This is a genomic window from Lysinibacillus sp. AR18-8, assembly GCF_001705465.1.
In the GTDB taxonomy this organism is placed as follows: Bacteria; Bacillota; Bacilli; order Bacillales_A; family Planococcaceae; genus Lysinibacillus; species Lysinibacillus capsici.
This window is the reverse complement of the sequence record NZ_MDGU01000006.1, coordinates 57672-115342: the sequence shown is the minus strand read 5'-3', so window position 1 is coordinate 115342 and position 57671 is coordinate 57672. Positions and strand designations below refer to the sequence as shown.

The window sequence follows — 57671 nt, the reverse complement described above, 5'->3', positions numbered from 1 at the left end:
AGTGTTAACGATGATTCAAGAGGGCAAAATTGATGCGGATAAAGGATCAGAGCTGATTCAAGTGCTACAACAGAAAGAAGAATCAGAGAATAAATTTGTGGAAAAAACAAAGTATTTAGATAAAACGTTAAAGGTCCGTGTTGTATCCACCGAAAATGATAATGTCACGGTAAATTTACCAATTAAACTTGTCAAAGCCGTATTGATGGCAGGACACAGCATCGCTGCAAGTATTCCGCAATCTGAAAAATACGTAAAAGATATCGACATCAATCTTCTTCTTGAAGCAATTGAAAATGAACTAGATGGACAAATTGTAGATATAAAATCAGCAAACGGAGATTCCGTTGCAGTCTTCATTGAGTAGAGGCGACGAATGATGCATGTAAAAGTGAAAGCAAAAGACGTTCGCTTTACCGTCCCTGTTCCCTATACTGTGCTAACCATTGTCCTCTCCATTTTAACTTCTAAATGGATTCAGCAACAAGCCAATAAGTGGACAAAGGCATACTTCGATAAAAAGAAAATAGACTTTACCTTTCCCCTCATCGACAAAGAAATGTTAAAGCCGATTATCAAGGAACTACAAAATTATAAAGGACTTGTGCTAGTCGATGTCAAAGCTCAGGACGGGACTGAGGTTAAGGTTAGACTATAATCCCAATGATAGAATGGTAAGAGCATGTTATGATAAAAGCATGCTCTTTATTAATGTAATGAGCATCATTTGAAATGGGTAAGAGATGATCATTATTTCAGGACTTACGATAGAGACAACTATTTTTCAATGGTACATAAAATAGAAGATTTCTTTAAACTCAAATTAGAATTCTAGATCCATTTTAATAGAAAATCACGTACATCGTTAAAAATAGATTTTTGATTTGGGTATAAGTGATTAGTGGTAATCTATTTGGAACTACATAATTAAAAATACTGAATAATCCAAAAATAAAGAAGTTTAGAATCTTGATTTACTTTTCATTTGAAGGATGGTACACTTAAAACTATTGAACAACAACTATATATTGTGTTCGTTTTACAAAGGTACTACTACATGTAGTTTAAAAGGGAAGTTCGGTACAATTCCAACGCTGTCCCCGCAACTGTGAAGCTGACGATGATTGCAACCACTGTGCATTTGCATGGGAAGGGAATCAGAGAATGAAGCAAAGCCAGGAGACCTGCCTTTATAAAACAAATTTATCATTTCTTCGGGGATTAAGAGATGGGAACGTCAGTATTTTTGGTATGTTAACGTTTCCATTTAGCCTATCTCTTTAGAGGAGATAGGCTTTTTTATTTTATGAAAAGAGGGATTTCTATGAAACTTTATACGAAAACAATTTGTCCAAAATGCCTATGGGTAAAATCTGAACTACAACGTGCAGGACTTGAAGCTGAAATTGTTAACATCGATCACGATGAACAAGCAAAGCAAACGATTATTGACGCAGGTTTTTTAAGTGTGCCTGTTTTAGAGATGAATGAAACTTTCATAGGAGATGTTCAGGAAATTGTTTCTCAAATTGAGTTGATTGCCCTATGATTGTTTACGCGAGTCGTACAGGTAATGTCCGAAATGTTGTATCCAAATTAAAGGCAGAATGTATCGAGCTCTCGGAAGAATTGCGATTGAACAAGCCATATCTCTTAATTACCTACACAGATGGTTTAGGTGACATTCCAGCAAAGGTACAACGTTTCTTAGAAAAAAACAGGGATTTTTGTAAAGGAGTAGTTGCCAGTGGTAATAGTAACTTCGGTCATCATGTATTTGGCGCTGCTGGTGAGAAAATCGCTGCTACCTATCATGTACCCTTAGTAAGGAAATTAGATTTACGAGGTAATCAAACGGATTACGAAGCAATACAAACGTTTTATGAAACGAGGGTAATGAGATGAAAACCTATTTAAAGCTTAATAATGACGTACTGAATCGTTATAGTACAACTGGATTACTTGAGTTAGAAAAGGACCGCGAAGCTACGCGCCGCTACTTTTTAGAGTATGTTAACGTACGTTTGCGTTATTTTATAGATATTGAAGAAAAAATCCGCTATTTAGTTGATGAGGGCTACTATGAGAAAGCATTTATCGACATGTACGAAATGGAATTTATTAAGAAGCTGTACAAGAAAGCCTATGATTATAATTTCCGCTTTCCATCCTTTATGAGCGCAAGCAAATTTTACGATAGCTATGCTATGAAAAGTCGTGATGGGGAAGAGATCTTAGAAAAGTATGAGGATCGTATTGTCATTATTGCTTTGTATTTAGCTCAAGGAAACACGGCTTTAGCAGAACGCTCTGTCGAAGCAATGATGGAAGCCTATCAGCCTGCAACACCAACTGCTTTAAATAGTGGTAAGAAAGCACGTGGTGAATTAGTCAGCTGCTTTAAATTATCAATGGATGACTCCATGAATAGTATTGCTGAAAATATTGGCTATTGTTTAGAGCTATCACGCCTTGGTGGTGGAGTTGGGGTCAACTTAACAGATTTACGTCCATTAGGTGATCCAATTAAAGAGATATTAAATCGTGCAAGTGGTGTCATCCCAGTAGCGAAACTGTTAGAAAATTCTTTCAGTTATTCGAATCAGCTAGGGCAACGAAATGGCTCAGGTGTTGTCTATCTAAATATTTTCCATGCAGACATAGAAAATTTCATTTCATCAAAAAAACCAAATGCGGATGATAAAATTCGCCTCGCTACCCTTTCAACAGGGATTATTATACCTAGTATTTTCTTCGAACTGATGAAACGTGATAAGGATATTGTTTTGTTTAGCCCATATGATATTTTTAAAGAATATGGCAAACGTATGTCTGAAATTTCTATTTCAGACATGTACTACGAGCTACTTGATAACCCTAAAATTCGTAAAATTAAACGTTTAAACGCACGTAAGCTTTACACAGAGGTGAAAAAAGCACAATTTGAATCAGGCTATCCGTTTGAAATCTTTGATGATAATGTCAATAAGGTACATCCTTTAAAAAATATTGGGCGTGTCAAAATGTCCAATTTATGTACAGAAATCTTACAAGTACAAGAGACAAGTATCATTACGGACCAGGATCAACCAAATGACTATGGATTAGATGTATCGTGTAACTTAGGTTCCATCGATATCCATGTAGCAAGTAAAGTCAATGATTTCGGCGCATTAGTCGATACAGCCATGCACCTATTAACGAATGTATCGCAAATGACGCACATTAAGAATGTACCGTCTGTTGCAAAAGCCAATCAATTAATGCATTCTGTAGGGCTTGGCTGTATGAACCTCCATGGGCATCTCGTGACAGAAGGCATCCTGTACGGCTCAAAAGATTCCATTGATTTCATGGATCACTTTATGGAAGCGATGAACTATTATTCTCTGAAATCTTCGATGGAAATGGCGAAAGAAAAAGCTGCAACCTTCTACCGATTTGAGGACAGTGATTATGCATCAGGTAGCTATTTTGACCAATATATCAATAAAACTGAGGAAGAACTATCGCCTGCTGTGTTGAAGGCGCTTGGCAATATTCCAATCATCACAAACAAGATGTGGGAAACGTTAAAGCAGGATGTAATGCAGTACGGTCTATTCCATTCCTATCGTTTGGCTATTGCCCCAACTGGTAGTATTTCATATATTCGTAGCTGTACGGCTTCAATCGCACCATGTACAGAGCGCGTAGAGGTTCGTGATTACGCCGATAGTAGAACCATTTATCCAATGCCTCATTTAACAAATGACAATAGTCATTTATATGTGGAGGCGTATGATGTGAATCCGTATGATTTAATTGATTTATATGCAGCTTCTCAAAAGCACGTTGACCAAGGTATTTCCATGACGCTTTATGTAACGGACAATTGGACAACCGAACAATTGGCTAAAGTATACATTTATGCGTGGGTCAAGGGCATTAAGTCTGTTTACTATGTTCGTCAACGTTTACAAAGCTTAGAGGAGTGTGTAGCATGTCAAATATAATTTATGAGGCAGTCAATTGGAATAAGGCAACAAGTGAGCTTGCCCAAATATTTTGGGACCAGCAATGGAAGCAAATTTGGTTTCCAGAAGAAATTGCGGTCAGTAAAGATATTAAACAATGGAAAAGCTTTGAGCATCAGGACACATATAAAAAAGTATTTGCAGGATTAACCTTACTGGATACTGTACAAACAAATATCGGGATGAATCGTGTTGCTGCTTATACAGACGATTTACAGGAAAAGGCTGTCCTAACCGTTTTTGATGCATTCGAGGCGATACATGCCAAGTCCTATTCTTATATTTTCACAACGCTTTGTACAAACGAAGAAATCGACGAGCTATTTGAGTGGGTCAAGAAAAATGAATTTCTACAGTATAAGGCCAATAAAATAGCAGACATTTATAATAGTATTGAAGAAGGCAATCCAGAGAGCTTATGGAAAGCGATGTTTTCATCCGTTATGCTTGAATCTTTCCTGTTTTATTCTGGCTTTTTCTATCCATTATACTTAGGAGGACAAGGCTTCCTACGAAACAGTGCCGAGATTATTTCACTCATCTTGCGCGATGAATCTATCCATGGGGTAGCAGTTGGATTTTTTGCTCAAAATCTATTCAAGCAATTTTCAAAGGAAAAGCAAGAAGAGTTACATTTATGGGGCTATGAGCTATTATTAGATTTATATCAAAATGAAATGAAGTATACAGATGATATTTATGCGGAAACAGGATTATCACCTGAAGTGCGAGCATATGTACGTTATAATGCAAATAAAGCTTTAATGAATGTCGGCTTTGAAGCCATGTTCCCAGAAGAGGAAGTCAATCCAATTGTGATGAATGGGATTCGTAATGAAGGCTCCACATATGATTTCTTTTCACAAAAAGGTGCTACCTATGCCAAGGCAAAAGTTGCGCCAATCACAGATGACACATTCAATTTTAATCGTTAAGGATGAAGAACAATGAATCTAGAAGTAAAAATTAAAAAAGTTCACGCTGATGCCATGCTACCGATACAAGCCAACCCTGGTGATGCAGGCATGGATCTCTATTCCATAGAAGCAGTAGAAATCCCAGCAGGCGTAGCCAAACTCATTAAGACTGGTATTCAGATTGAATTACCTAAGGGAACGGAAGCCCAAATTCGACCAAGAAGTGGACTAGCATTAAAGCATAGTGTAACCGTACTGAATAGCCCAGGCACTATAGATGAAGGCTATAGAGGCGAAATCGGTGTTATTTTAATCAACCATGGTCAAGAACCATTTATCGTAGAAAAATCAATGCGCATTGCTCAAATGGTTATTCAATTTGTTCCTTCTATTCAATTAGTGGAAGTAGATGAATTATCTCAAACGGTCCGTGGAGAATCTGGATTTGGCGCAAGTGGTACGAAATAGCGTACCTATATATAAACCTCATAAAGTTTACTTAAAAATCCTGCGAAAATGCAGGATTTTTTTGTTACCGTTGCTAATAGCAGAAGGAAATAATAGGGTACATATGGAATGAAGTAATGATAGCGAATTAAAGGAGCTAATAATCATGAAAAAAATATGTTCAGGTATTTTCCTTATGTTGATTGTCATTCTTACATCTATCACAACTGCTGCAGCTGCTAGTAGTCAACTAAAAGTGGACGGTATGACAGTACAAACGGATGTGAAGCCCGAAATAAAAAACAATCGAACAATGGTACCCTTACGCGTGATTAGTGAAAATTTAGGGGCTAAGGTGCATTGGTCGGAAGGGCAAGTGATACTGACCCAAGGTGAGATGAAAGTCAGTTTAAAGTTAAACAGTAGTAAAGCCACCGTAAATGGAAAAACGGTATTATTGGATGCAAAGCCATACCTAAAGAATGGACGCACCATTGTACCATTACGTTTTCTAGCAGAAACCTTTGGCTGTAAAGTTCATTACGATCATTTAACGATCTCAATTGATACAGAGCCATTGATGATTAAGGGTGTGGAAGTGAAAGCATTACTTCATGAATACCACATGACAATGGGGGGAGTAGTCGAGCAAATCAATGGCAATGCCTATATGGAAGAAATGCACCGTATATTTACTAAAAATATGGGCAAGAAGATAAAACAGCCTAACGACTACACATGGTCTGTGCATAGCACCGTAATTGGGGGCTATTATAAAATGGGCCAATATGATTTCTTGAACAAGGAAGGTAGTAGCATAGCACGTTATGATCTCTATTCGTTGGTGCAATCTTCAGATAAACCTTTGACTGGACAGCCAGACGTGTTGATTTATGACGCCACTGTTGACCAATGGTATGAGTTTAACAAAACTGCCAGTGACTCTATTTATTCGTTAATGGAAACTGCCACGAGAAATGGCTTTGTGACAGTTATTAGTAATACAGTTCCTTGATTATGAATCCATTAAAAATGCAATAGAAGAGCACATCTATGAATAAGATGTGCTCTTCTTATTAAATTAAAAATGCTAATCATTTTTATTTAGAAAAGTACTAGGCATGACTACAAGGACTACTGTTCCACGAGCACAAAGCGTATCCTGCGCGTAAACTTCAGTTTCTACTTTCCATTTCTTCGGATGAATTTCTTCAACAGTGCCAATTGCCTTTAAGGGAACATCTTGGGGTGTTGGCTTGAGGAAATCTACATTAAGGTTAGCCGTTACAAATCGAGGTGGCTCCGCTCCATCACCAATTTCATGTCCATTTTTACGATGCAAGGCAAGCGCTGCCGACCCTGTTCCATGGCAATCAATTAATGAAGCAATTAAACCACCATAGATAAATCCTGGAATACCCATATATTTTGATTCAGGTGTATAGATTGTAATCGTCTTATCACCATGCCACCCCGTGCGAAGATGATGACCATCATCATTCAAACGGCCACATCCATAACACCAAGCGATATCATCTGGATAAATATCTTGAATTGCTTTTTCTACTTTTAATTCTTCCATTCTTCTCTCCCCAATACTCTAGTATTATTTGTTTCTAATCGAACGTTAATCATTTAAGTATAATTAATCATTTCCATTCCATCAATAAAAATCTAAATATTCCATCTATTTAAACTATGTAAAAAAGCACTACCATAAAGTTGGACAAATTTTATTAGTGACAGATGGGGAGGGCTGGTATCAGGAAGAAGGAAAAGCTGCATAGCTTGTAAAACGCTGGCATGGTGCAACAATAGAAAGATGGTATACTATGATCGTTGCATTGCTGTGCTGAAGAAGGAATTAAAGGAGTCAAAAGGTATGTCATTAGAAAATATAATCGATTGTATTTGCAAGGAAGCAACTAATAAAGACAGTAAAAAATTAGAAGAATTACTAGAGCAATTGTATGATTATGAAAGTGCTAAAATACTTGATATTTACCCTTATCAGATAAAAAGTAATGAAAAATATAGTCAAGTAGAAGTATTCTTCGATAAATTAGAGATGGTCGATTTCCAACAAAAAACGCAGGATTATCATTCGTACCAGAAAAGCCTAGAAAAATTTGAGAGATTTTTTGAATTGATGTGGTTAAAATCATCTGAATTTTATGCATTTTATTATTTACCAGATCCTTTATATAAGGATCAATTGTATTATAAAGTCTACGAGAATGAGTGGGGTAAAATTACACCTAAAGATCTTACAGAAGGAACTTTTGTAAACATTGATGAATACACAATGTTAATTTCAGCTGTTTCGGACCATCTCCATTTACATTTTATTTTACCTGAGGAGAATATTGTATTTAGTGGGAATGGCTTAGCCTTTTTAATTTACAGCCAACATAATCTTGAGTTATTAGAAAAGGTTGCTAATACGGAGGGGCTCTATATCCGTTGAAAAAGGGAGAGAACATTCCCAGCAACATGAAGCTAGATAATATGAAACATACCCTAAAAAAATAGCAACAATCTATGTTGCGTACAGATCGTTGCTACAATTATTTAAAAATCATTTATTTTGCTCCCGATAATTAATGGTCTCTTTAAATTCATCGGTAGCTAGGATATTGTAGAACATATTTCTACTGTTTACGTTTGCTATTGTCCCAGTGATTGTATTATCAATCCATAGATAGTATTCATCATCGTTTAGTTTGATCTTATACTGCGGAGCAATTTCGTTATCGACCTCACCGAATTCTCTAGCTTTTTTAAATGTTTTTTCTATAATTTTAATATCTTTCGCATCGGAGATTTGTTGTAAAGTATCGGGTTGCACTTCATCAAAATTAATTAATTCTTGAATTTCTATCACCTTCGATGCTTCTTTCTGATCGTTACAAGCAACTAACGCTAAAGAACAAATCATTAACAACGAAATTGTTTTTATTTTCACCTTGTCTTCACCCCTTTTTGTTCAATCTAGTATATTCCCTTATGAACATTTCTTCAAACTGCAAAACCCTCAAATTATTTCCATAATCTAACAGTCTAAAAAAAGGTTTAACCACAGCATAAAAAGTTATCTGAGAGCTTTCCCCTTGAATGGAATTTATAGTATGCTGATTAAAAGGGAGGAGAGGGATTTTATGGTTAAACAATTGATTGTTGGGGATACAACACAGGAATTGGCTTCTACTCGTCGTATGCTGGAACGCTTGCCTGACGAGCATATGACATGGAGGCCACATGAGAAATCAATGACACTAGGAGGTCTGGCCACGCACCTAATCAATCTGCTAAACTGGCAAATGGCTATTTTACAGTACTTAGACTTTGATCTTTCCGCCGTTCCGTTGCGACGAGAGGCATTAGAAAAGCGAGCTGACATTCTGGATGAGTTCGATACAAACGTAAGAAAAGTGGAAATGATGCTTATTGGATGTGATGAGAAAACGCTCGGAGAGGTATGGACACTACGTCACGGTGACCATATTATTCGCCAAGAGCCTCGAGCAATTGCGTTCCGCACCTTCGGATTAAGCCACATGGTCCATCATCGGGCGCAGCTTGGGGTATACTTGCGACTTCTCGATATTCCAGTACCAGGCATCTACGGCCCCTCTGCAGACGAAGAAGCCTAGTAAACTACTTCCATGAATCGCTATTTAGAAAGGTACGAGGTGTTCGATTGACTAAGATAATGACGAAAACAGAACGATTAATTATTCGATTAATGGAAGAGGGAGATTACTCTTCTTGGCTTACGCAATATGAAAATCGTTTACCTTCCCAGCATAAATACGATGAAGGTAAATTAGATATGAGCATCTGTACGAAAGAATGGTTTCGTGATTTAGTTACTAAGCATCATCAGATGGCTGAGGATGATAAGGTGTATGTATTTGGAGTATTTAGAAAAACAGATAATACGCATATTGGTTTTGTAGACTTTTCCACAATTATGAGGGAAGAATTTCAATGGGCTAGGTTCGGGTATACCATTCATAACCATTTTTGGAGAAAAGGTTATGGTAAAGAGGCTGTAAAGGCAGCGATTGATCTAGCATTTGAAAAATTAAATTATCATCGAATAGAAGCTCATATAAACCTCGACAATACGGCATCTATAAAATTAGCAGAAAATGTTGGGATGCTTTATGAATGCACGAGGAAAGGATTCATCTACGAGGACAACAAGTGGACTGATCAGCTGGTTTATTTTATAAATGCAGAAGACATTTAAAAGGGAGGAGCTGTATGTACGACATGGAGAACTCTTTAGAAGTGCAAAAGAAAGAGGATATAAAAATTTCAATTGTCATACCAGCCCATAATGAAGAAAAATACATTGGAAAATGCTTAGAATCTATTTTAAAGGCTTCCAAATCCTTTGAAAATCAAGTAGAGATTATTGTTGTTTTAAATCGCTGTACAGATAGAACAGAGGAAATTGCAAAATCGTATAATTGTATCCTACTAAAAAATAGCGATAAGAACCTTTCGAAGATTAGGAACGCTGGCGTTGATATGGCAAGAGGTGAAATCATCGTCACAATTGATGCCGATACACAGATGAACGAACATGTGTTATCGAAGGCAGTGGAGAACTTAAGCACAGGTAAGTACATTGGCGGGGGCGTTACAGGAAAGTTTGAAAGAATGTCCTTAGGAATTTTTGTTTCAGCTTTGTTGTTAATCGGACCAATATTTTTAAAATATGGTGCAATTTCTGTAGGCATCTTTTGGTGCTACAAAAAAGATTTTCAAGCAATTAATGGATTTAATGAAAATATGCTCATGGCAGAAGATGCCGATTTTGCTAAACGATTAAAAGATTGGGGAAAAAAGAACGAAAAAAAATACGGAACAATTCAAAATGGAATGATCACTTCAAGCAGAAAATTTGATAAGCATGGAGACTGGGTTTTACTTAAACGTCCTAAAATGATCCTAGCATACCTTAAAGGTACAGATCAGAAACATGCGAATGAAGCATATTATGAAAATGAAGATAGATAAAAAGAAACCGTAACGTTAATCGAACAAGGATTAACGTTTTTTTGTTATCACACTAGCTGGAAAAAAGAAAAGAATTGAATAATTTTTTATAATAAATTATTCTTTATTACATCAATATTGATGATTCATTTTAGCGAAAGGATGGGGATTGATATAGCTGACGTCAATGTGTCAAACCCTAACAATCAGAATGATGAATAACTTTGAAGATTTAATAGAAAAAGAGTATTCCAATATAGCAGGCATCGCTATTAGAAAAGATAATCATTTAATTTACGAAAAATATTTTGATGAGTACACCCAAGATGATGCTTTGCATATAGCATCTGTCACTAAAAGTATCATCTCCATTCTTATTGGAATGGCAATTGATAAAGGATATATGAAAAATATAGAACAGCATGTGTTAGATTTTTTTCCAAATTATACAGTGAAACGTGGCGAAAAAACCATTCAAAACATCACCATAGCAAATTTGTTGTCAATGACTGCACCCTATAAATACAAGTCAGAGCCTTATACGAAAGTATATTCAAGTGATGACTGGGTAAAAGCTGCATTGGATTTGCTAGGAGGCAAAGGTAGTATTGGGGTGTTTAACTATTCTACCGTTGGCACACATATTTTATCAGGTGTTCTTACAACTGCCACTGGTCAATCTGTTCTTGATTTCGCTACAGAAAACTTGTTTAAACCTCTTGCAATCAAAGCTCCCACAAATACAACTATACAAAATAAAGAAGACTATTTCGCTTTTCTGAAGGATAAATATGTCACTGGCTGGATAGTAGATCCTAAGGAAGTAAATACCGCTGGTTGGGGACTTACGTTAACAACCCGAGATATGGCCAAAATAGGTCAGCTCTATTTAAATGGGGGTGTATGGAACGGTCGCCAAATTCTTTCTTCTCAATGGATAGAGGACAGCACTAAAGTACAAAGTCGATCAGGAAAGCGGTCCTATGGTTATTTGTGGTGGATACTTGATGATTGCTATGCAGCTTTGGGGGATGGTGGAAATGTAATATTCATAAATCCTCAAAAGAAGATGGTCATTTCGATTGCTTCGCGCTTTATGCCACGTGCCAAGGATCGTGTTGAATTGATTAGAAAACATATGATGCCATTGTTTGAATAACAGCTAGGGATAATAAGAAATTATGGTAAATACACTCCATTTTGATCATCATCAATCAAAATGGAGTTTTTATATTGAATAAAGGATATTAATGAATCAATTTTGTCAATCATCCTTAATGGGCATAAAAGCAAAATAACACAAGTGAATAATTACAAGCCATCCAAAACAGTTTTGGGGATCCGTTCAACTTTGTTCAAAATGACATTTTTAAAATCAATTAAAGTTTCGCATTTTTAATCAAAAATTTTTTAAACTAACAAAAATACTTGCAACACCCATTGTAGTACTGTATAGTACTAATTATGACAAAGGTAAAATTAATGAATCAAAAACGTGTAATTGAAGTAGCTGCAACATTATTTTTAGAAAAAGGGTTTGCTTATACAAGCATGGATGAATTAGTTCGTGTAAGCAAAGTTTCAAAGTCTAATGTGTATTATCACTTCTCTAATAAGGAAGAATTGTTGGAAGGGGTCGTTGATTATTGGATTGAAATGTATCAATCTGCAATAGATGACTTACTATCTCAAAACCATTTATTAGTTGAAGATCGTATCAAACTATTTTTAAAGCAAATAACACAAGGAGTTCATACGAGAGAATATAAGGGGAGCTGTCCATTTATTACCCTTTATATTCAAAGCCCTACAAATGCCACAAAAGTAAAAGAAAAAATAGGTCTTTTTTTTAAAGGCTTACAAACGAAAGTTTCCCTATTCCTTAAACAAGGGGTAGAGAATGGTGAATTTAGAAAGACAATAAATATTGACGAGGTCGCATCTCTTTTTATTACAAATCTTGAAGGAGCGCTATTTATTTCAGAAACACTGGAGGATGCAACTGTAATCATGAAAACAGCAGATCATTTGTTTAACTTGCTTCGGTAAAAGAAGCATTTTTTTTACATCGAATTAGTACTAAACAGTACTACTAGGAGGATTTTTATGAGAACAGTATTTTTAACGGGTGGAACAGGTTTTATTGGAAAGCAATTAGTGAAGGAATTAGTCAAAGAGGATGTGAACATTCTTCTTTTAGTGAGGTCGAAAAGTAAAGCAACACAGATTTTTCAGGAAAGAGGCATCTTAAAAGAGGAAAATATGCACTTTATTGAAGGTGATTTAACGAAAATAGACTTAGGTCTAAGTGCTGAAGATAAGGAGTTGGTATTGAACACGGATGTGATTATTCACGCAGGAGGCTCCATGGATATTCAAGCGACAAACAAGGAGGCAACTTCTGTATTTTTGAATGGCGCCAAACATATTAGTGAATTCGCTAAAAGTATTCATCAATTGAAGGGCTTGCAGCAATTTATTCATGTTGTTGGTTATATGAGTCCCTTTGATGATAATAATAGCAAGGTTGCGATAGATGTATTTAAAGAAGGAAACAAATTTTTAAAAATAAAAAACCCATATGAGAAAACAAAATTTTTAGCAGATCTTTATATCCGTCAACAGGCATCAGCTGTAGGTTATCCGCTGTCTGTCATTAATCCGCCAACTGTGGTTGGTAGTAGTAAAACAGGGAGTACAGAGCAGATAGCAGGATTAGGTTTGCTTGTGACAAGTATGCGAAGAGGGCTCATGTCAGTGATTCCTGGAGATAAGGGATATAGGTTGCCACTGATTTCAAACGATGAGTTTGCGAAGTTTATTGTGCAGGTTTTCAAATTGGAGCAGCCGGCTATTCAAACATATACACTTGTTGATGACAAAGAGAACGATCCGAACATTGCTGAATTATTAAGTGTTATGTCGGAAAGTATGAATATGAGAGCACCAAAAATCTCTGTTCCAATGCCGCTTATGAAAACAATAATGAAAAGTGGAGTAAGTAAAATAACAAACATTCCTTCTGATGGACTGAATTTTATCACAAAACGAACATTTTCAAATGGTTCGGTGAAAACCATGAGGGGTGGAGATTGGTTTAAGAAGATGAGTGTCATGAACTTTTTCCCTGCCGTAGTAGCTGATCTGGATTATCGATTGATGTATCAAAATGGTGAGCATCATCATTTATTTGAGCGAACATTATGCGATAACAATACCCTTTACCAATTACACGGAGAGGGAAAACCGTTTATTTTATTACATGGTTTATTGAGTGATGGGGAGGATTTATTTCCTTTAGCGCATGAGCTTCATGAAAAAACGGGTCAACCTGTATGGATCTTGGATCTTCCAGGTTTGGGACGTTCTCCTTTTAAACGCGAGAAAAATCTTTTAAATATCTATTTGAATGTAGTAAAAAAGTTATTGGAGAAAGCTACTAACGGCGCCCATCTAATTGGCCATTCATTTGGTGCGTATATTCTTTTGGAAGCATTAGTACAAAAGTACATAGATAAGAAGTATACAATTACTTTACTTCAGCCACCTATTACTAAAAAAAATGCTAAATCGATATATGTTCCTCAATTTATGAACAAATGGACATTGAAATTGGCAACTACTAATTTGATAGAGCGATATTTATTAAGTAATGGTTTATTTGAAAGTATAGAGAGCATCCCTGAACATTATATTGAAAAACTAAGTAAAAGTTTTACTTCTCCAAGAATTTTAAATACTACGGTTCAGCTTAATAGTTTACTATCGAAAAACGTTCAAGGTGATTTCAATGAAGTAACAAAGTATAATCTTCACATTATTTGGGGGGATTCTGACAGAGGCTATTCTGCTCCTTCACATCTGGGTAAGGTTGATTTTGTTTCATATGGTCATCATTTTCCTCTTAGCCATCCGAGTGAAACGGCTAATTTGGTCATAAAAAACAGTAATGAATTTGCAAAAGAAGCTGAGATCTTGCTTCGGTAAAACTACTATTTAGTGTCCTTTCTACAGGTAGCAGTGAAAATTACTGATATATTACAGCCGAAAAAGTATACACCTAACCAGTTGTCAATATTTATTTGACGACTGGTTATTTAGTATTATTCTTCAGAATTGAGGAATCAAGAAGAACGAACAGTATATTGTTTTATTTAAAGAAAATTCTTTTTTAGAGTATGGGGAAGACGAAAGGGACTACGAAATTATTCATATTCCAACAGAGACATTAAAAGAATTATTTGAAGATAATTCAAGATCTAATTGCATTTTTATAAAACGATTTAATAGATATCGAGGTGATTGAGGATTAATATCTTTTTCAATGAGCATTCGTAAATAATCGCCTATGTTCATTTGTCCTCTTATTGGATATGGCAGCTGAAAACAACTTTTTTATTATATGAAATGGGGAAACTATTTTTTAAAGTAATACTATCTTAGGCACCAATGTATTAAGTTTTTTAACATATATTAAACTTTCATTCAACAATTGGGCCAGATTGTAGAGTAACTTCAGGGCATAACTTCTAACTAATAAATATACTATGTACGTTATTCGTTAGAAGTTATAATACTCAATTTAATAGTAGGTTGTTCCATAAGCTCATCGAATCGGTACGAGTCATGCAATAAGATTAATTGGACTGGTTTGATATTGCCTCAAAATAGTCTAGAACTACCTTGCGGAATTCCAATGAAGCTTGCGTCATGTATCGACTTTTATGCCATAATAAAGCGATATCACGTACAAGTTCATGATCCTCAACTTGCAAATATTTAATCTTTTCCCATGATATTTTTGCTGTGCTTGGTATGAAGGCAAGTCCAATTTCAGCTTCTACAAGAGTGATCAAACGTGTAGGTTCATCGCCCTCATACACATATTTAAGGTCAATTCCAGCCGATTTGCATACAGCGTCTACTAAATCACGAGTGCCGTATCCTCTTTTCACGCCGACAAAGCTTTCATCCTTAAGTTCTGTTAAACATACGCTACTTCGGTCTGCCAGCCGATGCCCATTAGGAACTGCAACAAGAATGGGATCAACAAAGACAACTTGACATTCGATGTCTTGCCCCTGAAAAGGAGAGGACGACAAGCAAAAATCGACTTCGCCTCGATGTAAAAGCGTGACCATTTCCAGTGTGGTCAGCATTTGCACATGAAATTGGATATTAGGACGTTTTTTACGAAACTCTCGCATAATCTGGGGTAAAGTGCTTGCTGTGGTTACCGCAAGCTTAAGTGTACCAGATTCTGCTCTGGACAAATCGCTAATCTCCTGCTTCCCCTGTTCCAACTCAAACAAAGCCCTTTCCGCGCGACGAATGAATTTGTTGCCAAATTCATTTAATCGCAGTTTCCTGCCTGTGCGATCAAATAAAGGTACCCCTAAATCTTCTTCCAGACGCTGAATCGTTTTGCTTAGCGACGATTGCGTAACGTGGAGACTTCGGGCAGCTTCGGTTACATGCTCTAATCGAGCTACCTCAAGAAAATATTGTAGTTGAAGAAGTTCCATTTCTTTTTCTCTCCAATCATTCCTTTTGGTCAATGATATCATAACTTTAAATGCGTTGGAATGAATGTAAAATTTCAAGTAAGATACCAATGTAACAAATATAAAGGGGGGGTAAAATATGAATTCTCGTAGCAGGTGGTTAATGATATCCGTTGGACTAGGAATATTATTAAACCCTTTAAATTCATCAATGATTTCTGTTGCTATTGCTAGGTTGCAACATGTGTATAGCATTGATTTTACTACTGTTTCCTGGATTGTGTTTTCATTTTATATCGCTAGTGCTATCGCCCAACCTGTAATGGGGAAGGCTAGTGATTTATTCGGTCGGAGAAAGATATTTCTGGCTGGTCTTGTTGTATCCTTAATTTCTTCTATTCTGGCACCATTTTCTCCAAATTTCGGATGGCTTATAGTGTCCAGAATTGTACAATCAATCGGAACTAGTATGCTGATTGCAGTTGGAACAGCTATAGTACGCATTCATATTACAGAAAAGCAAGCAGATGCTTTAGCAGGTTTATCGATTTTCCTATCCGGTGCGGCAGCAATAGGACCTTTTGCTGGAGGAGTACTTATTCAATGGTGGGACTGGCCAGCGATCTTCATCGTCAATATCCCGTTTGTTGTGGCGAGCTTTATATTAGCTTGGAAAATGATTCCTAATGATGGATCGGCAGCAATGGTTTCACGTGACATGTCGTTTCAAAAATTACTGGGTGTGATTGATGTGCCAGGAATTCTGCTCTTTGCGGTGGGTCTGATTGCACTTCTAGTTGGCTTGCTGTCAGCGAAATCATCTGGGCATTTCTCTATGTGGAATGTCGTTGTTGTGCTAATCGGGCTCGTTGCGTTGGGAATATTCGTACAACATGAGCTAAAAACAATGTCGCCATTTATTCCTTTACGCACCTTCGCCAAATATCCAGGGATGGCTTGGGTCAATATACAATACTTGCTAGTTAACTTACTTTATTATTCACTCTTTTTTGGGATTCCATCATACCTGCAAATGGTGCGTCATGTCAGTGAATTTCAGACAGGGATTCTTATGTTAACCTTGGGCTTGAGCTCGATTGTAGCTTCGCCAATAGCAGGGAAATGGGTCGGTAAATCGGGACCAAGACCTGCATTGATTGTATCCTCATTACTGATGGTAGTGGGGGCAGTGTGGATTGTGACATGGACGCAAAGTTCACCAGTCATCAGTGTGTGCCTGGCGTTAGCCGCATTCGGTTTTAGCAACGGGCTAAACGCTGTTAGTATGCAGGCAGCTTTGTTTAAAAGCTCTCCAAAAGAAATTGCTGGTGTAGCATCTGGCCTATTTAATACATCGAGATACTTGGGAACAATTTTATCTTCACTGTTGACAGGTATCATTATGGGAGGTGCGTTCAACTTGACAGGATTCCGATTGCTGGGAGTTTTCCTAACGGTTATTGCATTGGTCTTAGTATTTATAAGTCTGCGCCTCAGATATTCTGAGTAATTGGATGAACCGAGTACAAGCAATTAAAACAAAAAATAAAAATAGGAGTTGAATGTGACAACTGTTAGTATTAAGGAATGGTCCTCATGAGATCAAGCTTGGAAGGAAATGCAAAAGGATAAACAACCCCAAGATGAGAAAGTCATCCAGAAGTTGAAGCAAAGAGCGCAAACTTTCGCCGCGAATACCCTTGGAAATGCAGGTCAAAAACGGACGGAGCAAGTTGTTCAATGGAATGAGGATTACAACAAAAGAATTGGTTCATATTACATTTTAAATTCATTTTGTCTCACTATTATTAGTATACTTTTTAATGAAACATAACTTCCTATAATTTATATTATGTAAACTAAAATTATTTTGCGTGGAGGAGGTCCTTGATTCATCAACTACCCATAATATCTGTACTTGTATATGGACAAGAACTTTTAGACACTGCCACAAACCTACCTTCTTTGCACGAGGATTTTAAAGCATTTTGATTCTTAGGACAAGAACTTCTAGACATTTTATTTTTATGGACAGATGAAAACTCATAAAGTTTAAATTACTCTGTGTAAATGGTCACTTAAAGCAAATTAATAAGACACAAAAGTGTTGGTTTGGAATAAAGTTTGATTAAAAGTTTGTTGCAATCGTTGATTTTATAATAGAAGAAACCCACGCATTTTGAAAAAAGTTTGATCAATATGCGTGGGTTTTATTTAAATACGAAGTTATTTTTATCAAACTATATTACAAATAATCGAACTTTATTATAAATGCTCAATCTTTTTTACCAACTACAATTCTTTTTTCTTCCAACATTCATTAGGATATTAATTTATTTAGGAAACATTTTTTATCTCTTTACAAACAAATTCACATGTCCAATAACCTAAAAATGAAATTAAACTTCTGTATATTGTCCAATCTTTCTGAATTTCTCATAGCGATCTTCAATTAATTGTTCGCCATTTAGAGAATTCAATGCTTTTAGTGTGACGCTTATACATTCTTTTATATAAGATGCTTGCTTCACAACATTGCGGTGTGCTCCACCCGTTATTTCAGGGATTATTCCATCAATAACGTCAAGCTCTTTTAAGTCAGGTGCTGTTATCCGCATTGCTTCTGCAGCTTGCTTCCCTAGGCTACCATCTCGCCATAAGATCGATGCAGCCCCTTCAGGCGAGATAACCGAATACGTTGAGTTCTCTAACATAAAGACGCGATTAGCTACCCCTAATGCAATGGCACCACCACTTCCGCCTTCCCCTATAACAATACTAATAACTGGTACTGTTAGAATCGCCATTTCAGAGAGAGTTCTAGCAATGGCTTCACTTTGGGCCGCGTTCCTCGGCTGCCTTACCCGGATAGGCTCCTTTTGTATCAATAAAACAAATGATTGGGCGCTTAAATTTCTCAGCTTGCTTCATTAAGCGTAATGCCTTACGATATCCTTCAGGGTGTGGCATACCAAAATTTCGTCGAATATTTTCTTTAGTTGATTTTCCGCGCTGATGTCCAACAATTGTTACGGGCTGTTCTTCAAAGAGAGCAATTCCTCCTAGAATAGCTGCATCATCACCAAATGTACGATCTCCATGTAACTCAATAAAGTTTTCACACATCGCTTCTATATATTGTAAAGTTGTTGGTCGTTCTGGATGTCTAGCAACCTGTACACGATCCCATGGCTTCATATTGGCATAAATAGATTGTTCTAGCTGTGTTAGACGTGTTTCAAGCTTTTCGATTTCGCCTGTCATGTCTACATTTGCCTCTGTAGCAATCGTTTTTAATTCATCAATTTTTTCTCGTAATTGTACGACTGGTTCTTCAAAAGCTAAATTTTTAGACATATTGCACACCGCCTTTTGTATGCATTTTTACAAGTATTGCTACTTGGTTTCGTAAATCCTTCCGATGGAAAATTGCATCAAGCTGACCATGCGCTAGTAAAAACTCTGACTTTTGGAAATCATTTGGTAATTTCTCTCTTAATGTTTCTTCGATTACACGGCGACCAGCAAAGCCAATTAATGCTTGCGGTTCTGCAATATTAATATCTCCAACAGAGGCAAAGCTTGCTGAAACGCCACCGTATGTAGGGTGCGTCATGATCGAAATAAATAATAGTCCTTCTTCACTATGACGTTTTAATGCCACACTCGTTTTTACCATTTGCATTAATGATAGAATACCTTCTTGCATGCGCGCTCCACCACTAGCAGTAAAAATAATAACCGGTACACGTAATTCAATAGCTTTTTCAACGGCACGTGTGATTTTTTCTCCTACAACGGAGCCCATTGAGCCCATACGGAAATGAGAATCCATAATGGCTACAACAATTTCTTCTCCATCAAGAGTACCTAACCCAGTCAGTACAGCTTCGCTTAATTCCGTTTGTTGTTTAGCCACTGAAATTTTTTCTACATAATCAGGGAAATTAAGTGGATTACTTGTTTGTAAATGATCATCCATTGAAACAAATGAACCTTCATCTAAGAGATATGCTACGCGCTCCTGTGCAGTCATTTTGAAATGATGGTCGCATTTTGTACACACTTTATGATTTTTTTCTAATTCCTTTGTTAACTGAATGTGACGGCATTCTGGACATTTTGTCATAAGTCCTTCTGGAAATCCCATTTCCTGTCTGTCCTCTTTCTTTTTACTAAATAAGCTACGTACTACCATGTTCTACTCCCCCTTTGTTGTCTAAATGCCTTGTTCAGCATTCATCCACTGTTGGTAAGCTTTTAATGCTTCTTTTTCATAGCCAAGCTATATCGATTTCAACATAGTTTGAATGATTAATTTTTCTTCTTCTGTTGAGTTTCGATTTAAACGGTCACCGGCATAAACTGCTAACTGAAACCAAACTTTTAGTGAAAGACGATTTCCTGACGTGATGATTATTTCTCGTTAAACATCCCGACAATAAATCGTACTTTCTATCTCTAGCTTTACAAAAAAACTGCCCCACACTGGTAGTGTTCGCAGAGTCTCTGTACAACTTATAACGCGAATGGCTTCCTTATCATGAATTTGTCGCGTTAATTCGCATCCTTTTTGATTTTTCATCTTCTAATATAAACATCGACAATATTTCTACGAGCTGATGCTTTTGTAGAAGCTAGAAACGTCCTTCCCCATGTCTCGTTTCAATAAGACCTAATAACTCTAAACTTCGCAATGCCTCTCTCACAGAGGATCGCCCGACACCTAGACGTTCTGAAAGGACTCTTTCGGAAGGTGACTTTTCACCAGCCTGTATTTTTTCTATTTTAATAAGTTGTCGTAATTGTTGGACGATATCTAAAAACACTTTCTTTTGTTCGGTTTTTTTATCCATACGATCAACTCCTCGGTCAATCTATTCGCCTTGGAATAATTATTGCTGTCGCTTTCCTTTCGCGCAGATAAACAATGCATCCAAAGGCTTTATCTTCATTCAGTAGGTGTTTGGATACCTACTAAAAAGAAACAAAATCCACCACCTTCAGATGATGGCGTCTCTTACTGAATGAATTCAAAAGTGGTCTGGCCACTTTTGAAGTTGGCTTTATCTTACAAAATAATTATTTGAAAGTAAAGAAAAAACTGCATAAAAATTTATGCAGTTTCTTTAATTCCCTTCAATTTCATATTCTTTTCGTCGTTTGTGCATATTTTATTTTCACTTGAGGTCTACCAAAGCGCTTTTCAAGCGTTCTCTCAATGTAAAGCAATTCATCTTCTAGTAAAAGCTCCTGAACAAGAGGAAAAACTTGCAGGAATAAGGTTACAGAAACCGTTCCTTGCTGCTTTGTTGTTTATTAAAAATGAGTAATGATTAAATTCTAAAAAAGAGTTTTTGAAACAAGAAACTGCCCTTAGAAAATTTGGAACTTTAAAGGACAGTTCTGATTTTTAAGTATTCTATTTAGATTTTTAATATCAATCAACAATTTTTAATTTTTAACTCCTCTATCCATCCATTTAAACAGCTATTATTTTCTTCTATTTGCACTCTTACCCAATTATTTTTTTCTTTCTATTACCTCAACTATTGTATTTTTAGGAATTTTTGTTTCTTGAATAGTCTAGATTGTCGGCTTTTCCCAAATCTTATATAACTTCCATTACGTAATATCCCTAATTCATAAGGTAAATAATCTGATTTAGATTTACGATAATTTTTGTATTTCTTGAACTGTTGAATGTTCAGTTATACTAGATTGAATCTTATTAATTGTCTCAATACTATAAGTGGTTAAAAACATCGAAAAAACCATTAACAAAACTTCATCTCCAATTACTGAAATAGTCTCCTTAGTAAAATCAGTTATTTCTTCAATATAAACAATACCTAATATTCCCTGAATACCAAGGCAGTTGAGTTTAGAAATTACTTTTTAATTCATTAAAGTCGATGGTGCTTCATAACTTTTTTATTTAGGTAGAAAGAACATCTGATAAAAATAAGTGCGAGTATTACGAATATTCCACCAATCCAGCTTAAATTTTCTATATTAGTATATTGAATAATGATTCCTCCTAATGCAGAGCCCAGCATCATTCCCACATTCATTAAGGCGGTATTAAAACTGAGTACTGTTTCAGAGGATTGTGGTTTTAATGAAATCAGATAAAACTGCTTTGCTGGTGTCATTGTCCAAGTTGCTACTCCCCAAAAAGCTAGTGTGACAAATACACCCACTGCCCTATACTGTGTAAATGCTAGTACAAATAAAGAGATGATATGAACACATAAACTTAATGTTATTGTTCGATTAGGTCCCCATCTATCTACCGCATATCCTCCAAAGCGTGAGCCAATAAAAGCAAATGTGCCTAAAACAAATAATGCGATACTTGTCATTTCTATAGAAAAACCAGCAGTATGACTTAATAATGGAGCAATGTAGGCAAACACCATCGTATAACCTAAAATCCAAAAAATCGTTGTCATTAAACCAGTTAGGACTCGTTTATCATTCATTATTTGTAGCTGTTGTGTAAATGGCAACGGTTGGTTTCCTTTTATAGCTGGTAATAATTTATAAAGACCTATCATTAAAAAAACTGTACCAAGCACAATGATCAAGAAAATATAGTGCCAATCAAAATGTCCAGCTAAAAATGTTCCAATAGGCACTCCAAGTACTAATGAAACAGTGAAACCTGTAATGACTGTTGCCATTGCACTACCTCTTTTTTCTGGAACTGCGATTTGAGCGGCATAATTGGTGGCAACAACAATATACAGCCCTCCACTCATTGCCATAATGACTCGGGATAACATAAGAATGACGAAATTATAACTGAAAAATGCAACTAGATTTCCTAGAATAAATATAGAGATGGCACTTAAAAGCACTTTTTTACGGTCAAATTTAGACGTTAGCATGACCAATACCAATGCTCCAATAGCATAAGATAAAGAATAAATCGTAATCAACTGGCCAGCTATTGAAATTGAAACATTTAATTCAAAAGAAATCAGTTCTAAAATTCCAGAAACAACAAACTCTGCTGTTCCTGTTACAAAAGCTCCTAAAGCTAAAAGTATGATGATTAGTTGATTTATATTATTTTTCAATTTGTACATCTCCTTATATTTGAACTGCTGTTTTTATTTTAAGTTCCATGTTAACATAAGTAAAATTGATGTTTTTGATAAGGGAGATGAGTAATTACTCATGACTATCGTGCGCTACGAAATCATTGCAAAAGTAGTCGAGCTAGGAAGCTTTACAGAAACTGCTGAAACATTAAATATGACTCAATCTGCCGTGAGCCATGCAGTTGCGAGTTTAGAATCTGAATGGGGAGTTTCTTTATTAATTCGTGATCGAAAAAAAGGAATAACACTTACAGAAATGGGACAAAAAATTCTGCCGCATATCAGAGAAATATTGAAAAGAGTGGAAGTCATTAATCAAGAAATTGCACTTATGACAAGCTTGGAAACAGGTATTATTCGTATCGGCACTTTTGCAAGTGCTTCTTCCTGCCTATTGCCTAAATTACTTGCAAAATTCCGGAAAAAGCATCCTAAAATAGAATTTAAATTTTATGAAGGAACCTATGAGGAAATTACGGAATGGTTGGATTCAGGCATTATTGACATTGGATTTGTAGTAAAAGGAAAATCAAGCCCAAATTTCGATTTGGTTCCTTTGATTAAAGACAAGATGGTAGTCGCTTATCACTCTGCTCATCATTTCCGCTCTAAAGAAATTGTAGAAATGAATGATTTAATGGATGAATCCTTTATTATGCCAACAGGGATGTACCAATCACATGTTGAGGAATTATTTGCAGAAGCGCAAATTAAACCATCTATTCTTTTTGAAGTACACGACTGTACAACCATCGCTAATATGGTACAGGAAGGACTTGGCGTTACGATAGGTCCAGAATTATACTTAAAGACACAGCAAAACATAAAAATCAGCAAACTAAATATTGAAAACAGCCGTGAAGTAGCACTTGCCTGTCATTCTATTGCAAATGCTTCTCCTGCAGTTAAGGAATTTCTCCATGTGGCAAAACATGTTTTTAAGTGAACATTTGGAGCGATTACGTTTCAAAATAGAACTTCCTTTATTCATGTAACTCATGATAAAAGGAAAGAAAAAGGAATTTTTATGTATAGGCCTTTTAGATTTATTAAAAACACCTAACAAGTGTAGTGGAACGTCCCCAAGTGCCGTTTTGGAGCCTTTCGTTAAAAAATGTTTTTCAATAATTGGGCCCTTTTCATGAAGAAAGACGCTTTCCTTTTTTCAGAAAAGCGCCCGATTGTTCAATAAGACATACTTTATTCAGTATAGGAAAAAATACAATAAATTTTGATAAAGGTATAAGAGGAGGATTAAAGAAAAATAAAAAATGTTAATCACTTTTGTACTCACACTTGTTTTTATTACTTCTTTTCAATCAGCAGCTGATTCATCTTCCGAACTAACTCAAGACTCTGAAGAACTTAGATGACAGGGTAAAGGTTGTTTCATCTGTTGCGACGATTGAGTTGTTTGCTGTTGTAATTGGTTCATCTGTTGTAAAGGCTGAGTCATTTGCTGCATTGGTTGTGCCATTTGTTGTAGAGGTTGCATCATTTGTTGTGTGTTCTGTAAATTTAATTTGTTCGATATATTTTTTGTGAATTGCTGAAGATTTCCACTTTGCAACCTCTTGTTATTACCCAAGATAGCAGCTCCAATTACACCCCATGTAAGAAATTTCATTATTAAAAACCCTTTTTCCGTCCCCCTAGTTCATAGCGATTACCATTCAAGCCAGTTTTCTATGTTTGTTCATTACATATCTTCGAAGAATACTCTTTAATTTAACCCGTTATAAAAAGCACATGTTGTTCCCTCTTTGCTGTGGTTTAAATAGGTTTAATTTGGTTGTTTCTCTCGATATGAATTCTTTACCCGTTCAATTTGATCAAGGTGGTCGCGAACATGTTGTACGCGAAATTCAAGTAATTGCTTAAATGTGAATCGTTCCTGATCTATGTACATCCCCACTCGCCTGCTTTGTTCACTCGTTAGATTGTCCAAAATAGGCTGCATACTAGTACGTAACAATTTGAAAAGATGCAAATACTGTTCACGGTCCAATAAGTCATAACTCAAGGTATTCGCCCATGCATCTTGGTCAAATGAGACCAGTATTGGCTCATCCTCTGCCAATACTTTTTTTAGCCTAGGTGTGGCTGAAATCTCGGAATCCGTTACATGTATGAGAATTTGATGAATGCTCCATTTGTTTGGTGCGGGTTTGTATCGAAGCTCCTCCTCTGTTAATCCTTCGATGGCATCCCAAATCATTGTGTATCCTAAGCTGTACTCCTTTATTAAATCCTCCAATTCAGTATCTCCTTTCTCAAGTAACGCTTTTTAAAATTTTAATAAATATATATTCTTTTTTATTGGGTAAGAATCCTTGAATTTTACGAAAATTTATTAAACTAACCTGCTCCGTTAGTATAAAGCGACTGTTCTATTGAACAATCGTACACTTTAACGGAATACCTAAAATATGTCTAAGATCGCTTATAAATGGCTACCCATGAATTTACTTTATTCTAATTTGTGAATCTTGCACACGTAACTTTATTTCGAAGTTACATTCTTCTTTCCATTAAAACTGTATCATGCCATATCCCATCTAATTGAGCAATTTTTTCTCTTGTACCAACAATTCGAAAGCCCATCTTTTTATGTAATAGGATACTTGATGAATTGATCGCAAAGATGGATGATTGGAGTGTCCAAAACCCCTCCTTTTCACTCTCTTCAATTAGTACTTTAAATAGCTTAGAGGCAATACCTTTCCCTTTACTTTCACTCGATATATAAACACTAACTTCTCCAACTCCAGAATAGACGGAGCGTGTAGAGACGGGTGAAATGCCAATCCAACCAACCACTCTATTGTGTTCTTCTGCAACAAAACGCAAGGTCGCATGGTGTCTTTCATCCCATACCAGTTCACTTGGCACTATTGTTTCAAAAGTTGCCATTCCTGTTTCGATTCCCTCTTTATAAATCTTTAATACCTCTTGTAAATCCTTCTTTTCCATTTTACGAATAATAAGTGTGTCCATCCCATTTCCCCCTTGGTATTTTAAAAGGACTGCTAGCTTGCGCTAACAGTCAAATTTTTAACAACATGTATTGGATTGATTGACAAGATTAACACTACATACTCCTGTTTCTGGTAAGTCTAATTCCACACGTTTCGATGCTTCTTCATCTCCTGATAAATAAGCTGTTATGGAACGAACCTGTTCGTAGCCTGTGGCCATTAAGAATGTAGGTGCGCGTCCATAACTTTTTGCACCGACAATGTAGAAGTTCTTTTCTGGTTGTCGTAGTGTTTCTTCTCCATGCGCCCTTACTGTGCCACAACTATGCTCATTAGGATCAATTAAGGGCGCTAATGCTTGCACACTTTCTGTTGCTGAATCAATCGAAAGGCGTAATTCGCTGTTAATTGATAGGTCTGGTCGATTTCCTGTATTGACAATAAGCTCTTCAAATCCTGTTAATACTTTTTGTTCTCCGTTTATAGTACCAACAATATGGATGTTCTCTTCTTTCTTCACCTGTGAGATATAGAAAGGAGTTATTACTTCAACCTTACCTGTATCTACTAACTCATGGATGCGAATACCCAGTGAGCCACGTGCTGCCAACGCATCTTTTTCCTCCCCGCCATAGGCCTCTTCTACAGATTTTTTACGCATAATCCACACAAGCTTTGTTGCAGGATTATCTTTTTGTAATTCAGCCAAAGCTAATAAAGTATTGATCGCTGAATGACCACCACCAATGACAGCAACCTTCTTATTTGCATATCTCTTAGGGTTCGTATTTATATCTGGAATACCATACTCAATGTGATCTGCTATTGCTTTTTCATTTTTTAGCCAAACACCTGTAGAATTTGCTGGGTTTGGATTCCCCCATGTTCCTGTTGCATCAATAACTGCTTTTGCCTCAATAATATCGATATCATCCTCTTTTTCAACATATATATTAAAGGACTGATTGAATCGATTTTTTGATTTCATTTTATCATTAAATTGTCTTGATATACCTACTACTTTTGAGTTCAATCGGATACTTGGTTTTATTTGTGTTAACTCTGCCAAAGGTTTTAAATAAAGATCTATTAATTCATGCCCCGTAGGTATTGTTTCTAAGTTAGGTTCTATCCAATCAGCCCCCTCTAATAATGATTTAGCAGCTTTATTGATGTTATAACGCCATGGAGAAAATAATGTGACATAACCCCAAGTACGAATATTGTGTGCTATTTCATTGCCAGCTTCAAGTAAAATAAATGACTGGTTCTGCTCTACTAGATGAGCAGCAGTAGCTAACCCTATAGGACCTGCACCAATTATGACAATCGGTAAATTCTTATTGGAATTATTAATAGTCTCTTGGACTTCAATAGCGTTAGTAGTACAACAAGATCCATTTTGGTTGATTATTTTAAGTGTTTTCATCATTAATTTCTCCTCTATTTTCTTTATATAAGCATTCCCTTATATAAAATATATTTTTTACGCCTAGCAGTTAGCTAGACGTTGTAAACTTTGTAATTAAAAAATTTCAATTTCACACATTATTTTATCAATTTCTTTTATAGCTTTTTCAAATTGCAAACATGTCGAAGTGCCGTAACGATCCATATCTCCTTTAAAGAAGAAATCAAAAGCGAACTCTTTAGCCTGTTTCAAAATGTAGTCTCTACTATTCATAATTAACTTTAAATAGGCGATAAAATAATCTTTTGTTAATACGCTAGCATGATTTACTACCATTTTTAATCCTCCATTCAACAGATTGAATAATTGCTAACAGAAGTATTACAGCTGCTCAGCTACAAATTGCTCAATCCGTTTTCCAATTGCATCACGTACAGTTTGGAATACAATCCATTTTTCTTCATCAGTACCTGTCGCTTTCGCAGGATCTTCAAATCCCCAATGCTCACGACGAACATGAGGAGGCGTCATTGGACATTTATCAGCTGCATCCCCACATAAAGTAACAACTAACGTGGCGTTGTTTAGTGTCTCTAAATCAATTAAATCGGATGTATGATTTGAAATATCAACCCCTACCTCAGCCATCGCTTTAATGGCCTTCGGATTTACGCCATGTGCTTCAATACCCGCACTTTTAACTGTCCAATTGGTAGGTAGTAATTTCTTTGCCCATCCTTCAGCCATCTGACTTCGACATGAGTTTCCTGTACATAAGAAATAAAGTATATTTGTCATAGTAATTGCTCCTTATAATTTAATGGTTTTAAAGTATTTTTTCTGCCAACGTAGGGCAACCCATACAAGTCCTATGAGAACAGGTACTTCTACAAGTGGACCAATAACAGCAGCAAATGCCACGCCACTATGCAGGCCAAACACACCCACTGCAACCGCAATCGCTAGCTCAAAATTGTTACTTGCAGCTGTAAAAGAAAGAGCTGCTGTGACAGGATAAGATGCCCCAACTTTACGGGAAGAGAAGAATGACACAGCAAACATAATCACAAAGTAAATAAATAATGGAATAGCAATTCGCACTACATCAAGTGGCAGTTCTACTAATTGCTCACCCTTTAAAGCAAACATCATCACAATCGTGAACAACAGTGCAATTAGAGTCAGTGGTGAAATCTTCGGTAAGAACTTTTCCTCATACCAATGTTTCCCTTTTGCTTTAATCCCTATCCAACGTGTGAGGAACCCTGCAGCAAACGGGATACCTAAGTATATAAGTACGCTCTTAGTAATCTCCCACATAGAAATGGATACATGGAAATTCTCTAAACCAAACCAACCAGGTAATACATTTAAGAAAAAGTAAGCAAAAATTGAATAAGTCACGATTTGAAAGATGGAGTTAAACGCAACTAAACCAGCTACATATTCACGGTCTCCACGTGCTAAATCGTTCCATACAATGACCATTGCAATACAACGAGCTAAACCAATCATAATCAGTCCAGCCATATACTCTGGATAATCGTGCAGGAAAATGATGGCTAAAAAGAACATTAAGAACGGTCCGAGTAACCAGTTTTGAAAAAGAGAAAGTAAAAGCACTTTCCAATCCTTAAACACACGCCACATTTCTTCATACTTTACTTTCGCTAATGGTGGGTACATCATGACAATTAACCCGATAGCAATCGGTATGGATGTTGTGCCAATAGACATGGCCTCTAATGCTTCTCCAATATTAGGCATTGTCAAACTTAATAAAACACCTATTCCCATAGCAACAAATATCCATAAGGTAAGGTAACGATCTAGAAAAGATAGCTGCTTGGTTAAAGAATCATTACTCATTTATATTTCCTCCTACATGGCAACAATCTGTGCCACAGTTACACCCGTTTAAAGGTTGAATTTGTTCTAAAATGCCCTTCATCAGTGGAGTTTGATCCTCTACTAAACGGTAATGTTTCCAAGTCCCTACTTTTCGTTCTGTAATAATGCCTGCCTCCTTTAATTTTCGAAGATGTTGACTAACAGCTGGTTGCGATATTCCGAGAACATCTACAAAATCACATACACATACCTCCCCATTCTTCATGCATGCAAGTAATTTAATGCGGTTTAAATCTGCAGCTGCTTTTAGTTGTTTTTCAATTAGTGTATTTTCCATTTATCTGCACTCCTTATATAATTATTTGCTTATATATTATTTTAAATAAAATCACCTCGTTAAAGAAAGGTGAATTAATCCATATATAACTATATTCTTATATTATGATTTAATGTTTTGAATTGCAACAGATTTTTGTAGATTTGGAATAAAGATTGAGCAAAAACACCTCACAAACCTTTATTTTACGTTAAATAAGAAGAATCCCTTTTTGAAAAAGATTGATCAAAAGGGATTTTTCTTTAGCAGTTTTAAGTTAGGTTTTTATAAAAAAGTCTGATCATTTTCCAACTTTGTTGCTCCACAATGGCGCCCTATAATGGAAAATGTATAACTAATATTTCATCTGCATATTATCTTGTAGTATTTTCTCTGCAAGTTTAATGTTTTCTTTTAGAAATAAAGGTAGTTCCGTATGTGCAAGAACCTCTCTACTAATGAGAGACCTCCACCAGCATGCTCCTCCTTTTCACTTCTACGGATTAAAAGCCATTTCTCATTGCGACGAATAGCCCCTTCTACATTTACTACAAACATAAAATACCCCCTATAATTTATACTTTATCCATAAACACATGGCCCTTTTTATTTCGTAGACGCATTTTTTTCTGCAGAAATGCGCCCGGTTATAGAACCTTCAAACAATATTCTGTTACTCATATCACACACCAATTATTACCACCACGACTCAAGCACTTTAATTTGAACTAATAATAAACTAATTTTTTAGATTATTCTCAATATTAATCCTCCTAATTTCTCCAAAACCCTTATTCAACAATATGGCACGATTGTGGAACAAGAAAAAATCTTGCTTTTATATTTTGTGTAAACATTGAGCTTTAGAGATTAAAAGTCGATAAAAACGCGACAACTTTAAAAACTAATCCCTTGATTTTTGTTAAAATGTAAATAAGTTTTTTTTGCTTTTATGTTAAAATTTTGTAAAATAAAACGGAAGACACATATTTTTACAACTTGGGAGGGGCTATATTATGCGAAGTAAACGAATTAAATTAGCAATTGTCGCAATTATTCTTGTCCTTTGTATAACTGGTATTCTATTTTATTCAGAATATGGAACAAAGAATTTTGGAGATGAACTCATTACAAACACTGATAAATTTGAAGAAGTTGTTGATAGCATTTCCGTTTGGGAAATGAACGGTGGTGTAGATAACAAAAATATATTTATCGTAAACAAAGACGATGAATTATATAACGAAGTACGCAGCATTTTGAATAATTGGGAAGCAAAACGAACTTTATTCAAAAGTATGGATGTCTCTAACTCTTATTACAAAATAGTTTTCACTAATAACGACGATACTACTAATCCAATTAATATATTAATTTCAAAAGATGGTATGGTTAACATTAACTCAAGAGAATACGAACTTGTCAAAGGCGATTTAGTTGAATTACTTAATATCGCTAACTATGAATAATCAATCGAGAATGATGAATCTCAAGTACCTTGTATTCCGCTGCAAGTTCGCATGGATTGGTGGAATGCTTGTTGTATGGTGAAGTCCTAAATTTTCTGATTTCTGATTCGTGCAATCATTGCGGAAAGCTCCGTAAGCTAAATAGATCTTTTATTTTACATCTATATGGTTAAGTGAACCAAGATGTAAACAATTATAAATGGTGACTGTTTTTAATAAAGGCGGCCTTCCACAAACTAATCTGTGGAGGACCGCTTTTAATTTGTTCTTATTTACTTAACAATTCTCGTCTCGTGAATTCAGAAGAACAGAACGCTATTCAACAATAGCGTCCAATTGTTGAATATTGTTATCTAACTAAAGCACTCTAAAGTTTAAGTGAAACTGTTCACAACTTACAATCAGTGTTTAAGGATCTCGGATAATGCCTGTTCCTCACCATCTAACATCGAAGTAACGATTGTCATAAAATCTTCAGCTCCAATTTCAAAATGACCTCGACGGAATGGTAACCCCCAATTGCGATTTCCACGCGTAAAAGTGAGCTGGTTTAACAACAGTGCAATCTTAACTTCTCGACAAGGAATATAACGCATATCTCTGCGAAATGGCACAAACGACTCCGACACTTGATGTTTGTAAGCACCGTTATCCGTAACCTGACCAATAGCAGTAAATGCTTGAACTGGCTTCCCTTTGGACATGTCTGTGCGAGGGGAATAGTATATCAGCCAATCACCTGGAGACATTTTACGCAAAGGTGCTGCCTTACCGTGACATAACTGTGCAAAACCACCTTCTATGGCTAAATTCACATGAGAAGCGGATACAACGCCAATCCAATATCTGCTTTTCTGACTTGTTATATTCGACATGATGCATCCCCCTACTCTTCAAATGCTGAACTTTTCAAACGATCCAGTTGTAAAAAATGATGTCTGTAATGCATTTCAATCAACATAAACCATTCCTGCGCGTTTAAAGCACCGAACGCCGGATGAAGTATCTTGTTACTTACAGGCACTTGAAGTAGAACTGATTCCGTATTCCTCATCCGTTCCACTACACTGTGAAGTCCTTCTACCAAATGCTCCATGCTCTCTGGTGGTTGCGGAGTATAGTTTGGCGAAGCAGGGACCTTAATACGAACAGCAGGAAATTGTTCTAGTTTAAAAACAATCTTACCCTGCTCAGTTTTTTCCTTCGCTGGGTTCAATGTCGATTCGCTACCAGCTAAACATTGCTCGACATTATGTAGATGCATGAAAGCTGATTGAATTAAATGTACATACATCTGTCCAATGGACCAATCTTCTTCGTTCAGCTTTCTATGCATTTTATCCATATTGAGTTTTGTCAGTTCTGCCAAATATCTTTCTACTGTAAGTTCAAATGACTTCAATACTTCCTTTGTACTTTTCATCCTTCAAGCAGCTCCTCTTCATCTTGGTATAGTCACAGTATAAAAGAACACTACTGACAGGTGTATGTCAGTAGTGTTCTAGAATTTTTTTCGCTACTTCCCGAATCTTGAAGCGTAAAGACTTCGGCTCAATCACCTCGATATCTCCGCCCCAGCCAAGTAAATGCTGTAATAGTTCCTCTGGATACCGAACACGAAATTGAAAGATTACATCCTCCTTCCGCTCCTCAATAGATTCAATATAAAAATTAACTGCCTCAATGATTTTGTCGGCAATTTCGGGGTTTGCCCTCATTATTATTCTTTCATCTCGATTGTCAGGTGGCCGATAGCTACTTAGGTCAAAATCATTTGGTAGAAGAAATTGATCTTCCAACACAGAAAGCTCGGACATCCGGGACAAGCGGAAATGGCGCATTTCTTGCCTCATATCACAGTATGCTAGTAAAACCCAATTTTCATGGACAAGTGTTAATCCATATGGAGAGACCACACGTTTATTTTTCCGATTTCCATCTGTTCCTGGCATTTTTTTAATATACATAAAACTGATTTTGCACTGTTTCAAAATTGCATCGCGAACTTGATTAAGATACGTTTTTACCCGCTCTTCAGTTGACTGCTCACCTATATGAAGCAGTCGCATTGTTTCCCGAACAAGCCTTGACTCGTTACGAACTGACTCCGACAAAGTAGCCTCGATTTTGCGTTTAGCGGACCTTGCATTAATACCATAATCTGTATCCAACCTTTGCTCGATAAAATCAGCTCCCATGAGCAGGGAGACGGCCTCTTCTGCTGTGAACCTAACCGGGGGTAGAAAATATCCTTCCATTAAGGAATAACCCTGACCAGGGGCGCCTAAAATGGGAACCCCAGCCTCACTTAGTGCTTGAATATCCCTATATATCGTACGTACACTTGTCTCAAATTGAGAAGCTAAATCTTCTGCTCTCAATGTTTTGCTTCGCTGTAATTCAAGCGTGATCGCAAGCTGCCTCTCCGTTTTATTCATTTTTTTCCTCCACAATTTCAGCATTCTATTACAGTACTTGCCCAATAATTGAATAACAGCAAGCAATATTGAAGCTGTATTCCTAAAAATGAGCTGCCTATGCAACTCCGTGTTCTTCAAGCAAAGCACCCGTTTTAGCTTAAATATTTTCTTTCATATGTTTGGGGTTAATCAGATTTAATAACCTCCCATAACGCCGTTTTATTGCTATCCTATTTCAAAAGTGTTACTGCCTCTTCAAAACATGCTCTTTGGATAATGATATATCTTTTGTAGGGAACTTTAACACCAAATAAAAATTCTTTTAATACATAAACGTCTTGTCTCCAAAGGAAATTCCCAACTCCACCTTCTACTGGTAGTGAAGAAATAGAAGCTAATTCAATATATGGATAATCTCTTGTAAAGCCAACCTCTTCAAATGCTTCTCGTTTAGTAGGAGTCTCACCCTCTTCTCCAGCACCAGCTAATCCCTGCCAATATCCATAATCACTTCTATTAAAAATTGCATATTCAACCCGTGAAAGTAAACACCGAGTGCGCCATGTGCTGGCCAAAGCATCTTTTTCTTCGACCTATAGGCTTTTTCTACAGACTTCTTACGCATTCCACACTAGCTTTGTTGCAGAATTCTCTACCTGTAATTCCGCAAGTGCTAGCAATAACAGAATGGCCACCACCCAAAACTGTAATTTTCTTTCGTATGCGTATTTATAGTTGGGATACCATACTTTATGATCTGCTAATACTTATTCATTTTGTAATTATATCCCTGTAGAAATTACTGGATTTGGATTCCCCCCATGTATCGTAGCATCCATAACTGCTCTCTCTTCAATAATTAGGAAAGCTTTGTAAAAGATGTTTACAAACAACTTAAATTTAGATATACTTACAAAGTAAACAAAAAATTCTTAAGGAGGTCGAATAAAATGATCGTTATCGTTAAATTGATGTCATTGGTAGCTACAACTTCATTAAAAATGAAAATCACACATTCGACCGCATCGGAATGGATCGCTTAAGGTTTTTTTGTAAATAAGCATACCCATACCGCAGGGAGAAGTGTGCCCCTGCGGTATTTTTGTGCCTTTTTTCGCCGTAGAGGAGTCTCTCTACGGTTTTTTTCATTTTTCATGACATTTTAAGGAGGTGATAATAAATGATATTAAACTTTTTTGCGCTCACGATAACTATTACAAAACGTAAGGTCTCTCTTGAGAAAGCACTTCATGATGAATATGTGAAAAAAATCTTTGAAGAGAACCGAAAAAAAATTGACGATTATATTCGTATTCGTCAATTTTAATCTTGTTAATTAAAAAACATGAAAGGTGGTAATTGAAATGTATTATATGATCAAAAGACGTCATGCAGTTTTATGGCTGGAGAAAGACACAACCACCAGATGAAGTAATATAAAGTGATAATTTAGCTAATTTTATAATCTCAGTTGAGCTAACCCGTTCTAATCTAGGACGGGTTGCTTACTCCAATCGCAATGTTAATTAAGTTAAAAAGAAACTTATAAACTAACTATTCCAGACTACACAGTGATAACCCTTCTTGCTTAGAAATTCATTAAATCCTTATTACTTTAACCTTCCCAGTTAGTTAAGTACATTACTTTTCCAACTAACCTAATTTTCAACATAATTCCTTTAAAAACGTTATTCAATTAAATAGCCCTTAAACTGAAAAATGAGCTTTCCTTTTTTCAGGAAAGAGCCCGATTGTTGAAGATCGTTGTTATTAAATTAAAGCACACGTTAGTTTAAGAAGAACAAAAGGTTAACGCATCGACTAAGATTAATTTTGAAAGTTTATGGTCATTAATTACAAATGGTATTTCAGAGGGTTCTACCCAAATTCGAGCAGATGATTCATGTTCTCGGAGAAAAGGTAAGCATTCGGTAACATCCATTCTAAAAAATGCCTGATAAGCAATCAATGGATATTTTCCACTTGAATCAAAAGACAGATTTTCTTTATGGCTTACTTCAATTGAACCTATGTATTTAATTGTTCCCTTTACATACCCCTCTTCATATGTTTCGCGTAGTATAGCTTCTTCTACTTTCTCCCCAATCTCTACGTGTCACCTGGATAATTAAACCCTCGATTTTTTATTTGTGATAATAACACTTTCCCATCTCTAAAGCACACTGCATGAACACTCGTCACTATTAAAGATTCTGTTAATTTCATTCGAGGCATCCAAGTTAGCTTCACATTATTTCCACCCCAGTCTACAAAAATCGTCTGCATATATCTATCCCATCTCCTGTTAAATGCAATTTATCACCTAATATTAACTTTCTACACTGTTTCAAAAATCCCTCTTATACAACAAACCGGAAATAGATTTTAAAACGTGGTAAATATACGTTTTTTATGTTGCATCAATTGTAGAATATATTACGAGTAACCATTCTTATGCCAATAGAATATATTTGGAATTTGCATATTGGTCCGTTTAAAAGAATGAGGCTTCTGACTCTTATTCGAGTTCTCGTCATCTAGTAGATTTAAAAGTCTTATCAGCAAAGCCTCCCTCATGGTAATAGATTTCTTGTTTGTTTTACAACTTTTATTCCACAATCTGGCCCTTTAATGCAAACAAGCGCTAATCCTTATTACAGAATCTCACCCTATTGTTGAAGATCGTTTTTCTTATTGAACTAACGTATCTGTTCGTTAAAGGTAACTCTTCACATTTTACTTAATATTATAAAGGTGAATAGAAAGATAAGTTATAATTTAGTTTAGTAGTTGTAAAAGTATGTTATTTATACTATTCTCTTATAATTTTTCAAAAAGGAGAGTTTATGAAAAAGATTATTGTTGTTGTATTAATGATATTTATATTATTCTTAGGATCCACAACACAAAGTTATGCACTGTCAGATTCGAAATCTGCGGCAATACAAGCGTTGCTAGATGATGCCTCTCGAATATCAGGTGTTCCAGGAATTTCAATCTCAATAATTGTCGATGATGAAGTGTTCTACTTTTCTTCAGGGTATGCTGACCGTGAAAAGGGGTTGACTGCAAGTGAAAATACACTCTATGAGTTAGCTTCTGTCAGTAAAGCTTTTACTGGTATGGGTATTATGCTGTTGGAAGAGCAAGGGCTGCTCTCAATGACGGACCCTGTGCAAAAATATTTACCTTGGTTTACGTTAAAGTATCAAGGAAAACCTGTTGATACGCAAAGCCTTACACTAAATAACTTTCTTCACCATACCAGTGGTCTAACAAATATTAGGCATACTCAAAATATTCCACAAGGCAATACACCGGATATGTTGCAAAAGACTGTGGAAATGCTCGTAGATGCTGAATTGGCGTTCCCTCCTGGTGAACAGTATAACTATGGAACCGTTAATTATGACGTATTGGGATTGGTTATTGAGATTGTGTCGCAACAAAGCTATGAAGACTTTATGAAGGAACAAGTATTTCAGCCGTTAGGTCTTCACCAGACGTATGTTTATAAAGAAGATGCTCAAGCCACTGGACAGTTGGCACAAGGCTACCGTTCTTCCTTTTTTATGACAACTCCATTTAAAGCTCCGGATTATGCTGGGAACAAACCCGCAGGCTACATCATTTCTAATACAAAAGATATGGCACGTTGGATGGGCATACAGATGGGTATTGTGCAGGACATACCCGAAATATTTCACACGGTTATCGAAAAATCACATAGGGGTGATATGTCTGTCTCGGCTGTCAACGATATGTATTATGCGGCAGGCTGGTCGGTAAACGCCGACCAAACAATTATCGAACATACTGGGGGCAATCCAAATTTCCGAACCGAAGTAGCCATACTGCTAAATGACAGAACAGCCGTCTGCTTGCTGAGCAACGGCGCAAATACCAATATAAACTTGGTACTAAAAGTTAAAGATATATTAGACGGTAATCTAACTCAGTCATATGAAATAAGTGGCACACAGCTTTTGGATATCATTTTGTCGTCTATCACTATTATTCTTTGCCTATTGGCTGTTCTGCTATTTCTCTTAGGATTACGAAAAAAGAAAATGAATAAGAGACAGCCAATGACAAAAAAGAGGATAATCATAACAGTTATTTTCCTGATGGCTACGATTGTCCTTGGTATACTGTGCTATGCTATCGATTGGTCAACGATACTTATTTGGCAAACATATAGTATTCTTACAGCGTTGATTTCGTCAGCATTATTAACAGCCAGCATTACATGGTTTGTATACACTCACCGATAAAATACCTCGCTCCCAAGATAATCATAATGTTAAGTAATAAAATATAAAATTATCGGTATGCTTAATAAACCTGCTACTGCAGCAGAAATTGAAACTGCAACTGCAACATTTAAGTCTGCTACTGTAAGCATTGGGAATGGAAATACGGTCCTTTTACAAAGAAGTAGTATGGTACATGTTTTACAAAATCACCTCCCACTTTATTGGACAGGATCAACTGGAAAAACTCTTTTTAATCCTAATATCAGAAACTAATTTATCTAAGAATAACATTGAATGGACCTTAGAAAAAATTATAAATAAACGAAATAATTTAGTGGTTTTTTCTTCAAAAAATAGTATGAAAAGTCGGTTAAAAGGAGTTTGTGAAGAAAATGAATTCATTAATGAAGTAGTTGTAAGTGCACATGATTATCTTACTCTAAGAGAAAAGGATACTCGAACTCAGAATCTAAATGAAATGGTTGAAAAATACAATCAGCTTAAGCAATTAATTAAAGAATAAAAATATGACAGATGCTTGAAGATGTACAATAAGCTACTATTAGTTTTCAGACTAATGGTAGCTTATTTAATTGTTAAGTTACAAAAGGTCGTATCCTAGAAGTCTTTAAAGCAACAGAAAGCATTTAAATGGCTCGAAATGGCTTTATCTGGTGTTTTAAGTCGTTTAAAATCCACTCTTGAATGACATCTAAAAAACCTCCAAATATATGGAGGTTTTTAAACTATTTTATTTTACTTCAACTTGACCCATCATCCCATTTTCTTCATGTTCAAGGACATGGCAATGGAACATGTAAATGCCCTTATTATTGAACTTCACTGCTAATTTAACTGTTTGACCAGCTTCAACTGAAACAGTATCCTTCCACCCTTTTAAATTTAAAGGAGGTTCTTTCCCATCAATCGACACGATTTTAAATTGAGTGCCATGTATGTGGAAAGGATGTGTCATGCCACCCATCATATCAGGTTTATTATAAATTTCCCAAATTTCAGTATCTCCCTGTTTTTGAGTGAAATCAATGCGATTCATATCAAACTGTGAACCATTGATTGAAACCATTGTGCCCATACCAAAAAGTTCAAGTTTCTTTGTAACTGGTAAGGTTTTTTCCTCTTCCGTAACACCAAAATCATTTAATTTTTGTGCAATGTTACTTGTACTTGCAGCTTTTTGTTCAATTTTAAATGGTAAAAGGGTAATTCCTTCTTCATTTATTAATGCTATATCAGTTTTGTCATCCATCTTTGAGAAATCCACTATTACCTCTGCTCGCTCACCTGGTGTTAAGGTAATTTCTTTCATATCAGTTGGTTGATTTAAGAAACCTCCATCAGTAGCAATTTGTTGGAATGTAGCTCCATTATTCAATTTAAACGTATAATTACGAGCATTAGAACCGTTTAATAATCGAAGTCTTATTTTTTCTTTACCGACAGTAAGTTTAGGATTCACAGTACCATTAATTAACAAAGTATCTCCTATTGTACCATCCTCATTAAGGACTGCTTGATAATTTAATTGCTTTTCTTCAGTAAATTGTCTATCTTGGAATACTAACGGAAAATCATTCACACCATACTCATTCGGTAAATTGATTTTTTGCGAATTTTCATCATCAATATAAATTAAGCCAGCTAAACCTTTATATACTTGCTCTGCTGTAGCACCTTCTGGATGTGGATGGAACCACAGCGTAGATGCTCCTTGATTAACTGTAAAATTTACATCTTCTGTTACACCTGGCTCTAAGACTTGATGTGGACCGCCATCACCATTTCCGGGGATTTCTAATCCATGCCAGTGAAATGTTGTTGGTTCAGATAAAGCATTTTTAGTTCTAAACGTTACCCTTTGATCTTTATGAATACGAATGACTGGCCCTAAAAAGGAACCATTATATCCATATGTCTCTGTTTTAGTTCCCTTAAGGATTTCTGTCGTTCCTTTTTGAGCAGTAATATCAACAATTCCATTTTTAGGTTCAATAATAGGTGGAAGCGCAAGCTCATTTTCCCCAGTTGAATTATTTAATGCTAATGGATTGGTGTGACTCGCATGACCATTTTCCATGCTACTATCTTTATTATCCATACCCTCCATGTTTTTCATTTCTTCATCACTCATATTGGAATGGTCCATACCAGACATAGTAGAATGGTCCATATTTGAATTATTATTAGATTCCGAATTACCCGCACTACATCCCCCCATTATAATAGCGCCTACCAATAATGAAGCAATCAAAAGTTTAGATTTCATTATGTTTCCTCCTTTTATTCTTTACATAGGCACTATAACAAAGAAGTATGGAGAAATTATGGATTTGTAATTAAATAAGACAAGTATTAACCACTCTATCTAAGAAAACTTTGATATGCCTTTTTTTACTTCTTAACTTTCCAAATCAAAATGATAATTGACATAAATAAGATACTTATTACAATTTTCCCTATTAAATTTACTTGCATAAAACCATATACTGCTCCTGCTTCAAAGATTAAGGCTGGTATTTTTCCAATCGTACTAGCAAGCGCAAATGTGCCTAAAGACACCTTAGAAAATGCACTAGTAAAAGTCACAAGACCTGATGACATAAAAGGTAAAATCCTTAAACTGACAATTATCCAAAATGCATCAGACCCTTCCAATTCCTTTAATTTTAAAAGTTTAGGGTGTAATGCGAACGGTCTTTTCCATTTATTGATTCCTTTTCTATATAAAATAAAGCTAATAACTGCACCAAGTGATTCACCGATAATAGAAATCAACAAACCGTTGAATACGCCAAAAAACACAAGGTTAGTAGCTGTAACAAAAACACTTGGTAGTACACCTATAATACTAACCAAAGTATTTATCATTAAACTAACCAAAATTGCAAATAATCCAGATTGTTCAAGTAATTGAAGTAATTTTTCTTCCATGATTAAACGCTATCTTTTTTAACCTATTACTAGCATATAATGAACTATTGTTAATAAACAACAACTGCCTGTTCGCCTAATGCTTCATAGCTATTAAAAAATGCTCCCTTATCCAATGTTATCAATCCCTTACGTGGATCCATTACTTCCACAGTCGTATTTCCCACAGATAATAGTACCATTGTATGTAAATTTTGATACATTTGATGGTACTCACCTGCTTCTTCCATAATCCATCCCCCTTTAACCTTTGGTGGTGAGAGGTCCAATGTTACCCATATAATAACTGGTATTCCCTGTCTAATATAATTTGTTATTTCTTTTATTGTACTTCCACTACTATTTTTTGCATGTAAATCTAACTTTCTCTCGGTGATAAAATTATTAGCTGCTTTGACAATTGGTTCTGCAAAAACATATGTACCCGTTTCTAGATTGCTTGGCTCGCCGCCATATGCTTGATTAGGATTTGGCCCATACTTTTTTTTCATTTTGTATTCAAACGATTGTTTAGGTAAATAATTTTGATCCATTTCTAATTTAGATGTTTCTGCACCATAGTAATTAAGTACTGCTGTAAGAGTAGTTATTTCACACCCATTTGGTAATTCAGGATTTTGTAGAATTACAGGAACTCCAAATCCTTTATTATGATTTACTGCATATGTTTGCACTAATATGGATTGTGTAGATGACGTATACGTAAATTTTTTCTCTGTTAAATACATTCCTGTTGTAAAATTGTTTGGATTCCCTACTTTTACTGTATAGGTTTCATTCGGTTGCAAATTATTTAATTGAGCCTCACCTTTATTCAAACTAATTGTTGAATCTATTTCTTTCCCTTCTTCATTAAGTAACACCACATATAGATCATTAAGTGGATCTCCACTAAAAAATTCAACGGTTAACACTGTTATGGTATTCAAGTTTGTATTTTTATTTGTACAACCCTCTAAAATAACTGCTAATAATCCTAAAGTGAAAATAATTCCCCACTTTCTAATGCCCCATACCTCCTCCCGTTATTATTACATGATTCAAAATGAATATAACGAATAATTATGGAGAAACTATGGATTAAAATTAAAATGGATTTTTAGAATTTCTTCATAAAAAAAAGATGTTCCTTTGTCAAAATTGACTTGACTCGTCGAACATCTCTAAGTATTTAATTTTTACGGAGTAGATCATCACTTTCCGTTAGCCATTTATGAATTGTTACTTTTACACCAGGAGTAGAAGTGTAGTCAACCATATACACAGTTGTTTCCTCTGCGGAATTGATTCCTCTTTCATCTCCTTCATTTTGTCTTCGCTGCACATGCAATGTAACAATTTTTGAATTACCCAAAATTGACTTTAGTGAGATTAAGAATCATTATTTAGTCTGGTAGAATTAGTTCCATATAATTCTTTATATCTTGTTCTTTCATTTCTCCAGTGATTATTTTTTCTATTTTCCCCTCAGAATTAATAAGCATAGTCGTTGGTAATGGATTGATATTATATGCTTCCATTACACTTTTATTTTTATCTATTAAAACCGGAAAAGTTAGACCTTTTCGGTCAATATAATTTTGAACCACGAAGTCGGATTCTGCTATATTTATAGCTAATACCTGTATACCCTTTTCTTTATAATCATTATAATATCTATCTATAATTGGAAATTCTCTTTCGCAAGGTTTGCACCAAGTACCCCAAAAGTTTAAAAAGACGCCTTGTCCTTTGTATTCCTCCAAATTATGTTTCTCACCATGCATATCAACTAGAGTAAAATTTGGAGCATCATCCCCTATTTTTAATACTTCATTTTTATCTTGCGTTAAAGTTGTATAGACTGTGAAGAATATTGCCCCAAATAATATAATTAATATAATTGAACGCATAAGAAATCTTCTCTTTTTTTTATCCATAATGAAGTTAGGCTCCTTCCTCTCTTATATATGTAAAACTAGAAACCAGTAAATCCTCCAAAAATCGGTGTTAAAAACGCAATAATTTTAGTCATCATATCAAAGTATAATAAAACCCCCATCACAATCATTATTGCACCACCTATTTTCATAAACAGTCCATTTTTTCTTTGAAGAAACTTCATTTTTCCGATAAATAAAGACATTATTAGGAAAGGTATAGAGAAACCTAGCACATAAAATAGCATGTACAACATACCCTTCTCAGGATCAGACACGCCTAAAGCTATTACTCCTGCAAGAATTGGTCCAGCACAAGGTGTCCATCCAGCTGCAAAACCCATACCAATAAGTACCGAACCAAAATATCCTTTGGGCCTTTTTTTAAAATGAATCTTTTTTTCAGATTGTAAAATATCGATTTTAAAAAAACCTAGAATAACTAATCCAAAAAAGACCATGATAATTGCTCCAATTTGTCTTAGGAACTCTTTATACTGAATAAAAATCTGTCCGATAAAAGAAGTTGAAAAACCTAGTGCCATAAAAATAATAGAAAAACCAAGTAAACAAAGCAGGGTATGTATCAGAGATTTTCGCCTCAAAATCCCTTTTTCTTCTTTCAGTTCATTAAAGGATATTCCTGTTACATAAGATAGAAAAGCTGGATACAATGGTAATGAACAAGGTGATACAAATGATAATAATCCAGCACCAAATGCAAGAAGTAAATTTAATTGCTCTAACAAATACGCTCACTCAACCTTTCTATAGTCCATTTGAAAATAAAGTATAGACTATAAATATGGAGAATATATGCATATGCAGCGTGATATAAGAATTAGAATTTTATTGATAGCTTTCGAATTTTTCATTAATCTAAATAGGGATTAAAAATAAAAAATGAGCCGTGTTTCAACTTTAGAAACACAGCTCATTTTTTATGCTAATTCCAAACATTGAAAAAATCTTCAATTATATTCCTAGTCTAAGGATTAAAGCATAATCTAACAAGCATATTAGATACGAATCATACATATATTGATTTTAGTATTTCATTAAAACAAAAATCTATTATTCTATTCATGATGGAATTATATTAAATTTTCTATAAAGATAGGATGATGACAATTATTGAAAAGTCGGTTCTTGCTATGGTTATTTTACGTGTATTGTCTGGGAGTATTGAAGTAAGTGCTGGATTGTTGATGCTAAAGTTAAATAATCTAGAAAAAGCATTTTATATTAATACAATGCTTGCTTTGGTTGGTCCAACAGTTTTAATCGTAACGACAGCAATTGCATTATTTGGACTAGCAGATAAAATACCTGTGACAAGAATCGTTTGCTTATTTACGGGTATAACACTTATTATTATTAGCTCACATATTAAGTAAAAATAAAAGATTACTAAAATTCAGCAAAAGCATACAAGTGTCAGAATATGAGTTTGACGAAAAAATAATCTTCATAACCTTTTGGATCCAAGTTATCTTCTGTATCTTTATAGCATGGTTACATTCATAATCTTTGTTAAACTCTTTTATGAATCACCTAACATGTTCACTAAATTACTGTAGCGTGTGACGACGCTGCTTTTTTTATGTATAATTAGCTTTTATTTGCACAAATTTATATTGAGTGTATCGCACGCACTTATACGGTGGTGGCGTTGGTTGACCGTCACGACCTCCCTCAATAAGGGTTACATTATCTCAGTAACCCTTTTTTAATTTCTATTCAGATCAGGTAGTTTTCTACTTTGGACTAACCTTAATTAAACCTTTACGACCACTAACCCTATTGGTAAAGATGTTCCTCTATCTTTGATTTTTTCTGTACTAGCTCATTCATATAGTTAAGGAACACCTATTTCCTCATAATTTCAAATCTCCTGCATCCTTCCCTATATATTATGGAATCTGCTTTTATTTATATATATCTTTAATCTACATGGTTTGCACAGCACGCAACATCAGAATGAACATCTTCTAAAACCGTATCAAACATTTCAAGAAGTTCGCGAATACGCTCATTTCTTAAACTATAGTAGCAATATTTTCCTTCATTACGACCAACAATAATGCCACACCCTTTTAAACAGGCTAAGTGTTGAGAGATATTAGACTGATTTCCCTTTAATTCCTCGACGATTTGAGATACTGTCTTCTCTTTCTCTTTGATACACTCTAAAATTTGAAGTCTTACCTTGTTTGAAAATCCATGAATTAGTTTAATTTTTAAGTCAATATTTTTTTCTGTCACAAAATCTCCTCCAATTCATATTAGACTTAGCTAATATGTTTTGATATGATCATATTCGATATCACTAATATGTGTGTCAAACATACTAGCACTACCTAATATGTCTGTCAAAAATTTTAAAAAATATGGGTCTCTCTTCAGCTAATAAACGTAGGCATCCTCAAGTTAGATTTTTTACTGTCTGAAAAGGAATATTAGTTTAAATTTGGGACAGGTTTCACAACTGGCTGGACACTTGTAATAATGGCTTTAGGGCTAAAAAACCCTGATAAAGGCTTATTATACATACTTATTAATGTACTGGTTTTTTTAATTTACTTTCTTAAGCTGTCTCAAATTACGTTTCTTCCAAAAAGAAGCCATTTATGATTATTGATTTTAATGGGATTTTATTATATTTTGACATGATGACAAAGATTATTGCGTGGGTCACTCCTATTTTCGGAGGGGACACAGGATTTTAGAAGTTCATACGCTCTGTAGAAAGGCTGGATGTAGCATTGAATAATACGTGGAACAAAATTATCTATAAAATTGGCTCTTCCTTTTACGATAAATTTTTTAATACAGGTACTTTTTTAAAGACTAGAAAGAGGATTTTTCAAGAAGTGCCTTTTCAGCGTAAACAAAAAATCCTCTATGTAGGTATTGGTACTGGGGCTGATTTAGAATTAATCAACTATGTTGATTATGATATAACTGCCATTGATTATTCTCCTGATATGCTAGCGAAAGCTCAACATAAATTCGAGCACTCTTCTATCAATTTTTTAGAAATGGATGCTCAAAAAATGTCTTTTGCAGATGAATCATTTGACTATATTGTAGCTAGTTTAATACTTTCTGTGGTTCCTAATGAAAATAAATGCTTTGAAGAGATGATAAGAGTTTTAAAGAAGGATGGTAGAATTCTTATCTTTGATAAATTTGCTCCTAAAAATCAAAAACTAACGCTAACAAAAAAATTGGTAAGGCCATTTATAAGTATGTTAGGAACAGATATTGGTAGAAGTTTTGAGGAGTTGTTTAAACAAAATGATCAAAGGCTCAGAATTATAAGAGATGAATCTGTTATGTTAAAGGGTATGTATAGATATATTGAAGTTCTTAAACTCTCTTAGCTAATCATTAAGGGCATAGCTGAACTAGCAGTTAACGTTTTGGAGAAACTCATCAAGAAGCTCAAGCATCTTATCAAGAGTTTAAAAAACAACAATTAGCCAACTTGAATTGGCTGATTTTTGTCTTAGTAATTGAACAACCCTATAAATGTTAAATACCATGTACTATCGATTTAAGTCTCCCGTGATAAATTGTTACTCTATTTGTTTTTTCATGAGTTGTTTTGAAAAGTTAAAGGATCGAATTTCGCTAACAAATGTAGAACCTAATAAAAATACCCCTCCGATAATTTGCACTAGGGTCATTTGCTCTTGCAATATCATTGCAGAAATCAATATTGCTACAAAAGGATCGACATAACTTAGCATCGCAATACTCTGCCCTTTCAATTTTTCCATTCCCGAAAAAAATAACCAAAATCCAATCCCTGTATTAACGATACCTAAAATTAAAATAAAAGGAATAGATGCGCTTGATAATCCAAAAATCCCCAAGCCTTCTGTCAAAAAAACATACGGCAGCAGTAATAATGCAGTCGTTCCAAGTTGAATAATGGTCAGCTCTAGCTTGTCCATCTCTTTAATAAATTTGTTTAAAAGTAACAATGCCGCATAAAACGCAGCTGCCATCAATCCAAAGGTAAGTCCAAGGAAATCATCTGATTCCGTTGCACTCACCCCTTCTCCTACAATCATTATCATACCGATAATTGCTATGACAATGCATATTATTTTCTTTATGGATAATTGTTCCCTAAGTACAACAGGTGAAAGAATCATTACAAATACTGGTGCAAAGTAATATCCTAGGGTGGCATTGGCAAGTGATGTGTGGTCGTAGGATTGATAGAGAAAAATCCAGTTTCCTCCCAATGCAACGCCTGAGAGAAACAAAAATAAAGCATTCGATTTCACTAAATTCCAGGATATTTTTTTCTTCATTATGGAGAAGATGAAGAATAAAAATAAGCATCCTAGTAAACTACTTAGTAAAGCTCTTTCACTCGCCGCTAAATCAATGTAACGTACAACTAAACCGATTGTGCCAAAAATAATCATTGATACGATAAATTGAAATTTAGATTTCATTGTCTACTCCCCTAACCTACCGCAATTTAATAGGAACTATTAGGTGTTTTTTCCGTCCTTTCCTTCCACTCCCTTTCAACTTGCTTTTGTAATGGGAATAGCATAGCATACTTATATGTATTACAAAATTGAATGTTTGTCATGCTACACATAACAAAATAGCATGAAAGGGGGATAGCGCAATGAATATCCAAAAATATATGGCCTTTGTCAAAGCAGTAGAATATGGGAGCTTTACAAGTGCTGCCGATGCATTAAACTATACACAGTCTGGTATCAGCCGTATGATCAACGATTTAGAATCAGAATGGGGAATTTCCCTTTTTGAACGAGGTCGTGCCGGAATCAGTTTAACATCCGATGGCTTAAAGTTACTGCCCCAATTACAGCGTATATGTAATGAGCATGAAATGTTAATGATGCAGATCGAAGACTTACATGATATCCAATCAGGAATCATCCGAATTGGTACATTTTCTAGTGTAGCAACACATTGGCTACCTCATATGATCAAATTCTTTAAGCAGGATTATCCAGGGATTGATTTCGAGTTACTCTTAGGAGATTACACCGAAATCGAAAGCTGGATTATCGAAGGTAGGGTCGACTTTGGATTTTTACGACTACCAACAAAAGCTAAAATGGAAACAATCTTTGTAGAACAAGACCGTTTGTTGGTAGTCATTCATCAGGATCATCCTCTTGCTGATTGCGATAAATTTCCTATAAGTGAACTATTGACCAGTCCCTTCATGCTTTTAGAAAAAGGCGCAAAAGCTGAAATCTCCGAAATTTTTGAGAAGCACAATATCTCGCCGCATATTTCTTTTACAACATGGGACGACTATGCCATTATGTCAATGGTGGAAAACGGGTTGGGAATCAGTATATTACCTGAACTGATTTTAGAACGCATTCCTTACCAAATTATCGCGAAAGAGCTTGAGATCCCTGCTTTTCGAACTATTGGAATTGCGATGAGAGAGCAAAAATCGCTGTCACTTGCAGCAAAGAGATTTATAGAATATTTATCCTATAGAAAGAGAAAATAAGAAGTTTAGCTATTATTTTGCACACTATAAAAAGCGTATTCGAAAAAATCTCGAATACGCTGCATTAATCTTCAACCGCTTCTAAATAGCCTTGCTGTAAACATGTATCCGTCATAAACTGCTTTATCCCTGCATCAAATGACAATTTGATCGTGCTACTTGTGACCTCCAAAATTTTTCCTTCTCCAAACATCACATGCTTCACCTTTGAGCCAACGATTAACGCTGACTCCGTTGTAATTGTCTGATCATTACGGTATTGCTTCAATGCTTTCCTCGGACTTTTCGACGCTTTCTTTGGTAATTCCTGAGGAGAAACGATTTGCTTTAACGCCTTCATAAATATTGATGGCACCACACTTGCTTTAAAGCGCTTGCTGTACGAAATTAATTCCAAATGGCGAATTGCACGTGTGATACCGACATAAAAGAGTCTTGTTTCTTCCTCTATTGCTTCTTCCGTCTCAGTAGGTAAAATCCCATCAATTAAGTCAATCAAATACACACGGTCAAATTCCAAGCCCTTTGAACTGTGTAAGGTTGTTAATGTAATGGCATTCATTTCATTTTTCAGATGAGATGTATGTGCTAAATTTTCAAGGTACTTCAAACGACCCGCAAATTCAGTCATCGTCGACGTATGGCGAGCAATTAGTCCAAGTACATCCACAATATCTAGTAAATTTTCATAATTAAAACCGAGGTCCTCGCTCATTTTCTTTAAGGCACGCTCATAACCAAAGTCATAACGGATATGCTCTAGCATGGCTGTTGGTGTTGTTTGATCAAATTGAATGCTATCATACGTTTTGCGAATTCGCTTAATATATTCAGGCTGATAATCCTTTAATTCCACATGCTCTAGTAATAGTGAGAATACACAGCCATCCTCTGGTACTTTCTGCAGTGCCTTTAATTGCGTTGGTGTAATATAAGCATTCATTTTTCTGTAAACTTTTTCAAATATCGAGATATTTTTTGTATTGTACGCTAGACGCATGAAGTTCATTATATCCTCCACAACCCAATGCGTAAAAAAGCGAATGGTGGAATCTTTCATATAGAAAGGCAAGCCCGCTCTGTCTAATGCGTCCATAAGAGGAATGGCTGACGTATTATTTCGATATAAAACAGCCGTTGAGCCACGCTTAGACAAGCTTTTTAACTGATTCACTACATATTTGGCCTGTAAGCTGTAATTCTCTAGGATTTTAAACGAGATTGGCTCTGCTGCAGGATTTTGCGTAAACATTTGTTTGTTATATCGTTTTTTATTTCGCTGAATGAAAAGATTGGCTGGCTCTACAATCGAGGCAGATGAACGATAATTTTGTGTCATTAGTAAAACACGTGCCTCTGGATAAATCTTTTGGAAATTCAACAAATAATCTGGCTCTGCACCGCGCCAGCTATAAATGGCCTGATCCTCATCGGCAACGACGCATAAATTTTGATGGACAGCGACAAGCTTCTCGATGATCGCATGTTGAACAGGCGATGTATCCTGACTTTCATCCGTTAAATAAAAATCGTATCGACGTTGAAATTGCGCCAACACCTCTCGATTTTTCGTAAAAATATCATTCGCCATTAACAGCATATCGTCAAAATCAATGAGCAATCGGTCACTAGCTGTGCGCTTATATTCCTCATAATGCTGTAAAATCTCGACTTTTCTTGGCACCTTTACTTCTGCAATTGCCCATTCCTGTTCTGGCAGCATTTTATTTTTGATGAACGTTATGTACGTCAGTAGCTCGTCTAACTGATCTTCCGTAATTTTGGAGCCATTTAATTGTTCAAAAATCTCACGAAGCACTCGTTTTTTTGACATTACACCAGGCCCGTCCGCTTCTTCGATAATCCCGTACGAAATGCCCTGACGTTCAAGTGTCTGCCGCACAACTTGAAATGCTAAACTATGAATCGTCGAGAAATCAACTGGTGGCAAATGCGGAAAAAACTTTGCAAAACGTGCCTTCATATCATTTGCTGATGCCTTACTAAACGTAACAGCCTTTATGCGAGCAGGCTTGACACCAAGCGCCTCGATCATATAGCCAATACGCATAATAATCGTCGTCGTTTTTCCTGAACCAGGAGATGCCAATAGTAGCAGCGGTCCATTCGTCTGCAATACGGCCTGCTTCTGCACATCATTTAGATAAACGCCAAGTGAACGCTCCTTTTCTTCAAAAAATGCTTTTTGCGCTCCATTCATATCAATTACTCCGTTCTAAAAAAATCTATTTTCTATTATACCAGATGATACTGATTAACTTCTTAAGAGCATTAAAAGCAACTAAGCTCGACTACTACTCATTCGAGTGATCTTAGCTGTTAAGGAAATTGTTTGCCTCTTCATCATTTTTAGATCTTATCAAAAACAAAAAAGCGTATATACAAAATGTACAACGCTTTTTTGTAGCTCGTTAGTGAAATTTTTTATTTGGCTATCCATTCATATTGAATATCAGCTAAATTTTCTTCATTTTCATGTCCTCTCCCTATGATTTTAAATCCATGTTTTTCATAAAATCGTTGGGCATTTTCATTAACCTCAAATGTGTATAAAGTTAATCGCCCTTTTGATTGTGCTTTTACTTTATCTAGTAATGTATGACCTATGCCCATCCCTTGATAGTCAATATGAATATATAGTTGGCTTATTTCTTCTTCGTTATAGGCAATCATGCCAACTACTTTTTCATCCATTAACGCTAAATCGATGTGAAACTGCTCAGCTAATAGATGATTTAAGAAATATACATGACTTTCAAAGGTATGAATTTCTTTTTGACCAATCGCCTGTTCCTTACTATCTCGCCACATAGTAACTGTTTGTTCAGCGTATTGGGGGGTATATTGCGTAATAATTATTTTGTGTTGGTTCACTACTGTACCTCCTTAAGTGCTATCTGTTGTTGGTGCATTACCATTCTTCACAATTACTTTGGATACCGTTTGTTTGGTTATTAAAACATATGGCCTGTTTACTTTCATCATATATTATTTTGATGGTCTAAGAAATAAATTAGGTAAATTTTCATTCATACTATACTCCTTAATAAAGTAAAGCACATTACTTGAAGAATCAAATGTAAGTTCTACGGATAAAAAAACATCTTCCACTCACACTAATGGTGGAGGTGAGATGAAAATGGGAAATAATAAACATAAAAATAATAAAACGCAAGACAACAAAAAACAGCAGAATCAAAATCAAAATGCTAACAATGAGCGTAAAAACAGAGAAGAGTTTGCTGAAGAAGTAGATTTCAGTCAAATTCAAAATGAAAACAAACGTTAATCATACTATCATGTGAAGAAACCCTAATACTCACTTCAGTAAAGATGGGTATTGGGGCTATTTTTATAATCCATCTATTACAGCATTTTACGGCTCAAACCCAGCCTGACTTATATAAACATGATTTTCTGGAAAGATTTCAATAAATCGGTTGTATATTTTTTTTATTACATCTGGTCCATACCATTCTTCTAAACCAAGTTGGTCATATTTTTTCTCAATCTCAAGTTTTCTTGTGCGTTTTCCACCACTGCCATCTCCCATGAAGTAGTCATCTATACATATCCGATCGACGAGTTGCTTCAATTTCAAAGGAAAATATTCTCCACTTGGTAAAATGGGCGCGATAGCAACTTGGGTCGGTATGTCCGCAGCTGCTAATTTTTCCAATGTCTTAAAACGCGCTTGGATTGGAGGTGCCATTGGCGTAAAATGTTTACGTATCGTTTCCGAATCTGTCTCAATTGTCATACTTACCCGCACTTTTTCTTTAAATTGTCGCAGCAAATCAATATCTCGACTGACAAGTGGACTTCTCGTCTGTACAAATAAGAAATCAGGGGGATCCTCTAGCATAACTTCTAGTAAAGATCGCGTCACTTTTTCCTTATGCTCTATTGGCTGATACGGGTCTGTACTTGAGGACATAAAAATGGTTACAGGCCCTTTGGCTTTGGCACGATGAAGCTCCTTTTTTAATACATTCGCCGCACCGTTTTTAACATCGACCCAACTACCCCATTCTCCTTCTCGAAAAAGAGATACAGGCATTTGACGTACATAGCAATAAGAACATCCAAATGAACAGCCTGTATAAGGATTGAGCGAATGCGTATAGCCAGAAAGAAAGCCAGTTCCTTTATTCAAAATGGTTTTTGGATACTTATAGAATAATTCGCTTTTCATACGAAACCTCCATTCCATGTAAAGCAAGTATTACGCATTGCTAGATGAACCTCGCTTTTCAAGTTCCAAGAGCAATTTCTTCATTGCTAATCCGCCCCGATAGCCTGTTAAAGAGCCATTCTTTCCTGTTACACGATGGCACGGTACAGTAAGTAACACTGGATTAGCCCCAATAGCCGCTCCAACAGCACGAACAGCTGCTGGTTTATTGATAGCATGGGCAATGTCTGAATAGGATTTCGTCTGCCCATAAGGAATTTCACAAAGTGCTTGCCAGACTGCTAGCTGAAATGGCGTACCTACGTACTCAAATGGGATAGTAAAGGTTTGCCTCTTTCCTGCTAGATACTGAATGATTTCATTGACATAGGGTTCAAGCTTTTCCTCATCTTCAACAAAAGGACTTCCTGGAAAGCGTTTCTTCGCCCATTCAAACATTTCCTCGATTGGTTTGTTCTGTGAACCAACAAACACAAGGCCCTTGGAGGTAGCAGCAATATAAAAATGCCAATCCTCAAACTTGAGTAAAGACCAAAAAAGGGTTGGTTTATTTTTTATTTCCATCATTCATTTCCTCCATTTTTCTCATTTGACGAAATTGCGCTGGGGTCTGACCTGTTTTCTTTTTAAATAAAGTAATAAAATAGGGTGCATTCGCCATACCCACACATATGGCAATATCGCCTATTGCTTTATTCGTCTCAATCAAATACTTTTTAGCCGCGTGTACGCGAACTTGTTGTATATACTCAACGGGCGTCATGCCTTTAATTTTTTTAAATGTTCGATGCATATGATAGGGGCTCCCATGACAAATCATTGCTAATGATTCGAGCGTTAATTTTTCAGCGAAATTTTGATCAATGTATGCTGTGATAATATCAACCCACTCGCTATCAGGCAAATTTTCATTAGTAGGCTTGCAACGTTTACAAGGGCGAAATTTTGCGTGGAGTGCTTGTTCTGCGGTTGCAAAAATACATACATTCTCTTTTTTCGGAACGCGAGACTTACAGGATGGTTTACAGAATATCCCTGTTGACTTGACAGCATAGAAAAATTGATTGTTGTACGCTGTATCATTCGTGATAATGGCTTGCCATTTTTCATCTGTCATCATTTCTACATTATTCAAAATATCATTTTCATCATTCATAGGATCCAGCATTTATCTCACCTCTCCTTACAATATACTCCCTAAAAATTCACAATGTACAATTCTAGATATGGAATAGCAAGATATTGAAGTTTTTTTATTTAGAATCGTGAAAAATGATGCCAAGACCGTATCGTTCTCCAGCAGTAATCGTACTTACTCCATGACGAACCGTATGTTTATAATATCCCCTTTTCCCTAGAACAGGTCTATGGTTTGTAGGAAAGATGAGCGCACTGCCTTGATCTAACGTAATGACATGTCCCCTACTCTGAGCACGTGGAATTTGTTCCACTAGGAGTGATTCTCCACCAAAAAAGTCTTGTTCGCGTTGATTTAATACAAATACTACTTGAAACGGGAAAAACACATCGCCATATAAATCTTGATGCAAACAATTAAAGCCACCTGTTTCATACTTTAAGAGTAACGGTGTCGGTCTAGTTTGTTCATATTCTTTACAAGTGTTCAAAAAATCTTGAAGCTGAGCTGGAAACTGCGCTGTTTTCTTTAAATAACCTAACCATCGATTAGCTGTTTTGGCCAATTCTTGATAAAAGGACTCTCTTAAACTTTGGATGATTTCAGGCAATGGATAGGAAAAATATTTGTATTCCCCCTCCCCAAAGCGATACCTCGTCATATTAATGGTCGTTCTGTATGGCTCTTCCTTACCATACAACCCTATTAAAAATTCACATTCCTCTTTTGTTAAAATTACTGGAAGCTTTGCAAATCCTTGCTTATCTAGTTCATGTTGAATGGAATCCCACTCCAAGCCGCCAACACGTGTTTGAATATCTTGGACCATTTTTATTCCCTCCTTAGCCTTCTTAATAACTAACACTATAACCTCATCAATAGAAAAAAATAAGGCGTTTAGAATGGAATAGCAAGATAACAAAATGAGTAAAGCTACTTTTATGATAAAGTAAACTAACAAACTGTGTATGTTGAAAAGGAGAATGAAAAAGTGATATGGCATGACGTTGACGATGTGATGATCATTACCTTACCAGCAAATTTTGATATGAATGCAAATCTAGGCTATTTAACAAGAGAAAAAAATGAATGCCTGTATGAAATAGAGAACAATATCATCACAAAAGTGATAGCCATTGGAGAAATGCAGTCTTTAGTACAGATAAGCGTAATCGATAATCAACAAATGGTTGTTCAATTCCTAAATGGTTCTAGGCCTATTGAAAAGAGGGAGCGGGAAAAAATTGCAACATATATAATTGAATGGTTTGATCTTGATAACGATTTAACGCCATTTTATGAAATGGCAAATACAGATCCATTACTTAAAATACCTGCCCAAAAATTCTATGGATTACGAGTTATCGGCATTCCCGATTTATTTGAAGCGTTATGCTGGGGCGTTTTAGGGCAACAAATCAACCTTGCCTTTGCCTACTCTTTAAAGAGACAATTTGTAGAAAGCTTTGGCGATTCTATCGAATGGAATGGTAAAAAGTATTGGGTATTCCCTCCATACGAACGAATTGCACAGTTAGAACCTACTGACCTAGCAGCTATTAAAATGACGGTTAAAAAAAGTGAATATATCATTGGCATTGCAAGATTAATGGCATGCGGAGAATTATCGAAGGAACAATTAATGAAAATGAATTTTAAAGAGGCAGAAAAAAGCTTAATCAAAATACGAGGAATCGGACCTTGGACAGCCAATTACGTGCTAATGCGCTGCCTAGGGTTTCAGACGGCTTTTCCAATCGATGATGTAGGTCTGATTAATTCAATAAAAACATTACGTAATATGAACCAAAAGCCTACGAAAGAGGAAATTTTAGCGCTCTCGATACCATGGAAAAACTGGGAATCCTACGCTACCTTCTATTTATGGCGTGTTCTTTACTAAATATCATCACCTTGATTTGAGCATGTTTTGAAAAAATGAACCAAAACATGCTCTTACGTAGGTATGTTTTATGCTTCTACAAAAGCACAATGATGATGAACAATCGCAATGGACACAGAATTCTTATAGCTGTAATTCTTTAATACAATCCATGGTTGTTTTTATAAACTCTTTGACAGCGGGAAGGGGTTGCTTCTTTGAGCGAGTAATGATGCTTATTTCTCGGAAAGGTTCGGGTAAGAGAGGTTTTACAATGGTACCAGCTAAATTATAGGGTAAAGCTAGTTCTGGTATGATTGTAATGCCTAATCCTTCACGTACCATTGCAATGATTGTTTGATTTTCTTCCACATTAAACTCTATGTTTGGGGATACCTCTTGTTCCTGTAAAAACTTCTTAACACTCACTTCACATCCTAGCTGAGGCATAATAAAAGCCTCCCCTTGAAGTTCTTCCGCTTTTACTTGTTCATTTATGGCAAGATGATGATGAATCGGTACGATTGCTACTAATCTATCTCTTACTATGGTGGTAGCCTCAAAATGATCCATAGGGTTACTTAAAGATGTAAAACCTATATCCACTTTCCCCTCTTCTACCCAACGTGTAATTTGGTCATAGCTCCCCTCATAAAAATTTATTTCAATTCCCTTAAACTCTCCTTTAAACCGTGATATGATCGTTGGCAACACTTTTGAAGCGAAACTTGAAAAGCTGCCAATATTTATTTTTCCGTTTTGTATTCCTAAAATAGATGCCGCTTCTTGTTTAATGCTTTCTGCTTCTGATAAGATATTTCTCATATTGTTGATGATACGTTCTCCACTATCTGTTAATGAGATACCGTTTCTTCCTCTATTCAAAAGTTTAATACCGAGTTCTGACTCTAATGAAGCGATATTATGGCTTATGCCCGATTGTGTCATCGCCAATATTTCTCCTGCTTTTGTGAAATTCCCAATATCGACTACTTTGACGAATATTTCTATTTGCAAAAGGTTCACAAGTTAACCTCCGTATAAGATTTAACTTTCCATTCGACTTCCTCATGTTTAAGATTAAAAACATGAATTTTACTTATCAATTCTATCATACTACAATAATCTTAGAATGAAGGAGGAGATAGCAATGAAAAAAGTGGTAGAGTTTTTTTATGTGGATGCATTCACCACAGAAACGTTTGGAGGAAATCCGGCTGGCGTCATACCTCATGCTGAAAATTTAACAGATGAGGAAATGCTAAACATAGCCAATGAATTAAACCTTTCGGAAACGGCCTTTCTTTTACCATCAACAAATGTAAATGCAGATTATCAAATAAAATATTTTACTCCTACAAAAGAAGTTGACTTTTGCGGTCACGCTACGTTAGGTACAGCATGGTTAATGGCTAGTAAGTACAATTGGATTGATAAGGACGAGAAAATAATCTTTGAATCAAACATTGGACTAATTCCTGTAAAATGGATTACGGAAAACAATCACTTAAAGAGCGTGTCCATGACTCAAGTACGTCCCCATGTAAAAAGTATAGACATTAGCCCTGAAGTCGTTGCGGACCTTGTGGGTTTAGAGGAAACGGACATTGATGATCGATACCCGATAAAAATAGCGAACACAGGGGTCCCACATCTTATGGTTCCCGTTAAAACACGTCAAGCAATTGATCAAGCAGAACCTAAATTAAATGAGCTTAAAAAGATGAACAATCATTTTAACATATCAACCACTCACCTCTTTACCTTTGACACAAATGGGGAATTTGATATTTATACAAGAGATTTTTGCCCAAATATAGGGATCGATGAAGATCCAGTTACAGGGGCAGCAAACGGTGCATTAGGTGGTTATTTATATCTAGAAAATATACTAGCTCCACAAGAAAAACATCAATTAGTAATTGGACAAGGACATACGATTAATAGACCTGGAACTCTTTATGTCACGATTACACCTGATGGGGAGAACGCTGTTATTGAAGTAGCGGGAGCAGCAGTTGTTTCAATAGAGGGAAAAATACTTTTATAATACTATTTTTCTGAATTTTCTGTGTTAATCATCATCATAAAATAAACTTCTCTAAATTCTTCACTTAAATTTAGAGAAGTCTTATTTATGCCAAATAAAGTGGTTAGTTTAATGCATTTAAATGCGTTTTTAAGTATTGCAAAAATGGTTGCTCCATGAGATCGGTTTTTCGAGAGCAAATAAATAAACTTTGCTGAATAGCTGCCTGCTCAACATACACTTGAGCAAGTTTCCCGTTTGTTATACTTTCATCTACACTATAGGACGGAGCTAAAGTCATGCC

At 35.7% G+C, this 57671-nt stretch carries 63 protein-coding genes, 4 pseudogenes and 1 riboswitch (2 of these 68 cut by a window edge); of the genes and pseudogenes, 29 read left to right on the top strand and 38 right to left on the bottom strand.

The features are described 5' to 3' along the window. The 8 genes from BFM98_RS05290 to BFM98_RS05255 all read left to right on the top strand — a co-directional run. Positions 1-367, top strand: partial view of an SHOCT-like domain-containing protein gene (locus BFM98_RS05290; RefSeq protein ID WP_016991732.1) — the 3' portion only. 20 nt of this gene lie to the left of the window's left edge; 367 of the gene's 387 nt are visible here — the last part of the coding sequence; the start codon falls outside the window, past its left edge; the stop codon is at positions 365-367. Between the two features lie 9 nt (positions 368-376). Further along, complete coding sequence (locus tag BFM98_RS05285; RefSeq protein WP_048392756.1) at positions 377-658, top strand: hypothetical protein; 282 nt, start codon at positions 377-379, stop codon at positions 656-658. A gap of 370 nt (positions 659-1028) precedes the next feature. Beyond that, positions 1029-1206, top strand: a riboswitch (cobalamin riboswitch). 118 nt (positions 1207-1324) lie between these two features. Then, positions 1325-1549 (top strand): glutaredoxin family protein, encoded by a 225-nt coding sequence (locus BFM98_RS05280; RefSeq protein ID WP_004229925.1) that lies wholly within the window; start codon positions 1325-1327, stop codon positions 1547-1549. After that, a complete protein-coding gene (gene nrdI, locus BFM98_RS05275; RefSeq protein ID WP_048392755.1) occupies positions 1546-1905 on the top strand; it encodes a class Ib ribonucleoside-diphosphate reductase assembly flavoprotein NrdI in 360 nt (119 codons plus the stop codon). The genes BFM98_RS05280 and nrdI overlap by 4 nt, the downstream gene beginning before the upstream one ends. After that, positions 1902-3995 (top strand): class 1b ribonucleoside-diphosphate reductase subunit alpha, encoded by a 2094-nt coding sequence (nrdE, locus tag BFM98_RS05270; RefSeq protein ID WP_066036739.1) that lies wholly within the window; start codon positions 1902-1904, stop codon positions 3993-3995. The genes nrdI and nrdE overlap by 4 nt, the downstream gene beginning before the upstream one ends. Beyond that, positions 3983-4951 carry a class 1b ribonucleoside-diphosphate reductase subunit beta gene (gene nrdF, locus BFM98_RS05265; RefSeq protein WP_004229921.1) on the top strand — a complete coding sequence of 323 codons (969 nt, stop codon included), beginning with the start codon at positions 3983-3985 and terminating at the stop codon, positions 4949-4951. Before nrdE ends, nrdF begins: the two co-directional genes overlap by 13 nt. A gap of 12 nt (positions 4952-4963) precedes the next feature. Continuing rightward, positions 4964-5401, top strand: a complete 438-nt coding sequence (gene dut / locus BFM98_RS05260) for a dUTP diphosphatase (RefSeq protein ID WP_048392753.1) — start codon at positions 4964-4966, stop codon at positions 5399-5401. Positions 5402-5546: 145 nt separating this feature from the next. Continuing rightward, positions 5547-6395, top strand: coding sequence for a stalk domain-containing protein (locus tag BFM98_RS05255; RefSeq protein WP_066036738.1), 849 nt, complete (start codon positions 5547-5549; stop codon positions 6393-6395). 75 nt (positions 6396-6470) lie between these two features. Here BFM98_RS05255 and BFM98_RS05250 read toward each other — a convergent pair whose 3' ends face one another. Then, on the bottom strand, positions 6471-6962 hold the full coding sequence (locus BFM98_RS05250) for a PaaI family thioesterase (RefSeq protein WP_036079148.1): 492 nt from the start codon (positions 6960-6962) through the stop codon (positions 6471-6473). A 127-nt stretch (positions 6963-7089) separates the two neighbouring features. Here BFM98_RS05250 and BFM98_RS24630 point away from each other — a divergent pair. After that, positions 7090-7164, top strand: a pseudogene (locus BFM98_RS24630) (cupin domain-containing protein); the annotation flags it as partial. A 98-nt stretch (positions 7165-7262) separates the two neighbouring features. Then, on the top strand, positions 7263-7847 hold the full coding sequence (locus BFM98_RS05245) for a hypothetical protein (protein ID WP_066036737.1): 585 nt from the start codon (positions 7263-7265) through the stop codon (positions 7845-7847). A gap of 111 nt (positions 7848-7958) precedes the next feature. Here BFM98_RS05245 and BFM98_RS05240 read toward each other — a convergent pair whose 3' ends face one another. Continuing rightward, entirely contained in the window at positions 7959-8345 is a 387-nt protein-coding gene (locus BFM98_RS05240; RefSeq protein WP_066036736.1) for a hypothetical protein, read from the bottom strand. A 193-nt stretch (positions 8346-8538) separates the two neighbouring features. Between BFM98_RS05240 and BFM98_RS05235 the strand changes: the two genes are divergently transcribed. The 6 genes from BFM98_RS05235 (at position 8539) to BFM98_RS05210 (ending at position 14377) form a co-directional block, all read left to right on the top strand. Then, positions 8539-9033, top strand: a complete 495-nt coding sequence (locus BFM98_RS05235) for a DinB family protein (RefSeq protein ID WP_066036735.1) — start codon at positions 8539-8541, stop codon at positions 9031-9033. 47 nt (positions 9034-9080) lie between these two features. Continuing rightward, complete coding sequence (locus BFM98_RS05230; RefSeq protein WP_016991743.1) at positions 9081-9635, top strand: GNAT family N-acetyltransferase; 555 nt, start codon at positions 9081-9083, stop codon at positions 9633-9635. Positions 9636-9649: 14 nt separating this feature from the next. Beyond that, complete coding sequence (locus BFM98_RS05225) at positions 9650-10411, top strand: glycosyltransferase (protein ID WP_066036734.1); 762 nt, start codon at positions 9650-9652, stop codon at positions 10409-10411. A gap of 193 nt (positions 10412-10604) precedes the next feature. Then, positions 10605-11549 (top strand): serine hydrolase domain-containing protein, encoded by a 945-nt coding sequence (locus BFM98_RS05220; RefSeq protein WP_254659988.1) that lies wholly within the window; start codon positions 10605-10607, stop codon positions 11547-11549. A 323-nt stretch (positions 11550-11872) separates the two neighbouring features. Beyond that, positions 11873-12439 carry a TetR/AcrR family transcriptional regulator gene (locus tag BFM98_RS05215; RefSeq protein WP_066036732.1) on the top strand — a complete coding sequence of 189 codons (567 nt, stop codon included), beginning with the start codon at positions 11873-11875 and terminating at the stop codon, positions 12437-12439. Between the two features lie 57 nt (positions 12440-12496). Beyond that, on the top strand, positions 12497-14377 hold the full coding sequence (locus tag BFM98_RS05210; RefSeq protein WP_066036731.1) for an alpha/beta fold hydrolase: 1881 nt from the start codon (positions 12497-12499) through the stop codon (positions 14375-14377). Between the two features lie 650 nt (positions 14378-15027). Here the strand turns inward: BFM98_RS05210 and BFM98_RS05205 are convergent. Next, complete coding sequence (locus tag BFM98_RS05205; RefSeq protein WP_048392734.1) at positions 15028-15915, bottom strand: LysR family transcriptional regulator; 888 nt, start codon at positions 15913-15915, stop codon at positions 15028-15030. A gap of 118 nt (positions 15916-16033) precedes the next feature. On the opposite strand from BFM98_RS05205, the gene BFM98_RS05200 reads away from it, so the two are divergent. Beyond that, complete coding sequence (locus BFM98_RS05200; protein WP_066036730.1) at positions 16034-17404, top strand: MFS transporter; 1371 nt, start codon at positions 16034-16036, stop codon at positions 17402-17404. Positions 17405-17512: 108 nt separating this feature from the next. Continuing rightward, the gene (locus BFM98_RS23815; protein ID WP_066036729.1) at positions 17513-17728 is read left to right on the top strand and encodes a hypothetical protein; all 216 of its coding nucleotides are present in this window, start codon (positions 17513-17515) and stop codon (positions 17726-17728) included. A 565-nt stretch (positions 17729-18293) separates the two neighbouring features. Here BFM98_RS23815 and BFM98_RS05190 read toward each other — a convergent pair. The 4 genes and pseudogenes from BFM98_RS05190 to BFM98_RS05175 all read right to left on the bottom strand — a co-directional run bounded on the left by BFM98_RS05190 (position 18294) and on the right by BFM98_RS05175 (position 22988). Beyond that, positions 18294-19251, bottom strand: a pseudogene (locus BFM98_RS05190) (acetyl-CoA carboxylase carboxyltransferase subunit alpha). Then, positions 19244-20092, bottom strand: coding sequence for an acetyl-CoA carboxylase, carboxyltransferase subunit beta (accD, locus tag BFM98_RS05185; RefSeq protein WP_066036728.1), 849 nt, complete (start codon positions 20090-20092; stop codon positions 19244-19246). The pseudogene BFM98_RS05190 and the gene accD overlap by 8 nt, the downstream one beginning before the upstream one ends. Positions 20093-20531: 439 nt before the next feature. Next, on the bottom strand, positions 20532-20750 hold the full coding sequence (locus BFM98_RS24625; RefSeq protein ID WP_369700631.1) for a FadR/GntR family transcriptional regulator: 219 nt from the start codon (positions 20748-20750) through the stop codon (positions 20532-20534). Positions 20751-21800: 1050 nt separating this feature from the next. Continuing rightward, on the bottom strand, positions 21801-22988 hold the full coding sequence (locus BFM98_RS05175; protein WP_115673618.1) for an MFS transporter: 1188 nt from the start codon (positions 22986-22988) through the stop codon (positions 21801-21803). Positions 22989-23079: 91 nt separating this feature from the next. Between BFM98_RS05175 and BFM98_RS05170 the strand changes: the two genes are divergently transcribed. After that, on the top strand, positions 23080-23949 hold the full coding sequence (locus tag BFM98_RS05170) for a LysR family transcriptional regulator (RefSeq protein ID WP_066036726.1): 870 nt from the start codon (positions 23080-23082) through the stop codon (positions 23947-23949). A gap of 402 nt (positions 23950-24351) precedes the next feature. Here BFM98_RS05170 and BFM98_RS05165 read toward each other — a convergent pair whose 3' ends face one another. From BFM98_RS05165 to BFM98_RS24235, 9 genes and pseudogenes are all read right to left on the bottom strand, one after another. Further along, positions 24352-24630: a hypothetical protein gene (locus tag BFM98_RS05165; RefSeq protein WP_066036725.1), complete on the bottom strand. Its 279-nt coding sequence runs from the start codon at positions 24628-24630 to the stop codon at positions 24352-24354. Between the two features lie 156 nt (positions 24631-24786). Continuing rightward, the gene (locus BFM98_RS05160) at positions 24787-25260 is read right to left on the bottom strand and encodes a DinB family protein (protein WP_066036724.1); all 474 of its coding nucleotides are present in this window, start codon (positions 25258-25260) and stop codon (positions 24787-24789) included. A gap of 257 nt (positions 25261-25517) precedes the next feature. Continuing rightward, complete coding sequence (locus BFM98_RS05155) at positions 25518-26000, bottom strand: GNAT family N-acetyltransferase (protein ID WP_066036723.1); 483 nt, start codon at positions 25998-26000, stop codon at positions 25518-25520. A 57-nt stretch (positions 26001-26057) separates the two neighbouring features. Further along, the gene (locus tag BFM98_RS05150) at positions 26058-27410 is read right to left on the bottom strand and encodes an FAD-dependent oxidoreductase (RefSeq protein WP_066036722.1); all 1353 of its coding nucleotides are present in this window, start codon (positions 27408-27410) and stop codon (positions 26058-26060) included. Between the two features lie 96 nt (positions 27411-27506). Further along, positions 27507-27728, bottom strand: coding sequence for a hypothetical protein (locus tag BFM98_RS05145; RefSeq protein WP_066036721.1), 222 nt, complete (start codon positions 27726-27728; stop codon positions 27507-27509). Positions 27729-27773: 45 nt separating this feature from the next. Then, positions 27774-28190 carry an arsenate reductase (thioredoxin) gene (arsC, locus tag BFM98_RS05140; protein ID WP_066036720.1) on the bottom strand — a complete coding sequence of 139 codons (417 nt, stop codon included), beginning with the start codon at positions 28188-28190 and terminating at the stop codon, positions 27774-27776. Between the two features lie 12 nt (positions 28191-28202). Continuing rightward, positions 28203-29261, bottom strand: a complete 1059-nt coding sequence (gene arsB / locus BFM98_RS05135) for an ACR3 family arsenite efflux transporter (RefSeq protein ID WP_066036719.1) — start codon at positions 29259-29261, stop codon at positions 28203-28205. Further along, positions 29254-29580: an ArsR/SmtB family transcription factor gene (locus tag BFM98_RS05130; protein WP_066036718.1), complete on the bottom strand. Its 327-nt coding sequence runs from the start codon at positions 29578-29580 to the stop codon at positions 29254-29256. The genes arsB and BFM98_RS05130 overlap by 8 nt, the downstream gene beginning before the upstream one ends. A 432-nt stretch (positions 29581-30012) precedes the next feature. After that, positions 30013-30117 (bottom strand): annotated as a pseudogene (locus tag BFM98_RS24235) (DNA mismatch repair protein MutT); the annotation flags it as partial. Positions 30118-30575: 458 nt separating this feature from the next. Between BFM98_RS24235 and BFM98_RS05120 the strand changes: the two are divergent. Next, on the top strand, positions 30576-31028 hold the full coding sequence (locus tag BFM98_RS05120) for a hypothetical protein (protein ID WP_066036717.1): 453 nt from the start codon (positions 30576-30578) through the stop codon (positions 31026-31028). A 401-nt stretch (positions 31029-31429) separates the two neighbouring features. Here BFM98_RS05120 and BFM98_RS05115 read toward each other — a convergent pair whose 3' ends face one another. The 4 genes and pseudogenes from BFM98_RS05115 to BFM98_RS05100 all read right to left on the bottom strand — a co-directional run bounded on the left by BFM98_RS05115 (position 31430) and on the right by BFM98_RS05100 (position 34023). Then, complete coding sequence (locus tag BFM98_RS05115; protein ID WP_066036716.1) at positions 31430-31903, bottom strand: EVE domain-containing protein; 474 nt, start codon at positions 31901-31903, stop codon at positions 31430-31432. An 11-nt stretch (positions 31904-31914) separates the two neighbouring features. Continuing rightward, a complete protein-coding gene (locus BFM98_RS05110; protein WP_066036715.1) occupies positions 31915-32451 on the bottom strand; it encodes a DinB family protein in 537 nt (178 codons plus the stop codon). A gap of 67 nt (positions 32452-32518) precedes the next feature. After that, a complete protein-coding gene (locus BFM98_RS05105; protein ID WP_066036714.1) occupies positions 32519-33466 on the bottom strand; it encodes a helix-turn-helix transcriptional regulator in 948 nt (315 codons plus the stop codon). Between the two features lie 212 nt (positions 33467-33678). After that, a pseudogene (locus BFM98_RS05100) lies at positions 33679-34023 on the bottom strand (NUDIX hydrolase). Positions 34024-34628: 605 nt separating this feature from the next. Between BFM98_RS05100 and BFM98_RS23310 the strand changes: the two are divergent. Beyond that, positions 34629-34775, top strand: a complete 147-nt coding sequence (locus BFM98_RS23310) for a YrzI family small protein (RefSeq protein WP_083225250.1) — start codon at positions 34629-34631, stop codon at positions 34773-34775. Between the two features lie 465 nt (positions 34776-35240). Here BFM98_RS23310 and BFM98_RS24230 read toward each other — a convergent pair whose 3' ends face one another. Both BFM98_RS24230 and BFM98_RS24225 read right to left on the bottom strand, forming a co-directional pair. After that, positions 35241-35531, bottom strand: a complete 291-nt coding sequence (locus BFM98_RS24230) for an NUDIX hydrolase (RefSeq protein ID WP_254659996.1) — start codon at positions 35529-35531, stop codon at positions 35241-35243. Positions 35532-35557: 26 nt separating this feature from the next. Continuing rightward, a complete protein-coding gene (locus BFM98_RS24225) occupies positions 35558-35734 on the bottom strand; it encodes a hypothetical protein (protein ID WP_254659987.1) in 177 nt (58 codons plus the stop codon). 560 nt (positions 35735-36294) lie between these two features. On the opposite strand from BFM98_RS24225, the gene BFM98_RS05090 reads away from it, so the two are divergent. Both BFM98_RS05090 and BFM98_RS05085 read left to right on the top strand, forming a co-directional pair. Continuing rightward, entirely contained in the window at positions 36295-37722 is a 1428-nt protein-coding gene (locus tag BFM98_RS05090; RefSeq protein ID WP_066036712.1) for a serine hydrolase domain-containing protein, read from the top strand. Between the two features lie 175 nt (positions 37723-37897). After that, complete coding sequence (locus BFM98_RS05085; protein ID WP_048395840.1) at positions 37898-38227, top strand: hypothetical protein; 330 nt, start codon at positions 37898-37900, stop codon at positions 38225-38227. A gap of 228 nt (positions 38228-38455) precedes the next feature. Here the strand turns inward: BFM98_RS05085 and BFM98_RS05080 are convergent, their stop codons facing one another. The 6 genes from BFM98_RS05080 to BFM98_RS05055 form a co-directional block, all read right to left on the bottom strand. Beyond that, a complete protein-coding gene (locus BFM98_RS05080) occupies positions 38456-39991 on the bottom strand; it encodes a multicopper oxidase family protein (protein WP_066036711.1) in 1536 nt (511 codons plus the stop codon). Positions 39992-40116: 125 nt separating this feature from the next. Further along, a complete protein-coding gene (locus BFM98_RS05075; RefSeq protein ID WP_066036710.1) occupies positions 40117-40656 on the bottom strand; it encodes a TVP38/TMEM64 family protein in 540 nt (179 codons plus the stop codon). A gap of 50 nt (positions 40657-40706) precedes the next feature. Then, a complete protein-coding gene (locus tag BFM98_RS05070; protein ID WP_139111218.1) occupies positions 40707-41585 on the bottom strand; it encodes a C39 family peptidase in 879 nt (292 codons plus the stop codon). Between the two features lie 242 nt (positions 41586-41827). Beyond that, positions 41828-42010, bottom strand: a complete 183-nt coding sequence (locus BFM98_RS05065) for a DUF1541 domain-containing protein (protein WP_066036708.1) — start codon at positions 42008-42010, stop codon at positions 41828-41830. 31 nt (positions 42011-42041) lie between these two features. Further along, positions 42042-42575, bottom strand: a complete 534-nt coding sequence (gene resA, locus BFM98_RS05060; protein ID WP_066036707.1) for a thiol-disulfide oxidoreductase ResA — start codon at positions 42573-42575, stop codon at positions 42042-42044. A 38-nt stretch (positions 42576-42613) separates the two neighbouring features. Then, positions 42614-43324, bottom strand: coding sequence for a cytochrome c biogenesis CcdA family protein (locus BFM98_RS05055; RefSeq protein ID WP_066036706.1), 711 nt, complete (start codon positions 43322-43324; stop codon positions 42614-42616). Positions 43325-43696: 372 nt separating this feature from the next. Here BFM98_RS05055 and BFM98_RS05050 point away from each other — a divergent pair, with 372 nt between their 5' ends. After that, entirely contained in the window at positions 43697-43972 is a 276-nt protein-coding gene (locus BFM98_RS05050; protein WP_048395961.1) for a YqhV family protein, read from the top strand. A 547-nt stretch (positions 43973-44519) separates the two neighbouring features. Here the strand turns inward: BFM98_RS05050 and BFM98_RS05045 are convergent. Beyond that, positions 44520-44840: an ArsR/SmtB family transcription factor gene (locus BFM98_RS05045; RefSeq protein ID WP_048392987.1), complete on the bottom strand. Its 321-nt coding sequence runs from the start codon at positions 44838-44840 to the stop codon at positions 44520-44522. A gap of 500 nt (positions 44841-45340) precedes the next feature. On the opposite strand from BFM98_RS05045, the gene BFM98_RS05040 reads away from it, so the two are divergent. Continuing rightward, the gene (locus BFM98_RS05040) at positions 45341-45961 is read left to right on the top strand and encodes a class I SAM-dependent methyltransferase (RefSeq protein ID WP_048392989.1); all 621 of its coding nucleotides are present in this window, start codon (positions 45341-45343) and stop codon (positions 45959-45961) included. 195 nt (positions 45962-46156) lie between these two features. On the opposite strand, the gene BFM98_RS05035 is transcribed toward BFM98_RS05040, so the two are convergent. Next, positions 46157-47050 carry a DMT family transporter gene (locus BFM98_RS05035; protein WP_066036705.1) on the bottom strand — a complete coding sequence of 298 codons (894 nt, stop codon included), beginning with the start codon at positions 47048-47050 and terminating at the stop codon, positions 46157-46159. A 182-nt stretch (positions 47051-47232) separates the two neighbouring features. On the opposite strand from BFM98_RS05035, the gene BFM98_RS05030 reads away from it, so the two are divergent. Continuing rightward, on the top strand, positions 47233-48102 hold the full coding sequence (locus tag BFM98_RS05030; protein WP_066036704.1) for a LysR family transcriptional regulator: 870 nt from the start codon (positions 47233-47235) through the stop codon (positions 48100-48102). 64 nt (positions 48103-48166) lie between these two features. On the opposite strand, the gene BFM98_RS05025 is transcribed toward BFM98_RS05030, so the two are convergent. Both BFM98_RS05025 and BFM98_RS05020 read right to left on the bottom strand, forming a co-directional pair. Further along, positions 48167-50323, bottom strand: coding sequence for an ATP-dependent helicase (locus tag BFM98_RS05025; RefSeq protein ID WP_066036703.1), 2157 nt, complete (start codon positions 50321-50323; stop codon positions 48167-48169). A gap of 224 nt (positions 50324-50547) precedes the next feature. After that, positions 50548-50997, bottom strand: coding sequence for a GNAT family N-acetyltransferase (locus BFM98_RS05020; RefSeq protein WP_066036702.1), 450 nt, complete (start codon positions 50995-50997; stop codon positions 50548-50550). Positions 50998-51262: 265 nt separating this feature from the next. Here BFM98_RS05020 and BFM98_RS23810 point away from each other — a divergent pair, with 265 nt between their 5' ends. After that, complete coding sequence (locus tag BFM98_RS23810) at positions 51263-51412, top strand: hypothetical protein (protein ID WP_016992948.1); 150 nt, start codon at positions 51263-51265, stop codon at positions 51410-51412. An 87-nt stretch (positions 51413-51499) separates the two neighbouring features. Here BFM98_RS23810 and BFM98_RS05015 read toward each other — a convergent pair whose 3' ends face one another. From BFM98_RS05015 to BFM98_RS05000, 4 genes are all read right to left on the bottom strand, one after another. Beyond that, complete coding sequence (locus BFM98_RS05015; RefSeq protein ID WP_066036701.1) at positions 51500-52318, bottom strand: SPL family radical SAM protein; 819 nt, start codon at positions 52316-52318, stop codon at positions 51500-51502. A 30-nt stretch (positions 52319-52348) separates the two neighbouring features. Beyond that, positions 52349-52882 (bottom strand): methylated-DNA--[protein]-cysteine S-methyltransferase, encoded by a 534-nt coding sequence (gene adaB, locus BFM98_RS05010; protein ID WP_054550483.1) that lies wholly within the window; start codon positions 52880-52882, stop codon positions 52349-52351. Next, positions 52866-53486: a bifunctional transcriptional activator/DNA repair enzyme AdaA gene (locus BFM98_RS05005; protein WP_066036700.1), complete on the bottom strand. Its 621-nt coding sequence runs from the start codon at positions 53484-53486 to the stop codon at positions 52866-52868. The genes adaB and BFM98_RS05005 overlap by 17 nt, the downstream gene beginning before the upstream one ends. Before the next feature lie 85 nt (positions 53487-53571). Next, a complete protein-coding gene (locus tag BFM98_RS05000; RefSeq protein ID WP_066036699.1) occupies positions 53572-54285 on the bottom strand; it encodes a 2OG-Fe(II) oxygenase in 714 nt (237 codons plus the stop codon). 162 nt (positions 54286-54447) lie between these two features. Here BFM98_RS05000 and BFM98_RS04995 point away from each other — a divergent pair, with 162 nt between their 5' ends. Beyond that, positions 54448-55359, top strand: a complete 912-nt coding sequence (locus tag BFM98_RS04995) for a DNA glycosylase (RefSeq protein ID WP_066036698.1) — start codon at positions 54448-54450, stop codon at positions 55357-55359. Between the two features lie 123 nt (positions 55360-55482). On the opposite strand, the gene BFM98_RS04990 is transcribed toward BFM98_RS04995, so the two are convergent. Further along, the gene (locus BFM98_RS04990; protein WP_066036697.1) at positions 55483-56364 is read right to left on the bottom strand and encodes a LysR family transcriptional regulator; all 882 of its coding nucleotides are present in this window, start codon (positions 56362-56364) and stop codon (positions 55483-55485) included. Between the two features lie 124 nt (positions 56365-56488). On the opposite strand from BFM98_RS04990, the gene BFM98_RS04985 reads away from it, so the two are divergent. Next, complete coding sequence (locus tag BFM98_RS04985) at positions 56489-57388, top strand: PhzF family phenazine biosynthesis protein (RefSeq protein ID WP_066036696.1); 900 nt, start codon at positions 56489-56491, stop codon at positions 57386-57388. A 103-nt stretch (positions 57389-57491) separates the two neighbouring features. On the opposite strand, the gene BFM98_RS04980 is transcribed toward BFM98_RS04985, so the two are convergent. After that, positions 57492-57671, bottom strand: the end of a protein-coding gene (locus BFM98_RS04980; RefSeq protein WP_066036695.1) for a LysR family transcriptional regulator. It continues 705 nt past the right edge of the window; 180 of the gene's 885 nt are visible here — the last part of the coding sequence; its start codon lies off the right edge, out of view; it ends in the stop codon at positions 57492-57494.

What these genes read in the sequence shown, in the direction of transcription:
- BFM98_RS05285 (WP_048392756.1), top strand. Translation starts at nt 377, where the DNA reads ATGATGCATGTAAAAGTGAAAGCAAAAGACGTTCGCTTTACCGTCCCT.
- BFM98_RS05145 (WP_066036721.1), bottom strand. Translation starts at nt 27,728, where the DNA reads ATGGTAGTAAATCATGCTAGCGTATTAACAAAAGATTATTTTATCGCC.
- BFM98_RS05245 (WP_066036737.1), top strand. Translation starts at nt 7,263, where the DNA reads ATGTCATTAGAAAATATAATCGATTGTATTTGCAAGGAAGCAACTAAT.
- BFM98_RS05280 (WP_004229925.1), top strand. Translation starts at nt 1,325, where the DNA reads ATGAAACTTTATACGAAAACAATTTGTCCAAAATGCCTATGGGTAAAA.
- BFM98_RS05215 (WP_066036732.1), top strand. Translation starts at nt 11,873, where the DNA reads ATGAATCAAAAACGTGTAATTGAAGTAGCTGCAACATTATTTTTAGAA.
- nrdI (WP_048392755.1), top strand. Translation starts at nt 1,546, where the DNA reads ATGATTGTTTACGCGAGTCGTACAGGTAATGTCCGAAATGTTGTATCC.
- nrdF (WP_004229921.1), top strand. Translation starts at nt 3,983, where the DNA reads ATGTCAAATATAATTTATGAGGCAGTCAATTGGAATAAGGCAACAAGT.
- dut (WP_048392753.1), top strand. Translation starts at nt 4,964, where the DNA reads ATGAATCTAGAAGTAAAAATTAAAAAAGTTCACGCTGATGCCATGCTA.
- BFM98_RS05210 (WP_066036731.1), top strand. Translation starts at nt 12,497, where the DNA reads ATGAGAACAGTATTTTTAACGGGTGGAACAGGTTTTATTGGAAAGCAA.
- BFM98_RS05155 (WP_066036723.1), bottom strand. Translation starts at nt 26,000, where the DNA reads ATGGACACACTTATTATTCGTAAAATGGAAAAGAAGGATTTACAAGAG.
- adaB (WP_054550483.1), bottom strand. Translation starts at nt 52,882, where the DNA reads ATGGAAATAAAAAATAAACCAACCCTTTTTTGGTCTTTACTCAAGTTT.
- BFM98_RS05025 (WP_066036703.1), bottom strand. Translation starts at nt 50,323, where the DNA reads ATGAATGGAGCGCAAAAAGCATTTTTTGAAGAAAAGGAGCGTTCACTT.
- accD (WP_066036728.1), bottom strand. Translation starts at nt 20,092, where the DNA reads ATGGTAGTACGTAGCTTATTTAGTAAAAAGAAAGAGGACAGACAGGAA.
- BFM98_RS05120 (WP_066036717.1), top strand. Translation starts at nt 30,576, where the DNA reads ATGCGAAGTAAACGAATTAAATTAGCAATTGTCGCAATTATTCTTGTC.
- BFM98_RS24225 (WP_254659987.1), bottom strand. Translation starts at nt 35,734, where the DNA reads ATGCAGACGATTTTTGTAGACTGGGGTGGAAATAATGTGAAGCTAACT.
- BFM98_RS05000 (WP_066036699.1), bottom strand. Translation starts at nt 54,285, where the DNA reads ATGGTCCAAGATATTCAAACACGTGTTGGCGGCTTGGAGTGGGATTCC.
- BFM98_RS05255 (WP_066036738.1), top strand. Translation starts at nt 5,547, where the DNA reads ATGAAAAAAATATGTTCAGGTATTTTCCTTATGTTGATTGTCATTCTT.
- BFM98_RS05205 (WP_048392734.1), bottom strand. Translation starts at nt 15,915, where the DNA reads ATGGAACTTCTTCAACTACAATATTTTCTTGAGGTAGCTCGATTAGAG.
- BFM98_RS05085 (WP_048395840.1), top strand. Translation starts at nt 37,898, where the DNA reads ATGTTTTACAAAATCACCTCCCACTTTATTGGACAGGATCAACTGGAA.
- BFM98_RS05035 (WP_066036705.1), bottom strand. Translation starts at nt 47,050, where the DNA reads ATGAAATCTAAATTTCAATTTATCGTATCAATGATTATTTTTGGCACA.
- arsC (WP_066036720.1), bottom strand. Translation starts at nt 28,190, where the DNA reads ATGACAAATATACTTTATTTCTTATGTACAGGAAACTCATGTCGAAGT.
- resA (WP_066036707.1), bottom strand. Translation starts at nt 42,575, where the DNA reads ATGGATAAAAAAAAGAGAAGATTTCTTATGCGTTCAATTATATTAATT.
- BFM98_RS23815 (WP_066036729.1), top strand. Translation starts at nt 17,513, where the DNA reads ATGCAAAAGGATAAACAACCCCAAGATGAGAAAGTCATCCAGAAGTTG.
- BFM98_RS05105 (WP_066036714.1), bottom strand. Translation starts at nt 33,466, where the DNA reads ATGAATAAAACGGAGAGGCAGCTTGCGATCACGCTTGAATTACAGCGA.
- BFM98_RS04985 (WP_066036696.1), top strand. Translation starts at nt 56,489, where the DNA reads ATGAAAAAAGTGGTAGAGTTTTTTTATGTGGATGCATTCACCACAGAA.
- BFM98_RS05170 (WP_066036726.1), top strand. Translation starts at nt 23,080, where the DNA reads ATGACTATCGTGCGCTACGAAATCATTGCAAAAGTAGTCGAGCTAGGA.
- BFM98_RS05250 (WP_036079148.1), bottom strand. Translation starts at nt 6,962, where the DNA reads ATGGAAGAATTAAAAGTAGAAAAAGCAATTCAAGATATTTATCCAGAT.
- BFM98_RS05200 (WP_066036730.1), top strand. Translation starts at nt 16,034, where the DNA reads ATGAATTCTCGTAGCAGGTGGTTAATGATATCCGTTGGACTAGGAATA.
- BFM98_RS05030 (WP_066036704.1), top strand. Translation starts at nt 47,233, where the DNA reads ATGAATATCCAAAAATATATGGCCTTTGTCAAAGCAGTAGAATATGGG.
- BFM98_RS05090 (WP_066036712.1), top strand. Translation starts at nt 36,295, where the DNA reads ATGAAAAAGATTATTGTTGTTGTATTAATGATATTTATATTATTCTTA.
- BFM98_RS05005 (WP_066036700.1), bottom strand. Translation starts at nt 53,486, where the DNA reads ATGCTGGATCCTATGAATGATGAAAATGATATTTTGAATAATGTAGAA.
- BFM98_RS05225 (WP_066036734.1), top strand. Translation starts at nt 9,650, where the DNA reads ATGTACGACATGGAGAACTCTTTAGAAGTGCAAAAGAAAGAGGATATA.
- arsB (WP_066036719.1), bottom strand. Translation starts at nt 29,261, where the DNA reads ATGAGTAATGATTCTTTAACCAAGCAGCTATCTTTTCTAGATCGTTAC.
- BFM98_RS05220 (WP_254659988.1), top strand. Translation starts at nt 10,605, where the DNA reads ATGAATAACTTTGAAGATTTAATAGAAAAAGAGTATTCCAATATAGCA.
- BFM98_RS24625 (WP_369700631.1), bottom strand. Translation starts at nt 20,750, where the DNA reads ATGGATAAAAAAACCGAACAAAAGAAAGTGTTTTTAGATATCGTCCAA.
- BFM98_RS05110 (WP_066036715.1), bottom strand. Translation starts at nt 32,451, where the DNA reads ATGAAAAGTACAAAGGAAGTATTGAAGTCATTTGAACTTACAGTAGAA.
- BFM98_RS05130 (WP_066036718.1), bottom strand. Translation starts at nt 29,580, where the DNA reads ATGGAAAATACACTAATTGAAAAACAACTAAAAGCAGCTGCAGATTTA.
- BFM98_RS05150 (WP_066036722.1), bottom strand. Translation starts at nt 27,410, where the DNA reads ATGAAAACACTTAAAATAATCAACCAAAATGGATCTTGTTGTACTACT.
- BFM98_RS05175 (WP_115673618.1), bottom strand. Translation starts at nt 22,988, where the DNA reads ATGTACAAATTGAAAAATAATATAAATCAACTAATCATCATACTTTTA.
- BFM98_RS23810 (WP_016992948.1), top strand. Translation starts at nt 51,263, where the DNA reads ATGGGAAATAATAAACATAAAAATAATAAAACGCAAGACAACAAAAAA.
- BFM98_RS05165 (WP_066036725.1), bottom strand. Translation starts at nt 24,630, where the DNA reads ATGAAATTTCTTACATGGGGTGTAATTGGAGCTGCTATCTTGGGTAAT.
- BFM98_RS05080 (WP_066036711.1), bottom strand. Translation starts at nt 39,991, where the DNA reads ATGAAATCTAAACTTTTGATTGCTTCATTATTGGTAGGCGCTATTATA.
- BFM98_RS05235 (WP_066036735.1), top strand. Translation starts at nt 8,539, where the DNA reads ATGGTTAAACAATTGATTGTTGGGGATACAACACAGGAATTGGCTTCT.
- BFM98_RS23310 (WP_083225250.1), top strand. Translation starts at nt 34,629, where the DNA reads ATGATATTAAACTTTTTTGCGCTCACGATAACTATTACAAAACGTAAG.
- BFM98_RS05015 (WP_066036701.1), bottom strand. Translation starts at nt 52,318, where the DNA reads ATGAAAAGCGAATTATTCTATAAGTATCCAAAAACCATTTTGAATAAA.
- nrdE (WP_066036739.1), top strand. Translation starts at nt 1,902, where the DNA reads ATGAAAACCTATTTAAAGCTTAATAATGACGTACTGAATCGTTATAGT.
- BFM98_RS05115 (WP_066036716.1), bottom strand. Translation starts at nt 31,903, where the DNA reads ATGTCGAATATAACAAGTCAGAAAAGCAGATATTGGATTGGCGTTGTA.
- BFM98_RS05075 (WP_066036710.1), bottom strand. Translation starts at nt 40,656, where the DNA reads ATGGAAGAAAAATTACTTCAATTACTTGAACAATCTGGATTATTTGCA.
- BFM98_RS05050 (WP_048395961.1), top strand. Translation starts at nt 43,697, where the DNA reads ATGATGACAATTATTGAAAAGTCGGTTCTTGCTATGGTTATTTTACGT.